Raw genomic sequence first — 54,238 nt, forward strand, 5'->3', positions numbered from 1 at the left:
GACCTCAGCCGCGTCACTGCCGTCACGGCCTATGCCTCGGTCGACGACATGATCGCAGAAGGAAACCCCGTCGCCTTCGATGCGCCGGAGGCGCAGCAGATCGTTTTGACGGGGAAGGGGCTGCTCTGCACCAGCCGCATGTCGCTCTCCGGCGAGAGCGGCGCGCCTGACGACATGTGTGCGGACAGGCTCGACCTGCCGATGATGGACGAGGAGCAGAAGGCACGCGCCAAACGCGCTCTCGCCATCGTCGCGGATTTCTGCAAGGCACCGGCTTTCGGCAAGAAGTGAGGGCCGGAAGCGGCCTAGACTATCCGCACAACCTTTCTTTTCGTCATGGTCGGGCTTGACCCGACCATCCACGCCACACCCGCGGCCTGGATCCTCGGGTCAGGCCCGAGGATGACGGAGGAGGAGGTGTGCCGAATTTTGGAGCGGTCCGCCTCAGTGCTCGTACTGGCTGAAGGACGGGTCGGCGAGGTCGGTGAAGCGGGTATATTCCGACTGGAAGGCGAGTTTTACCGTGCCGGTCGGTCCGTGACGCTGCTTGGCGATGATGACATCGGCGGTGCCCTTCACGGCCTCGAACTTCATCTTCCACTCTTCGTACTTCGGGTCGAACTCGTCGCGCGGCTCCATGTTCTTCACGTAATATTCCTCGCGGAACACGAAGAGCACGACGTCGGCGTCCTGTTCGATCGAGCCCGATTCGCGAAGGTCGGAGAGCTGCGGGCGCTTGTCCTCGCGGCTTTCCACCTGACGGGAAAGCTGGGAGAGCGCGATGATCGGCACGTTCAGTTCCTTGCCGAGCGCCTTGAGGCCCGTGGTGATCTGGGTGATTTCCTGCACGCGGTTGTCGCTCGACTTGCCCGAGCCGGTCATCAGCTGGATATAGTCCACCACCAGGCAATCGAGGCCGCGCTGGCGCTTCAGGCGGCGGGCGCGGGCGGAAAGCTGGGCGATGGAAATACCACCCGTCTGGTCGATATAGAGCGGCACCTTCTGCATCATCTGGGAGCAGGCGACGAGCTTTTCGAAGTCGGCCTCGGAAATGTCGCCGCGGCGGATTTTCGACGAGGAGACTTCCGTCTGCTCGGAGATGATACGGGTGGCGAGCTGTTCGGAGGACATTTCGAGCGAGTAGAAGCCGACGACGCCGCCGTTCTTCGGCTTGAACGACCCGTCCGCCTGCACTTCCGGCTCGTAGGTGGCCGCGATGTTGTAGGCGATGTTGGTGGCAAGCGAGGTCTTGCCCATGCCGGGGCGTCCGGCGAGCACGATCAAGTCCGAGCGCTGGAGGCCGCCCATGCGGGCATCGAGCGAGTGGATGCCGGTGGAGATGCCGGAGAGCGAGCCGTCGCGCTCGAAGGCCGCACCCGCCATGTCGATCGCCTGGGCAACCGCGTCGTTGAACGACTGGAAGCCGCCGTCGTAGCGGCCGGTCTCGGCGAGCTCGAACAGGCGCCGTTCGGCATCCTCGATCTGTGTCTGCGGCGGCATGTCGAGCGGCGCGTCATAGGCGATGTTGACCATGTCCTCGCCGATATTGATCAGCGAGCGACGCAGCGCGAGATCATAGATCGCGCGGCCATAGTCTTCCGCGTTGATGATCGTCACGGCGCCGCCGACGAGGGCGGCCAGGTATTGCGAGACCGTATGCTCGCCGACCTTCACATCCGTCGGCAGGTGCGTCTTGAGCGTGATCGTCGTGGCGATCTTGCCCATGCGGATCATGTCGCCGGCAACTTCGTAGATCTTGCGGTGCAGCGGCTCGTGGAAATGCACGGGCTTCAAGAAATCCGAAACGCGGTAATAGGCGTCGTTGTTGAGGATGATGGCACCGAGCAGCGCCTGTTCGGCCTCGATGTTGTTCGGCGACTCGCGGTGATGCAGCTCCGCATTGTCGCGATTTTGCTGGTTGAGCTTTCGCGCAGCGTCGTTCATCGTCCCGAATCTCCCCGTCCCTGTTTCCGAAGCCCGCTGGTTTCTTCGCTTTGCCGGAAGGGGTCAAGCGCTTCCGCAGGCTCTCGCCGTTTAAGCCCGTTGTTAGACTTTTCCACAGGCGGCGGGGACACAGCAAGTCCGGATTGCGCCGGGCCTGCTGGCTTTCGGTTGACTCACATCCCGAATCTCAAGGCGAGGCCGAATCTCAGAGCGAGGCCTCCTGCGGGAACTGCCGCGCGCCGCGCCGGTCGCCCTTCGGATTGCCCTCGTGCGCCTTGAGACAATCCTCGCCGCGCCCGATATATTCGCGTGTCAGCGGCAAGGCCTCCTGGTCATGCGCAAGCTGGAGCTGGAAGACGACGAGGTTCTGCCAGCGGAAGGCGCTTTCGGAGGCTGCCAGGTAGAATTCCCAGATCCGGCAGAATTTCTCGTCATAGAGCGCCTTCGCCTCGTCGCGCCTTGCCATGAAGCGTTCCCGCCAATGGCGCAGCGTCTCGGCATAGTGCAGCCGCAGGATCTCGACGTCGGTGACCGCCAGCCCGCTCTTTTCCACAGCCTGCATCACCTCGGAAAGGGCAGGGATGTAGCCGCCCGGGAAGATGTACTTCTCGATGAACGGGTTGTTGGCGGAGGGCCGGTCCGTGCGGCCGATCGTGTGCAGCAGCATGACGCCGTCACGTTTCAGCAGCGAGGCGCTCTTCTTGAAGAAGGTCAGGTAATTCGGCCGGCCGACATGCTCGAACATGCCGACGGAGACGATGCGGTCGAAGGGGCCTTCCGCGTTGCGATAGTCCTGCAGCAGGAATTCTATGTCGCCTGCAAGCCCTGCCTCGTTCGCCCGCTTCACGGAAAGCGCGTGCTGCTCGTCCGACAGCGTCACGCCCGTCACCTTGGCGCCGAGCTGGCGGGCGAGATAGAGCGCCATGCCGCCCCAGCCGCTGCCGATGTCGAGCACGCTCTGGCCCGGCCGGTTGATGTTGAGCTTGGCCGCGATGTGGCGCTTCTTGGCAAGCTGCGCCTCGTCGAGCGTCTGGTCCGGCCGCTCGAAATAGGCGCAGGAATATTGCCGGTCCTGGTCGAGGAACAGGTCGTAGAGCGCGCCGGTGAGGTCGTAGTGGTGCTGGACGTTGCGGCGCGAGCGCACGATGCTGTTCTTCTCGCGTGCCCAGCGCAGGAGATAGCGCCCGCGCTCCAGCATGCGGCTCCAGAATGTGTCGTAATACTTGAAGTCGGGACTGCCGGTGAACACGGCCTTGAGCAGGCCGTATATGTCGCCTTCGATGATGTCGATATCGCCGGTGCCGTAGTGATGGCCGAGATAGTAGGCGGGATCGAGGGCGATGCCCCACACGGCCTTCCTGCTGTTGAGACGCATGTGGACCGGGTTGCCCGTGCCGTCGCCGAAGACCTGACGGGTTCCGTCCGGGTAGGTGATCGTCAGGTTTCCGGTCTCGACGAGGCGGGAAACGAGAGCCTGTACAATGAATTTCATTCGCTAAACTCCGTCGCGCTTAAAAACGTGGCGGGACGGGTCTGGGTCGGAAACCGGCCTGGGAAGCGGCCCGACCGCCAATCCAGTCTAACGAAGTATAAATATTGATGCGGGAAGCCGGATTTCAAGCCGTGCTTTTTGGCCCTTGAAACGAAAACGGGCCGGCAAAGCCGGCCCGCCCTGGAAAATGCCTGACGATCAAGCGTCTTCGTCTTCGCCGTCAGCTTCCGGATCGAAGAAATCTTCCGGCTTCAGGGCGTCTTCGTCGATGCCGTAGATGGCGTCGGCCGAGGTGAGGCTTTCGCCCTTGGCCTGGCGCTCGGCTTCGTCGGCGGAGCGGGCAACGTTCAGCTCGATGGTGATTTCGACTTCGGCGTGCAGGTGCAGGACGACCTTGTGCAGGCCGATCGCCTTGATCGGGGTGTTGAGCTCGACCTGGTTGCGGCCGATGTTGAAGCCTTCGGCAGCGAGCACTTCAACGATGTCGCGGGCAGCGACCGAGCCGTACATCTGGCCGGTTTCGCCGGCGGAGCGCACGACGATGAAGGACTTGCCGTCGAGCTTTTCGGCAACCGACTGGGCTTCCGACTTGCGCTCGAGGTTGCGGGCTTCGAGCGTCGAACGCTCGGATTCGAAGCGCTTCTTGTTGGCTTCGTTGGCGCGCAGCGCCTTGCCGAGCGGCAGCAGGTAGTTACGGGCAAAGCCGTCGCGAACCTTTACGGTTTCGCCCATCTGGCCGAGCTTGGCGATGCGTTCGAGGAGAATGACGTCCATTTTAGAGTTCCTTTCGTGACGTTCAGGTGTTCTGGTTTTTCTTTTCCGCCGGGCCGGTGGGCGTCAGCGCTATGGTGCGCCGCGTGTCCATCAGGCCCAGAATGAGGATGACGAAGACCGGTATCGTGAAGAGCAATACCGAGAGATAGACGAGCCACAGGACGGGAAGCCGCCAGGACTTGCCGCGCGTCCTGAAGTGCAGGCTCGCGAAGCCGGCGAGCACGAAACCGGCCCCGAAGGTGCCGCAGACGAGCGCGCCGATGATCGCCGGTACGCCGCCGAAGAAGGCGACGAGGAGGCCGGCGAGGAAGAAGAAGATGGCGTTGCGGTGCATGCGCAGCGTCGAGGGCATGTCTTCGCGCGGGCGAAGACCCTTGCCGGAAACGCGCACGATGAAGCTGGCGATGTAGTAGGCCGCAAACAGCAGGAAGACCCAGAGCGCGCCCTGCACCAGCGGCAGCGCCAGCGCGAACACGGCCTTGAGCTGGGCGATCGCCGTCGCATCCGGATTGTAGAGCGGCTCCTGCGCCTTCAGCGTCTGGATGACGATATCGACGAGCTGGCTCGCCATGGCGCTGTCGTAGCCGACGATCGCACCGACGGCGATCATGCCGAGCGTCACCATGATGGCGAGATGCACGAGGATGTTGGACAGCGGATACCAGGCGAGCGCGTTGTCCGGGCCGCCGAGCTCGGAGGCGGGGCGGGCGAGGTTCGCGAGGTTGGACAGCCAACCGGCCGGGATCAGCGTGATGATGACGATCAACAGCGCGAAATAGGAGGAGACGAGGGCCGATGCGATGGCGCCGCCGGCGACGACCGCGATCAAGGCGCTGGCATTGCCCCAGCCAAGGCCGGCAATGAGAATGGGAAGGGCGGACGCGGCGTAAAGCACGATCGCAAACGACGACTGCGCGTTCGCGCTCAGCGAAAGCAGAGCGGCGGTCACACCGGCAATCAGGCCGGTCGCAATCGATGTCGGCGTCAGGTTCTTCACGGTTCGCTGTCCTGTCTGGTCAGACAGTTAGAGGAGTTTCCTGACAAACTGATTCAGGACCGTCTCCCCAACATGGGTTTTGGCTTTAAAAAAGCCGGCGGCTCCGATCCGCGCCCAACGCGGAAGGGAAATGGGGAAGGCGGCGCGAACCGTCTTCCCCGGAGTCATGTGCCTCGGCCCGACGTCGAGTCAGGCCGCAGAGTCACGTCATTACGCTACGACGTAGGGCAGCAGGCCGAGGAAGCGGGCGCGCTTGATCGCCTTGGCGAGTTCGCGCTGCTTCTTCTGGGAAACGGCCGTGATGCGGGACGGAACGATCTTGCCGCGCTCGGAGATGTAACGCGACAGAAGACGGACGTCCTTGTAGTCGATCTTCGGAGCGTTTGCGCCCGAGAAGGGGCAGGTCTTGCGGCGGCGGTGGAACGGACGGCGTGCCGGAGCGGAGGAAGTATCAGCCATTGTCTTAATTCTCCTTCAGCTTCGATTACGCGCGGTCTTCGCGCGGGCGGCGTTCGCCACCACGGTCCGGACGATCGCCGAAGTCACGGCGCGGCGGACGGTCGCCGAAGTCGCGGCGCGGGCCACGGTCGTCGCCATCGCGGCGCGGACGGTCGTCGCGGTCGCGCTTCTGCATCATGGCCGACGGGCCTTCTTCGTGGGCTTCCACGGCGATGGTCATGTAACGAAGAACGTCTTCGTTGATGCGCATCTGGCGTTCCATTTCGTGGATCGCAGCAGCCGGGGCATCGATGTCCATCAGGGCGTAGTGTGCCTTGCGGTTCTTCTTGATGCGGTAGGTCAGGGACTTGAGGCCCCAGTTTTCGATACGGCCGACCTTGCCGCCGTGTGCTTCGATCACACCCTTGTACTGTTCGACGAGACCGTCGACCTGCTGGGCAGACACGTCCTGGCGGGCCAGGAATACATGTTCGTAGAGAGCCATGTGGCTTTGCCTTTCTTGCGTTTACACCCGAAACCGGCGCCAAGCCTCAACGACAGTTCTTATGGGGCCAGAGGCCCGGGGCAAGAAAAGCGTTAATCCAGACGGTCGAGAGCGGAGACACGGGAGGCTGGAGCCCTTGGCTCCAAACGGCATTCCCAAAGGAAAGCCGGCCCTCCGTTCAGCCACCAGCCGATTGACCGGGTGTGTTGAACAGCGCGCTTATACGGATTTTTGCGCCGAACGCAAGGGCTGGCGGGCGAAAGCCTTGCCCCGTTTTGCAACAGGGGCGGGAACCAAATCGCGAATGCCGCATTCTTCCTTCCGATCCAACCAGATGGAGTGACCGACATGCAAGACCCGAACCTTGTCAATCGTCCCCCGGAAGATCGCTTGACGCGTCCGGTGGATGACCGTGGCCCGACCGTCGTCAACCAGACGAGCCGCGGCAGTGGCACCGGCGGCTGGGCCGTCGCCGTAATCCTGGCTGTCCTCGTCGCCGTGGGCATCTTCTATTTCGTCGGCAGCGGAACGCCGGGTGACGGCGTCGACCCGAATGCCAACACCTCGGCAATCGGCACGACCGATACGGCACCGGCCGGTGGCACGACCACCGAAGGCCAGACTGGCGGCACCCAGACGCTGGAAACCCAGCCGAGTGGCGGCCAGCCGGCTGAAGGTGGTGGTGCAACCACGACCACCCCGTAACGTTACCCGCCCACATTCACCCGAAAGGGGCGCAAACGAAGAAACCCGCCGGAAACAGCGGGTTTCTTTCGTCTGTGAGGCCGAACCGGCCATTTGCGCGAAACTCTTTCCGGTTTTTTTGAAGAATTGCTTTCGACGAACTCGGCTAGCCTGATCCGCCCGAAGTCTGGAGGTTTCGGGCGCGCCCTTGGGGCGAAAACGACCAAGCCGGGAGGAGAAGGCATGACTTACCGCAACGATCGTGCGCGAGCACGACGCCGTGAAGCCGCGCGCAAAAGCGGGATCTTGAGCGAGGTCCGCGCATGAACGCCCATACGCATCCGGATCTGCCGCCGTCGCCATCGAGCGAACTGGTCTTCGCGCTGGAGGATCGGCCGAAGCCGCCGATCGCGCTTCTCGCCGCCATCCAGCACCTGCTCGCCATCATCGTGCCGATCGTCACGCCGGGGCTCCTGATCTGTCAGGCGCTCGGCGTTTCCGCACGCGATACGAACATGATCGTTTCGATGTCCCTGGTCATTTCGGGCATCGCCACCTTCGTCCAGTGCCGCCGGTTCGGTCCGCTCGGCGCCGGCCTGCTGATCGTCCAGGGCACCAGCTTCAACTTCGTAGGCCCGCTGATTGCCGGCGGCGTGCTGATGGTCAATTCAGGCACGCCCGTCGAGGCGGTCATGGCCTCCATCTTCGGCGTGGTGATCGCCGGCTCCTTCATCGAGATGGGGCTGTCGCGCGTGCTGCCCTTCATCCGCAAGCTGATCACGCCGCTCGTCACCGGCATCGTCGTGCTGATGATCGGCCTGACGCTTATCAAGGTCGGCCTCATCAGCATGGGCGGCGGTTTCGGCGCGATGAAATCGGGCACGTTTGCCAATGGCGAGAACCTGCTGCTGTCCGGCACCGTGCTGGCGCTGATCATCGGCTTGAACCGTATCCAGGTCGTCTGGGTGCGCAGCAGCGCCATCATCATCGCGCTCGGCGTGGGTTATGCGCTGGCCGCCTGGCTCGGCCGGCTCGATTTTGCCGGCATCCACCAGGCCGCCTGGTTCCAGGTGCCGACGCCGCTGCATTTCGGGCTGGATTTCTCCTGGACGCTGTTTGCGCCCATGGTCGTGATCTACCTGGTGACCTCGCTCGAGGCGATCGGCGACATTACCGCCACCAGCAAGATCTCGCGCCAGCCGGTCGAAGGCCCGGTCTGGATGGAGCGCGTGAAGGGCGGCGTGCTGGTCAACGGCGCGAACTCGTTCCTCGCCGGCATCTTCAACACCTTCCCGAGCTCGGTCTTCGCGCAGAACAACGGCATCATCCAGCTGACCGGCGTCGCCAGCCGCCATGTCGGCGTCTATATTGCAGGCGTGCTTGTCATCCTCGGGTTGTTCCCGGCGATTGCCGGCGTCATCCAGGCGGTGCCGGAGCCGGTGCTGGGCGGCGCGGTCATCGTGATGTTCGGCGCGGTCGCCGCCTCCGGCATCAATATCCTGGCCGGCGTGCAGCTCGATCGCCGCGCGCTCCTGATCATCGCCATCTCGCTGGCGCTCGGGCTTGGCGTGTCGCAGGTGCCGGAATTCGTCTCGCACATGCCGCGCTTCATGAAGGATGTGCTGGAATCGGGTGTGGCGACCGGCGGCCTCTGCGCCGTGCTCTTGAACTGGCTGCTGCCGGAAACGCAGGAGCCGAAGCCCATCCATTGATCATCGGTCCGGGCGGCCCAAAGCCGCCCGGACCGTCTTTTACATCGGTGCCGGATAGAGCCGGTGGATGCGGCGAATGCCGTTCAGCACTTCGGGCGACAGCTCCAGGTCCTTCGCCCCGATGTCCGTCTTCACCTGTTCCATCGTCGTCGCCCCGATGATGACGGAGGCCATGAAGGGCCGCGTCAGGCAGAAGGCGAGCGCCATCTGGGCGGGATCGAGCCCATATTCCTTCGCCAGCGCCACATAGGCACGAACCGCCGGCTCCTGGTGCGGCTGGTAGCGGCCGCCGAGATCGCCGTTCTTCGTCAGGCGTGAGTCTTCCGGCCGGGCACCGTCGAGATATTTGCCGGTCAGGAGCCCGGCGGCGAGCGGCGAATAGGCGAGCAGGCCGATATCCTCGTGGTGCGAAACTTCGGCGAGGTCGAGATCGTAGGCCCGGTAGAGCAGGTTATACTCGTTCTGGATCGAGGCGACGCGCGGCAGGCCCTTCTCCTCGGAAAGCTTCAGCAACTGCATCGTGCCCCAGGCCGTATCGTTGGAAAGGCCGAAGGCGCGCACCTTGCCGGCCTTGACGATGTCGCCGATGGTCTCGTGGATTTCCAGAAGCTCGGCGGCGACCTTCTCGCGGTCCTGCTTGGACGGGTCGTAGCTCCAGGCATTGCGGAAATGATAATGCCCGCGGTTCGGCCAGTGCAGCTGGTAGAGGTCGAGATAGTCGGTCTTGAGGCGGGAGAGGCTGTTGTCGATCGCCTCCAGAATGCCGGCGCGGCTCATCGGCTGGCCGCCGCGAATATAGGGACGGCCGGGGCCTGCGACCTTGGAGGCGAGCACCACCTTGTCGCGGTTGCCGCGCGCCTTCATCCAGGAGCCGATGAAGCGTTCGGTATCGCCGTAGGTTTCGGGGGAGAGGGGTGTGGTCGGATAGAGTTCGGCAGTATCGATAAAGTTCACGCCCTGGGAGAAGGCGTAGTCGAGCTGGTCGTGCGCGTCCTGCTCGCTGTTCTGCGAACCCCAGGTCATCGTGCCAAGGCAGATTTCCGACACGCTGATGCCGGTCCTGCCGAGCGGATTATATTTCATGGGAGGAGAAATCCTGTTGTGGGAACGGCGCGAATGTAGGCCGGTCGCCGCAAAGTGCAAGCCGGAAGTCTGTGCGAAGCCCTTGGAAATGCCGGCCGCGCGGCTTGCGGGATTGGCCCGACGCCTTGACTCGGCCTTCCGGAATGTGAATGGAAAAGAAAACATAAGATGGGAGACCCCCGATGAGCGTAGCATTCACCTTCCCCGGCCAGGGCAGCCAGGCCGTCGGCATGGGCAAGGATCTCGCCGAAACCTTTCCGGAAGCGCGCGCCGTTTTCGCGGAAGTCGACGAGGCCCTCGGCCAGAACCTTTCCGCCATCATGTTCGAGGGACCGGAAGAGACGCTGACGCTGACGGCGAATGCCCAGCCGGCGCTGATGGCCGTCTCCATTGCCGTCATGCGCGTGCTCGAAGCGCGCGGCCTGTCGCTGAAGGATCAGGTCTCCTATGTCGCCGGCCATTCGCTCGGCGAATATTCCGCGCTCTGTGCCGCCGGCACTTTCTCGCTGGCCGATACCGCGCGCCTGCTGCGCATCCGCGGCAATGCCATGCAGTCGGCCGTGCCGGTGGGCGAGGGCGCCATGGCGGCGATCATCGGCCTGGAGCAGGCGGATGTCGAAGCCGTCTGCCAGGAAGCCTCCAAGGGCGGTTCCTGCCAGATCGCCAATGACAATGGCGGCGGCCAGCTCGTCATCTCCGGCTCCAAGCCCGCCGTCGAGGTCGCGGCCCGGCTCGCGACGGAGAAGGGCGCCAAGCGCGCGCTGATGCTCACCGTCTCCGCCCCCTTCCATTCGGCCCTGATGGCGCCCGCCGCCGACGCCATGCGCGAGGCGCTTGCCGGTGTTACGGCCAAGGCCCCGGTCGTGCCGGTCGTCGCCAATGTGCGTGCGGCGCCGGTCAGCGATCCCCAGGACATCATCCGCTTGCTCGTCGAGCAGGTCACCGGCCAGGTGCGCTGGCGCGAGACGGTCGAATGGTTCGCGAAGAACGACGTCACCACGCTTTATGAAGTGGGCTCGGGCAAAGTCCTGACCGGCCTCGCACGCCGCATCGACAAGTCCGTCACCGGCATCGCCATCAACACCCCCGCCGATATCGACAGCGCGCTCGCCGCGCTCATCGGCTGATCTCTCTTTAAAGGAGCGCAACCATGCTTGATCTTACCGGCCGCAAGGCCCTCGTTACCGGCGCGTCCGGCGGCATCGGCGAAGAGATCGCCCGCATCCTCCACGCCCAGGGTGCCATCGTCGGCCTGCACGGCACGCGCGTCGAGAAGCTCGAAACGCTCGCCAACGAACTTGGCGAGCGCGTGCATATCTTCCCGGCCAACCTCTCCGACCGCGCCGAGGTGAAGGCGCTGGGCGAGAAGGCGGAAGCCGAGCTCGGCGGCGTCGATATCCTCGTCAACAATGCCGGCATCACCAAGGACGGCCTGTTTGTGCGCATGAGCGATGACGACTGGGATGCGGTTCTCGAAGTGAACCTGACGGCGGTCTTCCGCCTGACGCGCGAGCTCACCCACCCGATGATGCGCCGCCGTTACGGCCGCATCATCAACATCACGTCGGTCGTCGGTGTCACCGGCAATCCGGGCCAGGCTAACTATTGCGCCGCCAAGGCCGGCATGATCGGCTTCACCAAGTCGCTGGCCGCCGAGATCGCCACCCGCAACGTGACGGTCAACTGCGTCGCCCCCGGCTTCATCGAAAGTGCGATGACCGGCAAGCTGAACGACAAGCAGAAGGACGCCATCATGGGCGCCATCCCCATGAAGCGCATGGGCACCGGGGCGGAAGTCGCCTCGGCCGTCGCCTTCCTTGCCTCGTCGGAAGCCTCCTACATGACGGGCCAGACGCTGCATGTGAACGGCGGCATGGCGATGATCTGACGAGGGGCAAAGCGCCCGGTCAACCAGCTGAAATTGCATGTTGACCGCCGGAGCCCCAGCCATTTTCGCACTTTGCGACAGACATAAACCGTGTTAATCGGGCCATGACTGTCAGCAGTCGACCGTGAAATGCCTGCGCGTTCAGGCGGTACAAAACAGTATCGCCAATGCCGCATTGCCGGTTGAAGGGATTGCCGGATGTGTTCTTGAGGCACATCGGGCGTGTTGAGTGTCCGGTGCCGTGACAGGCGCCGATCAAAAACAAAGGTCGAGGAATCCGACATGAGCGACGTAGCAGAACGCGTAAAGAAAATTGTCATTGATCATCTGGGTGTTGACGCCGAAAAGGTCAGCGAAGGCGCAAGCTTCATCGATGATCTTGGCGCGGACTCGCTCGACACCGTCGAACTGGTCATGGCGTTCGAAGAAGAATTCGGCGTCGAGATCCCGGACGATGCTGCGGACTCGATCCTGACGGTCGGCGACGCGGTCAAGTTCATCGAGAAGGCCCAGGCCTGATCTGACTTCCGGCGGGCCGCTTTGTGCGGCCCGTCCCGGTCTCCCGCGGGAGGCCGCACCTCCTCGTCGAGGCGATAAAGATAAAAGCAGGTAGGGTGGATCACGAACGATGAGGCGTGTCGTTATCACGGGGACCGGCATGGTATCCCCGCTCGGCTGTGGCACTGAAATCAGCTGGACCAGGCTTCTCGAAGGCCGTAGCGGCGCAGCCAGGGTCACCACTTTCGAGGTCGAGGACCTTCCCGCAAAGATTGCCTGTTCCATCCCGCTGGGTGATGGCACCGATGGCACCTACAATCCTGACCAGTGGATGGAGCAGAAGGAACGCCGCAAGGTCGATCCCTTCATCGTCTACGCCGTCGCTGCCGCCGACATGGCGCTTGCCGACGCCGGCTGGCATCCCAAGACCAACGAAGACCAGATCGCGACCGGCGTGCTCATCGGTTCAGGCATCGGCGGCCTCGAAGGCATCGTCGAGGCGGGCTACACGCTGCGCGACAAGGGTCCGCGCCGCGTCTCGCCCTTCTTCATTCCCGGCCGCCTGATCAACCTCGCTTCCGGCCAGGTCTCGATCAAGCACAAGCTGCGCGGCCCCAATCATTCCGTCGTGACCGCCTGTTCGACCGGCGCGCACGCCATCGGCGATGCCAGCCGCCTGATCGCGCTCGGCGACGCCGACGTGATGGTGGCGGGCGGCGCCGAATCGCCGATCTGCCGCATCGCGCTCGCGGGCTTTGCCGCCTGCAAGGCGCTCTCGACCGAACGCAACGACGACCCGACCGCCGCCTCCCGGCCCTATGACCGCGACCGCGACGGCTTCGTCATGGGCGAGGGCGCCGGTGTCGTCATCCTCGAAGAGCTGGAACACGCCAAGGCGCGCGGCGCGAAGATCTATGCCGAAGTCGTCGGCTACGGCCTGTCCGGCGACGCCTTCCACATCACGGCACCGGCCGAAGACGGCGACGGCGCCTATCGCTGCATGCAGATGGCGTTGAAGCGCGCCGGCATTCCGGCAAGCGAGCTCGACTACATCAACGCGCACGGCACCTCCACCATGGCCGACACGATCGAGCTCGGCGCCGTCGAGCGCCTGGTCGGCGATTCTGCCCCCCGCGTCTCCATGTCGTCCACCAAGTCGGCGATCGGGCATCTGCTCGGGGCCGCCGGTGCGGTCGAGGCGATCTTCACGGCGCTGGCGATCCGCGACAACATCGCGCCGCCGACGCTGAACCTCGACAATCCCGACGTCGAGACGGCGATCGACCTGGTGCCGCACAAGGCGCGCAAGCGCGAGATCAACGTGGCGCTGTCCAACTCGTTCGGCTTCGGCGGAACGAATGCGTCCATCGTTTTGAAGCGATACGCCTGATTCCGGGGATAAAAACCCGGCACGCCACACACCCGAATGCGAAGAGCGGGGTCGATCCTGCTTTTGCCGTATTGCTCTGTTGGAAGACGTCTACAGCGCCGCGCGTCCGTCATGATGCGTAAACCACGCCGTAGCATTTTTTAAATTTCTGCATGATTCGTGAAATCGACGTGGATTTGGCGAATGATGCAGGGGCAATGCCCGAACATGAGGACAGTCCGTGAGCGACACGAACGATTCCGGCGAGACGCAGTTTGGCCGCGGCGAGGCATCCGGCCAGCCGCGCATCATTCCCAAGTCCGCCAGCGAGGCCCTTCGGCCGGAACAGGTGCCGCAGCCGCCGAGCCGCAAGCGCTCGCGCAAGGCCCGCAGCCAGATCGTCATCTTCCTGAATTTTGTCATGACCGTGGTCGTCTTCGCGTCGATCATCGGCATCGGCGTGTTCTATTACGGCGTGAAGAGCTACGAGGAGCCGGGTCCGCTCACCGCCAACACGAACTTCATCGTGCGTGCCGGCGCCGGCACGAACGAGATCGCGGCCAACCTCGAACGCAACAATGTCATCAGCGACAGCCGCGTCTTCCGCGTGCTCTCCCGCGTCTATCTCGACGGTGACACGCTGAAGGCCGGCGAATACGAGATCAAGGCCGGCGCCACGATGCGCGAGATCGTCGAACTTTTGAAGTCCGGCAAGTCGATCCTCTATTCCGTCTCCGTGCCGGAGGGCCTGACGGTCAAGCAGGTGTTCAAGCGCCTGACCGACGACCCAGTGCTCGAAGGCGACCTGCCGGCCGAGCTTCCCGCCGAAGGCTCGCTGATGCCCGATACCTACAAGTTCTCGCGCGGCACAAAGCGTGCCGATATCCTGCACCAGATGCAGGATGCGCAGAAGGCGCTGATCGACCAGATCTGGGAGCGCCGCGACGACGACCTGCCGGTCGCCACGCGCGAGGAATTCGTGACGCTTGCCTCGATCGTCGAGAAGGAGACGGGCAGGGCCGACGAGCGCCCGCGCGTCGCCTCGGTCTTCCTGAACCGGCTGGAAAAGGGCATGCGCCTGCAGTCCGACCCGACGATCATCTATGGCATCTTCGGCGGCGACGGTAAGCCGGCGGACCGCCCGATCTTCCAGTCGGATCTCGAAAAGCAGACGCCGTTCAACACCTACATCATCAAGGGCCTGCCGCCGACGCCGATCGCCAATCCCGGCCGCGCGGCGCTTGAGGCCGTGGCAAACCCGTCGCGCACCCCGGACCTCTACTTTGTCGCCGACGGCACCGGCGGGCACGTCTTTGCCGAGACGCTTGACGAGCACAACCAGAACGTCCGCCGCTGGCGCAAGCTGGAAGCGGAGAAGGCGGCAGAGGCTGCGAAAGAGGCGGAAGCGGCCGGCTCCCAGTAAAAGGGGCCGGTGGGCGACCGGGCGATGCCTTTGATGTGGATCGCCGCGCGATCCGCCGGCTTGGCCGTTTCCAACCCCGGCAAACTGCTTCACTTTGAGCGCGTGATTCCGTGCGAGGCCCCTCGCGCGGTTTCGGCGCAGCTGTTGGCGAACCCCGGCGGGCGCCAGGGGAGGACGACATGACATTGCAATCGATGACCGGCTTTGCGCGGGTCGAGGGAACCAGCGGGCGCACTCGCTGGGCGTGGGAGCTGCGCTCGGTCAACGGCAAGGGCCTCGACCTCAGGCTCCGCATGCCGCCCGGTTTCGAGGCCATGGAGGCCGATATACGGCGCCTAGCCGGCGAAGCGTTTTCGCGCGGCAATCTCCAGATCGGCCTTGCCGTCAGCGTCAGCGAGCCGCAGATCGAGGCGGTGGTGAACCAGGGCGCGCTCTCCGCGGTGCTGGCGTTGCGCGACCAGCTTGCCGGCATCGTCGATCCCGCCCCCCTCAAGCTCGACACGCTGCTGGCGGTGCGCGGCATCGTCGATTTCCGCGAGGCCGAGGAGAGCGAGACGGAGCGCGCGGTGCGCGACGGCGATATCCGCGCGGGCTTTGCCGAGGCGATCCGCTGTCTTGCCGACATGCGCGCGAGCGAGGGCACGGCGCTTGCCGGCGTGCTGCTCGGTCAGGTCGCCCGCATCGAGGCGCTGACCGCCGTGGTCGAGGCCGATCCGTCGCGCAGCGTCGCGGCGATTGCCGAGCGGCTTTCGGGACAGGTGGCGCTGCTCATGCAGGGCACGACGGCGCTCGATCGCGACCGGCTGCACCAGGAGGCCGCCCTCATCGCCACCAAGGCGGATCTGCGCGAGGAGATCGACCGGTTGAAGGCGCATGTCGCGGCGGCGCGCGAACTTCTGGCGCAAGGCGGGCCGGTCGGCCGCAAGCTCGATTTTCTCGCACAGGAATTTAACCGGGAATCGAATACGATCTGTTCCAAGTCGAACGCCGCTGCTGTAACGGCTGCAGGTATCGAGCTGAAGGTCGTCATCGATCAGTTCAGGGAACAGGTCCAGAATCTGGAGTAGGCCATGGCCGAGCCGTCGAAACATATCCAAATCGAACGCCGCGGGCTCATGCTCGTCATCTCCTCGCCATCGGGCGCCGGCAAGTCGACGATCGCGCGCAACCTGCTGGAGGCCGATCCGGGCCTGAGCCTGTCGGTCAGCGTCACCACGCGCCAGCGCCGCGCGAGCGAAATCGCCGGCCGGCACTATCATTTCATCAACCACAAGGAATTCGAGCGCCTGCGCGACAGTGACGCGCTGCTCGAATGGGCCGAGGTGCACGGCAATTTCTACGGCACGCCGCGCGAGCCGGTGGAAGAGGCGATGTCCGTCGGCCGCGACATGCTGTTCGACATCGACTGGCAGGGCGCCCAGCAGCTCCAGGAAAAGATGCCGGCCGACGTCGTCTCGATCTTCATCCTGCCGCCCTCGATGACCGAACTGCAATCGCGCCTGCACCGCCGCGCCGAGGATACCGAGGAGGTCATCCAGACGCGCCTTGCCAATTCCTGCGCGGAAATCGAGCACTGGCGCGAATACGACTACGTCATCCTCAACGACGACCTCTCCGTCGCCTTCGACGCGGTGCAGAGCATCGTGAAGGCCGAACGCCTGAGGCGCGATCGGCGGCATGGGCTGTTCGAGTTCGTGACGAAGCTGGTGACGGAGAAGCCGGTTCTTTAGGCGGTAGCAAAGCCGGCGGAGCGATACCCCCCTCTGCCCTACCGGGCATCTCCCCCTCAAGGGGGGAGATCGGCAAGGAGCGAAAACCTTGCTCAATCAGCAACGCTGGAGATAGGCGAAACGGTGCCCCATCCAATCTCCCCCCTTGAGGGGGAGATGCCCGGCAGGGCAGAGGGGGGTAGCTACGAATGCGACCTCAGAGCGCGTTCGCCAGCCGCACAAACTCTTCCACGCTCAGCGTCTCCGCCCGCCGCTGCGGATCGATCTCGGCGCGGGCCAGCAGCGCCTCGCCGCCGAGGGATTTGACGCTCTGGCGCAGCATCTTGCGGCGCTGGCCGAAGGCGGCATGGGTGACGCGCTCCAGCTTGGCCACGTCGCAGGGCAGCGGGTTGGCGATGGGCTCCAGATGCACCACGGAGGAGGTCACCTTCGGCGGTGGCGTGAAGGCCTGGGGCGGCACGTCGAAGGCCATGCGGGCGCCGGTGCGCCAGCCACAGAGCACGCCGAGCCGGCCATAGTGGTCGTCGCTCTCATCCGCCACGATGCGCAGGCCCACCTCGCGCTGGAACATCAGCGTCAGCGAATCCCAGAACGGCGGCCAGGCCTTCGGCAAGAGCCAGTTGACGAGCAGCTGCGTGCCGACATTGTAGGGCAGGTTGGCGATGATGCGCACCGGCTCGCCGGGCGCCAGCGCCTCGAAATCCGTCTTCAGCGCGTCGCCTTCGATGACCGTCAGCCGGCCCGGATAATGCTCGGAAACTTCCGCCAGCGCCGGCAGGCAGCGCGCGTCGCGCTCGATGGCGATCACGCGCCTGGCGCCGAGCGCGAGGATGGCGCGTGTCAGCCCGCCCGGTCCCGGGCCGACCTCGATCACGGTATGACCCTCGATGGGGCCGGCGGTGCGGGCGATCTTCTGCGTCAGGTTGAGGTCGAGCAGAAAATTCTGGCCGAGCGCCTTCTTCGCGTCGAGCCCGTGGCGCTGGATGACGTCGCGCAGCGGCGGCAGTCCGTCGAGTGCCGCCATCACGCGGTCCTTTCGTGCATGGCGAGGTCATAGGCGAGCCGGAGCGCTGCCAGCAGGCTGTCCGGCCGGGCAATGCCCTTGCCGGCGATGGCGAAGGCGGTGCCATGGTCCGGCGAGGTGCGGATGAAGGGCAGGCCGAGCGTCGCATTGACGGAATCGTCGAAGCCGAGCGCCTTGGCGGGGATGAGCGCCTGGTCGTGATACATGCAGAGCGCCACGTCATAAGTGGCCCGCGCGGCATCGTGGAACATCGTATCGGCCGGCAACGGCCCGACGGCGTCGATGCCGGCGGCCTTCAGCCGCTCCACGGCCGGGCGCACGATCGCGTCGTCCTCCAGGCCGAGCGCCCCGCCTTCGCCGGCATGCGGGTTGAGGCCGGCAATGGCAAGGCGCGGGCGCGCAATGCCGAAACGCTGGCGCAGGTCCCGTTCGGTGATGACGGCGGTCTCGACGATCAGCTCTTCCGTCAGCGCTGCGGGAACGTCCTTTAGCGGGATGTGGATCGTCACGGGCACGCTGCGCAGCTTCGGTCCGGCAAGCAGCATGACGGGCAGCGCCGGCTTGCCGGTGGCCTTGGCCGCGATGTTGGCGAGGAATTCCGTATGGCCGGGGAAACCGAAGCCGGCATCGTAGAGCACGGCCTTGGCGATGGGGTTCGTCACGACGGCGGATGTGCGTCCGGCAAATGTGAGCGCAACCGCCGTCTCGATCGCGCCGGTGATGGCGGCGGCATTCTTAGAGCTGGGCGCGCCGGGCACGACGGCGGTCGCGCAGTCACAGGCAAGAACCGGCAGGGCATCGGGGAAGAGGGTGGCTGCCGTCTCCGGCTCCGCCGCAGCAATAGCGACGTCGAGGCCGAGCAGGGCTGCGCGCTCGCGCAAAACGCGGGCATCGCCGATGAACAGGAAGGGCGGCAGAGAAAGCGTCTTGCGGGCCGACCACAGCGCGAGCGTGATATCCGGCCCGATCCCCGCCGGATCGCCCATGGTGAGCGCCAGCGGAGGAATGTTCGTCGTCGTCATGGGACCTGCCGTCAGCGGGTTGGAGAGAGCGGACCGGCCGGAAGCTTACGGCCGAGACATCAGCGTTCGGTGATCGTCGCCTTCTTGCGCAGTTCGGCGAGGTACTTCTTGCTGTTCTCGTCGTTCTCGTTGCCGTTCGACTTGGCGAGGTCTTCCGCGCGGAACACCATTTCGGCGGCCACGTCGTCGTTGACTTCACGCTTCTTGCAGATCGCGAGATATTCCACGCCGCGTTCGGTGACGCGCGTGCCGGTCGTCAGGCCGTCGGCCTTTTCGACGAGCGGCTTCCAGTCTTCCGGCATTTCCGGGGCGAGCACGCGGCCGAGGTCGCGGATCGACACGTCGAGCATCGTGGCGGCGAAAACCTTTGCCTGGTCGCAGCCCGGGAATTTCGAGCGCGAGGCTTCCGCCTCCGCCTTGCGCTTGCCGAGAATGGCGTTGCGGCGCTTTTCCGGCACGACGAAGATGACCTGCTTGAGGAAATATTCCGTCGTCACCGGCTTCTTGCCGCCGTTTGCCTGCATGCGCTCGACGAGCGTCTTGCCGGTGGCGGTGCCGCTGTAACGAGCGTTGACCACGCGCGGCCAGCTCATCTGCACGGCGATATATTGCTTGAAATGCTCGACGCCGACGCCGGCGCGGTCGAGGACCTGGCCGAGCTGCTGGGTCGTCATCTTGTTCGAAGAGGCAAAACGCGCATAGGCTGCTTCGACGTCCGAGCTGCTGACGGAGTTGCGCACGCGCAGGATTTCCGTGCGCTTCAGCGCGTCCTCGATCATCTGCTCGCGGGCCATGGCGCGAAGGTTGCCCTTGGCGCGCTGCAGCCTGAGGAAGGCGGCGCGGCGCTCGATCTCGCCGGAGGTCACCGGCATGTTGTTGACGACAGCCACGACGGAGCTTGCCGCCTGAACGGTGCCGACCGGGGCCGCGATTGTCACGGCGGCGGCAAGTGCCACGCCCATCATCATGGAGCGCACCAGAGATTGTCTGCCCATCATGCCAGTCCCTTTCCCAAACCCATTGCCGCGTCCACCGGTGTCATCCGTGCGGGCGCGCCTCCCATGCGGAAGGCGTTCACCAGCGGGCGCTCTCCCGGATGTGCATAATACATGCGGCCAAACGATGACAAGAGCGGCCGCGCGGCCTATTCGAAGCCCGTCAGCGTCGTATCGCCGACATTGATGTCGCCGAGCGTGCGGAACATCAGCCGCGCGCCGATCGACCAGTCGTTCGCCGTCGTGCCGGACTTGTCGCGCGTCTGCTCGTAGACGACCGAGAAGACCGTGTCGCGATCGTCGTAGGAGAAGCCGAAGCCGTTGCGCGAGAGGCTCTGGCGGTTGATGTCGTAGGTCAGCGACCCGAACACCGACCAGTAGTTCTCGAACTTGAAGGCCGCGGCGCTCTGGATTTCGCTGGCATTCTCCGTCAGGCCGTAAAGCGTCTGTGCGGCGATGCGCGTATAGGTGACTTCGGTCTCGAAGCGGGCGCCATCGAAGCGCACCGACGTGTCCGAGCGGCGCAGCGACAGGTCGTTCTTGTCGAGGCGGGCGCTATGGGCGACCGAAAGGCCGTTCGGCAGGTCGAAGCCGGCCATGCCGACATAGTCCGACGTATCCCGTTCGAGGCCGGAATTGGCACCGGCATTCACGAGGTCCGGCGTCGCGAAGGAATTGACGCCGCCGAGATGGAAGGACTGGCCGACGATCGAGCGCAGACGCACGCCATTGTCGAAGGTGCCGGTATAGCGCAGGCCGATGTTGGCGCGCGAGCCGCCCTCGATGCGGTCGAAGCCGGAGAACTTGTCGCGTTCGAAGAGGTTCGTCGCGTCAAAGACGAAGCTTTGCGCGTCTTCGTTCGGCAAGCCGCCCGGATAATCTTCGTCCGGGCGCAGGTAGATCTGCGCGATCGGCTCGAAGAGGTGGGTGCTGGTGTCGGTCGTCGCCAGGATCGGGTAGCGCGCCTCGAGGCCGGCGGTCAGCATCGAGCGGGTCGCGCTGCTGTCGTCCTCGTAGATGCCGGCATAGGCGAGACCGGGGTCATTCATGTCGAGGCGGTGGATATCGCCGCGGGCCGCGAGCAGGGGCGTCAGCACGAGGCCGCCGGGTACGACGAACTGGCGCTTCCATTCGAGTTCGCTGGTCAGACGCGTCGTGCCGCCGGCAAGCCCGCGGAACCGCTCGTTGCCGCGCACGCTGTACCGGTCGGAGAGGTCGCGCTCGATATTGGTGATGTTCGTGGTGATCGACAGCTCGCCGCCGAGGACCGGCTGCGGCGCGATATATTCGTAGTCGAGTGTCTGGGCGATCGCCTGCTTGCGCTCCAGCCGGTCCTGCGGATCGGCATCCTGCACGTCGAAATAGAACGAGCGCATGTCGAAGACGTTGCGGCGGCCGAGACCGGTCAGGTAGACCTGATTGGTGTGGATGCGGTCTTCCAGGCCGTCCAGATCATAGGTGCGCGAAAAGTTGTTGTCGCTCTGCACCATGACATCCCAGCCGAAGGCCCAGCGGGGATTGATCTTGAAGCGGCCCTCGGAGGCGACCATGCCGCGGAAATCGTCGCGCCGGTCGCTTGTGCCGGCGGAAAACACGCCCGGGTTCCACTGGTCGATGCCGGCGGCGCGCAGCGTGATCTGGCCGTTGTGGAAGCGCTTGCGGAACTCCGCCTCGACGAGGAAACCCTGACGGGTCAAGACGCTCGGCGAGATCGTCGCGTCCATGTCGGGCGCGATCGCGAAATAATAGGGTGTCGTGATGCCGAGGCCGAGCTTCTGCTCGTAGCTGAACTGCGGGAACAGGAAGCCGCTCTTGCGCTTCACCGTATGGTCCGGCACTTCCAGCACGGGAATATAGGCGATCGGCCGGCCGAACATCTCGAAGCGCGCGCGCTCCAGCCGGATCGTCTTGGTGCGGCCGTTCTGCACGACGCGCTCGGCCTTTATCTGCCAGAGCGAGCGGTGCGTCGGGTCCGTGGCGCAGGGCGTGCAGGCGGTATAGACGGCGTGGTTGAGGATCATCTCCTCGCCGTTGACGCGCTCGCCGCTGGTCGCCGCCAGCTTGGTGAGGTCGGTTGTCTCGATGCGCAGGGCATTGACGAAGCCGTTGGCGAAATCATCCGACAGGTCCATCTGCTCGCCGTAGACGCGGTTGCCCGTCGGCTCGATGAGTTCGATATTGCCGAAGGCGGTCAGCCGGCCGGTCTTCTGATTGTATTCGACCTGGCGGGCGACGAGCTTGTAGCCGCCATAGTTGATCTGCACCGCGCCGCGGGCGATCACCTTTTCGGAGTCATTGTTATAGACGAGCTCGTTCGCCGCCAGAAGCAGCTTGGCGTCGTCCGGGATATTCGGTTCCATCGACTGGATGTCGGGTGCCTGCGCCCGGGCGGGGAGCGCGGAGGCGGGCACGATGGCGCACATGGCCGCACCTGCAAGCAGGGCGGCTCTCAACCACCTATTCGTTTTGCGGTCGCCTGCCGCCACTAGCCATCCTCCTGATGGAGAAGAATCGTCGCCCCTAACGACATTGCGACGACCACTGGGAGCCAGGCCGCAACGAACGGAGGTACAACACCGCTGCTTCCGAATGCTTTCACAAGCACGGTGACGACATAAAGCATGAAGCCTGACAGGATTCCACCCAGAATCACCGCACGCGATTGATTAAACCGGCTAAATTTCAATGATACACAGGCTGCGATCAGCGTCATGGCAACCAGGAGCAGTGGCAGCGAGAGCAGGGAATGGAACTGCGTTTCCATCGCGTCCGTGGGGAAACCGAAGGACTTTGCCGCCTCGATCTTGCGCCCAAGGCTCAAAAACGGAATGGATTCAGGCTTTTCGAGGCTCTCCTGGACGAATTCCCGTTTCAGGTTGGTACGCAGCTGTACCTCTTCGAGACGAACCGGCAACTCGCCGTTGCGCGTCTCGTGCACGTTCTTAAGAAGCCAGTAACCATCTTCCAAGGTTGCCGAATCGGCATCCTGGCGCAGCACGATGCGGCCGTCCGTATCGAAGTGGATGACGGTGACGTTCAACAGCCGCGTGCCCTCGTCGAGAACCGCCTTGGCGCCGATGATCGCCTGGTCGTCGCCATAGATCTGGCGCAGCCACGGCACGGCGTTTTCGGTGCGCGAGGCGTTCGCCGCGCCCCAGCTCGCTTCGAGCTCCACGGCCTTCCTGCTGCTCCAGGCCGCAATCGGGTTGATGGCGAGAACGGCGAGCACGCCGAACAGGAAGGAGCCGATGATGAAGGGGCGCAGGAACTGCCAGACCGAAATGCCCGCCGCCCGCGTGACGACCAGCTCGTAGCGACGGTTGAGCGAGATCAGCGAGGCCATGCCGGCAAAGAGCGCCACGAAGGGCACGGTCTGCATCAGGATCGTCGGGATGCGCAGCGCCGTCACCAGCAGGCCGCTGGTCAGCGTATAGCCGGGCAGGGCGCCGACGCGGTTCGACATTTCGCTGAAATCGATGATGAAGATCAAAGAGAAGATGCCGAGCAGGAACCAGACGGTGGTTACCGTGTAGCGGCGGAAGAAATAGAAGCCGAGTGTCGGGATCATGGCTGGCCGCTCCCGCCGGTCGACGCCGGGCCAGCCCGCCACCGATTGCCGATCTCGGTTAACCGCTCGCCGAGCGTAACGGGAATGTCGAGGCTCTTGTTGCGTCCGAGATAGCGGATCGCCAGTGCGGCGGTGACGCCGGGGATGAGATACATGATCGGTATGAAATAGGCGGAGTCTTCCGCATTGTTCGACGCATAGAAACTCGCCCAGCGCACGAAGAGGGCGGTGAGCAGCGCCGTGATCATCGGATGCACGCGGGCTTCGCGGTGCGAGCGCGCATCGCCGCTGACGACGAGCGCGATGAGGCCGAAGACGGCCGGGAAGAGCCATTCCGTGAAGCGGCGGTGGATTTCCGCGGTGAAGGCGCCCGGATTGCGCTGGTATTGCGGATCGTTCGGGTCCGGATCGAACAGATAGAAGAGGTCGCGGTCCTTCGCGCGGATATTCGTCTTGCCGACGCTCTGTGTCAGGTCCGCGAGATCGAAGGCATAGGAATCGAACTTGATGATCGAGACATTGCCGTCGGGCAGCTTGCGGTGCACCTCGCCGTCCTTCATCACCAGCGCCGAGCTGTTTTCGTCCACGGCGCCTTCGCGCGCATAATAGACGAGCTCGAAGCGCGGATCGCGCGTGTCGGCCACGAACAGGCCTTCCAGCACGCCGCCGTTGCGCCGCTCGGCCACCTGCACATAGAGGCCGTCGGTGATCTTGCGGAAGGTGTTTTCCTGTACGACGGAGGAGAGCATGTCGGCATGCGCCGTCGCGATCATCTTGCGCACGGCGGTGCGCGAATAGGGTTCGGCGAAATTGTCGACGACGAAGGACACCAGGCTCATCGCCACGGCCAGGATCATGACCGGCCGGATGATCGTCATGCGCGAGGCGCCGGCGGAGTTCAGCACCGTCAGCTCCGAATCGGCATTCATCACCGTCAGCGTCTGCGACACGCCGATGACGAGCGCGAAGGGCAGGATGATCGGGATGACGGAGGGGAGAATGAGCGTCGCGAGCCGGAGGAAGGCGAAGATCGACTGGCCGCTGTCGGTGACGAGGTTGATGCTGCCGAGCGCCTGCGTGACCCAGACGATGCCGAGCAGGGGCACGAGCGTGGCGACGAACATGAGCGACGCCCGCCGCAGGATATAGCGCTCGATCAATTTCATCGTTTCGTCCGCGTTTCCGACAGGCGGCTCCGGCTTCGTGCAGGGGCACCCCTCGGAACAGCCATGGGCATATAAGCTTTCTTCAGGCTGATGCCATAGCCGGGAGTCTCTCCGGCCCAGGAAAATTTATGGCGAACAAGCATGACTAACCATCTGTAAACAAGGTGCCGCATCTTGCCAAGCGCCGCAAAAGCGACAAGGAATTGATGAGATTGGCGGCCGTCTCTTATCGGACGACAGGCCCGCCGGCCACAGATTCGGAGTAAGTCATGGCTTCCAGATTCGACATCGGTTTCGCAAAGACGGCACGCGCCTCGGGCGGTCTTGCGATCCTCCTGCAGATTGCCGACCAGACGGCGGCCGGTCTCGGCGAGGTCGATCCGGAAGGCATCGTCACCCGCGCCGCGGGCGTGGCGAAATTCACCGGCAAGGCGCTGAAGACCCTCGACGTGCTGGCGCCGCACGGCGCCCCGGTCGATCGTATCCTGGTTCTCGGCCTCGGCGAGGCGGACAAGCTCGTCGCGCACGACTGGCTGAAGGCCGGTGGCGCCGCCGCCGGCAAGATCGGCCGCGCCGACAAGGCGACGATCTACCTCGATGCGCCGGGCGCCACGGTCACGGCGAAGAACGCCGCCGATTTCGCGCTCGGCATGCAGCTCGGCGCCTACAGCTTCGATATCTACAAGACGAAGAAGGGCGAGGACGACGACGCCAAGAACGGCAAGGCCGCCAAAGTGACGATCGTCACCGCCGCCGCCAGCGCCGCCAAGAAGGCGAACGACGTGTCCGACGCCGTTGCGGAGGGCGTGATTCTCGCCCGCAACCTCGTCAACGAGCCGGCCAACGTGCTCGGCCCGGTCGAATTCGCCGAAAAGGCCAAGGCGCTCGAAAAGCTTGGCGTCGAGGTGGAAATTCTTACCGAACGCGAGATGAAGCGGCTCGGCATGGGCGCGCTGCTCGGCGTCGCGCAGGGCTCCGTGCGCCCGCCGCGCCTGGCCGTCATGCACTGGAAGGGTGGCAAGGAGAAGGACCGGCCGATCGCCTTCATCGGCAAGGGTGTGGTCTTCGATACGGGCGGCATTTCCATCAAGCCGGCCGCCGGCATGGAGGACATGAAGGGCGACATGGGCGGTGCCGCCGCCGTCATCGGCCTCATGCACACGCTCGCCGCCCGCAAGGCAAAGGCGAACGTCGTCGGCATCCTCGGCCTTGTGGAAAACATGCCTGATGGCAACGCCCAGCGCCCCGGCGACATCGTCAAGTCCATGTCCGGCCAGACGATCGAGATCATCAACACGGATGCCGAAGGCCGCCTCGTTTTGTGCGATGCGCTCTGGTACTGCAACGAGACCTTCAAGCCGCAGTTCATGATCAACCTCGCGACGCTGACCGGCGCGATCATGGTGGCGCTCGGTAGTCATCATGCCGGCCTGTTCTCCAACGACGACACGCTCGCCGCACGCCTCACCGCGGCCGGCCTCTCGACGAACGAGCGCCTGTGGCGCATGCCGCTCGGCCGCGAATACGACAAGATGATCGACAGCAAGTTCGCCGACATGAAGAACACCGGCGGCCGTTATGCCGGCTCGATCACCGCTGCGCAGTTCCTGCACCGTTTCGTCAAGGAAACGCCCTGGGCGCATCTCGACATCGCCGGCACCGCCATGGGCTCGCCGACCGACGAGATCAACCAGTCCTGGGGTTCCGGCTTCGGCGTGCGCCTGCTCGATGAGCTGGTGCGCGCGAATTACGAAAGCTGAGGAGCGGGTGAGCGAAGTCCTCTTCTACCACCTGACCGAATCGAAGCTCGAGGACGCGCTGCCGCCGCTCCTCGACAAGAGCCTCGAACGCGGCTGGCGCGTCGTCGTGCAGACCGGCGACGCGGAGCGCCGCGATGCGCTCGACACGCATCTGTGGACCTTCCGCGAGGACAGTTTCCTGCCGCACGGCACCGACGAGCAGGCGTTTCCCGCCGAGCAGCCGGTGCTGCTGACCATGACGGCCGACAATGCCAACGCCGCCACCGTGCGCTTCCTCGTCGCCGGCGCCGAACCGCCGCCGCTCGATCCTTACGACCGCGTCATCTTCATGTTCGATGGCTACGACCAGGCGGAAGTCGAGACCGCGCGCGAGCACTGGAAGCGCCTGAAGGGCGAGGGGCACCAGCTTACCTATTGGCAGCAGAACAGCGACGGGCGCTGGCAGAAGAAGGCCTAGCGCGCGGCAAGCGCTGTATCGTAGGCCTGCTGTGCTTCCAGCACCGAATCCATGTGCCGTTCCGCCCAATGGGCGATGGCCGCGACAGTGTCCTTCAGCGTCTCGCCGAGTGGCGTCAGCGCATATTCCACTGTGACCGGCACGCTCGTATAGACGGTGCGCGAGACGAGCCCGTCGCGCTCCAGCTTCTTCAATGTCTGCGACAAGGCCTTCTGCGAGATGCCCTTGATGTCGCGCCGGAGGTGGTTGAAGCGCTTCGGGCCGGCCTGCACCTGGTCGAGAATCAGCAGCGCCCACTTGTCCGCGAGGCGATCGAGCACCTGCCGTGTCGGGCAGTTTTCCTCATAGATATCATAGATATAAGCCATTCGATCGTGACCTCGCATGCGGCACCCGGTTTCCAGCAGGGAACTACCTGACGGCAAAGTGCCTCCTTACGCCGCTTTCCATTCTTCATTATGTATCATTTCGGAAGTTGGTTTCCAATGGATACTTAGGAGATGACAATGGCTGGAAAGATTCTGGTTCTCGGCGCGACCGGCAATGTCGGCACGCCCCTCGTCAAGGCGCTCGTCGCAAAGGGTGAAAAGGTGAAGGCGGCATCGCGCTCGGGCAAGGTGGTCGCGGGCACGGAGGGCGTCGCCTTCGATTATGCCGACAAGGCGACCTTCGGCCCCGCCTTCGAGGGCGTCGACCGGGCCTATGTGATGCTGCCGGCAGGCTATGTGAACATCACGGAGCTGCTGCTGCCGGTGATCGAGGCGGTTGCCGCGCGCAAGGTGAAGGTGGTGTTCCAGAGCGTGTTCGGCGTGGATGCGGATGACAGCATTCCCTATCGCCAGGTCGAGATCGCGCTGGAAAAATCGGGCACGCCCTATGTCATCCTGCGGCCGAACTGGTTTGCCAACAATTTCCAGACCTACTGGAAGGCCGGCATCGACCACGGCACGATCGCGGTGCCGGCGGGCGAGGGCAAGTCGAGTTTTGTGGATACCCGCGACATTGCCGCGAGCGCCGCCGCCGTGCTCACCACCACGCAGTTCGACGGCAAGGCGTTCAACCTGACAGGGCCGGAGGCCTACAGCTATGGGGAAGCGGCAAAAATCCTGTCGGAAGCCATCGGCAAGCCGGTCGCCTATGAGGCCGTGGATGACGCGACCTTCGTCGGCATCCTGACGGGCGCCGGCGTTCCGGCGGACTACGCCAATTTCCTCGCCGCGATCTTCTATCCGGTGCGACAGGGCTGGACGGCAGCGGTTTCCGATGCCGTCGAGGTCCTGACCGGCCAAGCGCCACGGTCCCTCGTCACCTATGCGCGCGACAACGCGGCCGCGCTGAAGGCGTGACGACGGTCCGAGGGCGGCGACCTGCCGCCCTCGACGCCTATCTTAGTCGTGAAACGCCTCGACGAATTTGCGGCGGCCGAGCATGAAGGCGTCGGCGACGTGGCGGAGCGGCGCGAGGTCGACGTCGGATTTTCCGGCCTTCACGATCTCCGCGAAGCGCTTGTAGAGCATCGGATATTCCTGCTCCGGCTCCTCGTGCACCAGCTTGCCGTCGATGGAGAGTTTCGCGCCGCCCTCGGACAGAACCATCTCGCCGGCTTCGGTCTGCGCGACGATGTCCCAGCTCTGCTTGCCGGTCTGGCGCCAGTCGAAGTCGGCCTTGAGGTCGAGGCCCTTGGCGTCGGAGAAGGTGATCGCGGCGGCGATCGGCGCGTCGCGGTTTTCCGGGAATTCCAGCGTGGCGGCGGTGATGAAGACCGGGCGCGGCAGGATATGGGTGACGATGGAGAGCGCGTTGATGCCCGGATCGAAGACGCCGAGGCCGCCGGCCTGCCAGATCCAGTCCTGGTTCGGATGCCAGTGGCGCACGTCTTCCTTCCAGATCACCTGCATCGAGCGGATCGTCGTGCCGGCAAGGAAGCTTTTTGCTGCCTCGACGGCCGGTGCGTAACGCGAATGCCAGCTGGCAAAGAGCGAAACGCCCTTGGCGGCGGCGAGTGTTTCGAGGTCGGCGACTTCGGAGAGCGTCGCGCCCGGGGGTTTTTCGAGGAAGACATGTTTGCCCGCCGAAAGCGCCTTTTCCGCCGCCTCGTAGCGATATTGCGGCGGCATGCAGAGCGAGACGGCGTCGATATCAGGCACGGCCGCCAGCATCGCGTCGATCGACTTGAAATTGTCGATGCCGTCGACCGTGCCGTGGCGGCTTGCAGCGGCGATCAGCTTGTAATCGCTGTTCTTGGCGACGGCCGGGAGATGCTGGTCGCGCACGATCTTGCCGACGCCGACGATTGCGAGATTGATCGGGGACATGGCTCCACCCTCATTTGTATGATGATTTGGCGCTGTTGTAGCAGAACCTCGGTTCGGGGCAAGAGTGCCTCCGCGTCGGTGCTTGCCTATCCTTTGTGCAACGCGGACAAACGGGCATTCGCCTTTCGTCTAATGCCCCGCCTCAGGCCGGGAAAACTGGGCCGCGGACTTGAAACGAGCCTTGAAATCGGCACTCTGGCTGTGCTTGGCACAACAGCAATAACACGCCAAGCGGGGAGGAGTTCTTATGAAGACGCTGCTGGTTTTCAGCCGGCTTATCGACACGATTACGGAAAACATCGGGAAAGCCGTTGGCTGGCTGATCCTGATCGCCGTGCTTGTCAGCGCCGGAAATGCCGTTATCCGGAAAATGTTCAATATGTCGTCAAACGCCTGGCTTGAGGCGCAATGGTATCTCTTCGGCGGGGCTTTCATGCTCGCCGCCGCCTATACGCTGTCGCAGAACGAGCACATCCGCATCGACGTCGTATACGGCAAGTTTTCGCGCCGGGTGCAGCACTGGATCGACCTTCTCGGCCATTGCCTGTTCCTGATGCCCTTCGTGCTGCTGATGGTCTATTTCCTCGTGCCCTACGTGCTGATGTCCTATCGCTCGGGTGAGGGCTCATCCAGTGCCGGCGGTTTGATCGTCTGGCCGGCCAAGGCGATCCTGCTTGCCGGCTTCGTGCTGCTCGCAGCCCAGGGCGTTTCGGAGATCATCAAGAAGATCGCCATCATGAGCGGTGACATGGAGGACCCGACGCCCTACGTGCCGACGCACGCGCCGCTCGATACCGCCGTGGCGGAGGAGAAGGGCGCATGATCGAATTCATCGCAGAAAACCTCGCGCCAATCATGTTCGTGTCGCTGATCGTGTTCCTGCTGCTGGGCTATCCGGTGGCGTTCTCGCTCGCGGCAAACGGCCTGCTCTTCTTCATCATCGGCGTGGAGCTTGCGCCGCTGTCTGATTCCATCAACCTCTCCTGGCCGCTGTTGAACGCCATGCCGGAACGGCTGTGGGGGGTGATGTCGAATGACACATTGCTCGCCATCCCCTTCTTTACCTTCATGGGGATCGTGCTCGAACGATCCGGCATGGCCGAAGACCTGCTCGACACGATCGGTCAGCTCTTTGGGCCGATCCGCGGCGGTCTCGCCTATGCGGTCATCTTCGTCGGCGCGCTGCTGGCGGCCACCACCGGCGTCGTCGCAGCCTCGGTCATCGCGATGGGCCTCATCTCTCTGCCCATCATGCTGCGCTACGGATATGACCGCCGCGTCGCCTCCGGCGTCATCGCGGCCTCTGGAACGCTCGCCCAGATCATCCCTCCGTCACTGGTCCTGATCGTTCTTGCCGACCAGCTCGGCCGTTCGGTTGGCGACATGTATGCCGGCGCGCTCATCCCGGGCCTCGTCCTGACCGGCCTCTACATGCTCTACATCCTGATCATGACCTTCGTGAAGCGGGATTCCATGCCGGCGCTGCCGCTGGAGGCGCGCTCGCTCGGCTCCGGCGTCACGTCGCTCATCATCGCGCTGGTCGTCGCGGCCGGCTTCGCCTATGCGGCGCACATCTATCTCTACCCGACGCAGGGTCCGAATGCCGATATCCTCGGCGCCACCTGCGGCGTTGCCTTCATCTATGTCGTCGCGCTCGTCGACAAGGGCATGAAGATCAACATGATGTCCCGGCTTGCCCAGCAAGTCATCATCGTGCTGATCCCGCCGCTCGCCCTAATCTTCCTCGTGCTCGGCACCATCTTCCTCGGCATTGCGACGCCGACTGAGGGCGGTGCCATGGGCGCGGTGGGTGCGCTGGTCATGGCAGCGGCCAAGGGGCGGCTCAGCATGGAGGTGATGCGTTCGGCACTCGCCGCCACGACGCGCCTCTCCGCCTTCGTGCTGTTCATCCTGATCGGTGCACGCGTCTTCTCGCTGACCTTCTATGGCGTGAACGGGCACCTCTGGGTCGAGCACCTTCTGGTCGCCATGCCGGGCGGCGAGACGGGCTTCCTCATCGCGGTGAACATCCTGGTCTTCTTCCTGGCGTTTTTCCTCGATTTCTTCGAGCTCGCCTTCATCATCGTGCCGCTGCTCGCACCCGCGGCCGACAAGCTCGGCATCGACCTCATCTGGTTCGGCGTGCTGCTCGGCATCAACATGCAGACGAGCTTCATGCACCCGCCCTTCGGCTTCGCTTTGTTCTACCTGCGGTCGGTTGCCGCCAAGGTGCCCTATCTCGACAAGGTCACAGGTAAGATGACCCAGCCGGTGACGACCGGGCAAATCTATTGGGGGGCGGTTCCCTTCGTCGGTATCCAGATCGTCATGGTGGCGCTCACCATCATGTTCCCGCAGATGGTCATGCACTACAAAGGCGAGGGAACGGGCGTCGATCCGTCGACAATCAAGATCGAGGTGCCTGGCTTCGGCGGTGGCCTCACATTGCCCGACAATGGCGGTGGCCTCGGCCTTCCGGGCGGCTTGCAGCTTCCTGCCGGCAATCCGCTGGAAGGCGGCGAACAGAAGCCGGCTGGTGAAGGGGAGCAGAAGCCCACCAACGACCTTTCAAGCCCGCCATCCTTCAACTGATTGTGTTGGGCCGGCATAGCCGGCCCTTTCCAAAGAAAAACCCCGGAGCATCGCTGCTCCGGGGTTTTTCATGTCCGGTTTTCGGTGGCGCTACAGCTTGTTGCTGCGCTGCTGGATCATCATGAACGTATCGTAGTTGTATTCGGCGATCTGGGCGTTGAGGTAATACTCGCCGCGGAAGGCCTTGATCGATTCCCAGATCTTCTTGAAGGTCGGGTTCGAAGCTTCCATCTCGGCATAGACCTCGTTGGACGCGTCGAAGCAGGCCGACAGGATTTCCTGGCTGAAGGGGCTGAGCTTCGCGCCGGCAGCGACGAGGCGCTTGATGGCGGTCGGGTTCAGGTAATCATACTTCTGCAGCATGTTGGCGTCGGTCGCCTGGCAGGCAGTGCGCAGCAGCGACTGGTAGGCCTTCGGCAGGCCGTCGAAGGCGGCCTTGTTGAAGAGGGCGTGAACCGTCGGGCCGCCTTCCCACCAACCGGGATAGTAGTAGTAGGGTGCGACCTTGTAGAAGCCGAGCTTCTCGTCGTCATAGGGGCCGACCCATTCGGCGGCGTCGATCGTGCCTTTTTCCAGCGACGGATAGATGTCGCCGCCGGCGATCTGTTGCGGCACGACGCCCAGCTTTTCGACGACCTTGCCGGCAAAGCCGCCGATGCGCATCTTGAGGCCGGAAAGGTCGGCGACGGTCTTGATCTCCTTGCGGAACCAGCCGCCCATCTGCACGCCGGTATTGCCGCCGGGGAAGCCGATCAGGCCCTGAGTGGCGAGGAACTCGTTGAACATGTCGATGCCGCCGCCATGGTATTGCCAGGCGTTCATGCCGCGCGCGTTGAGCGCGAAGGGAACGGCGGCACCCAGCGCCCAGACCGGGTCCTTGCCCCAGTAGTAGTAGGAAACCGTGTGCGCGGCCTCGACCGTGCCGGCGGATGCCGCGTCGGCGGCCTGCAGGCCGGGCACGATTTCACCGGCGGCGAAGACCTGGATCTGGAAATTGCCGTCTGTCGCTTCGGAAACGTATTTCGACAGCACTTCCGCGCCGCCATAGATCGTATCGAGCGATTTCGGGAACGAGGAAGCGAGACGCCAGTTGACCTTCGGGTTGCTCTGCGCCAGCGCCGGAGCGGCCAGCACGGTCGCAGCCGCGCCACCGATGCCGGCGACACCGGCCTTCTTGATGAATGAACGACGATCCATAGATTTCCTCCCAATAGCGGGCAGGGTTCCTCTTCCCCACCCTTGTGTCATCGCGCGGAAGCTAACCATGTCGGGTTTGGTGTTTCAAGTCGCAGGGAGAAAGAAGGGTGAATGGGACCCCTACGACTTTCGTCTTACGTGCAGCATTTTGCTATCTGCCTGTTTTTTGAGCGTTTCTTCCTTTTCCTGCATGGTTGACAGCCCTCTTTCCGGTTGAAAGATTGGCAGCAACGCGGCAGGGCGAAGGGCAGGGCATGGATATCCAGATTCGCAAGGCCTATCGCGACGAACTGGTCGACATTCTGGATTGGGCGGCCGCGGAGGGCTGGAACCCGGGGCTTGGCGACGCAGCGCCCTTCTGGGTGGCCGATCCCGAGGGTTATCTCGTCGCGGAGGCGGACAAGCGCATGGTGGGGGCGATTTCGCTCGTCCGCTATGGCGCGCATTACGCCTTCCTTGGCTTCTACATCGTGCACAAGGACGTGCGCGGGCAGGGGGTGGGGCTGCGCCTGTGGGAAGCCGCGATGGCGATGGCGGAAGACCGCGTAGTCGGCCTCGACGGCGTCGTCGCCCAGCAGGAGAACTACCGCAAGTCCGGCTTCGTCTATGCGCACGCCAATGTGCGCTATGGCGGCCGGGTGCAATGCACGGTGCCGAACGACCCGCGGCTGACGCCGGTCTCGCCCGTGCATGTGCCGCTGATCGCCGATTACGATGAACGGTTCAATCCCGCCCGCCGAGAGACCTTCCTTCGCGAATGGCTGAAGGAACAGGAGACGCGCCAGAGTTTCGCGCTGCTCCAGGGCACCAAGGTGTCCGGCTACGGCACGATCCGCGCCTGCCGCGAGGGCTTCAAGATCGGCCCGCTGTTCTCCGACACCGATGTCGGCGCCGACCTGCTGTTCCGCGCACTCGTCGCCAATGTCGGTGGCGGCCGGATCTTCCTCGATATCCCGGCGCCGAACACCGAGGCGAAGGCGCTCTGCGTGCGCCACGGCCTGTCGCCGGTCTTCGAGACGGCGCGCATGTATCGCGGAACGATGCCGGACCTGCCGCTCAACCGCATCTTCGGCGTCACGACATTCGAGCTTGGCTGACCTGTCTCAGCCGCCCGCCATGGCGAGCAGATCCGATCCGCCCATGCCTTTATGGCGCAGCGTCACGACGGAATAGCCCTCGGCCTTCAGCTGCGCGAGCAATGCCGGCAGCACGTCGGCGGTGCGTTTGTGGATGTCGTGCAGCAGGATGATGCCGCGGCCGCGCTTGCGCAGGCCCTCCATCGTGCGGCTCGCGACCGATGCCGGCGAGACTTTGAAATAGTCCTTCGAATCCACGTCCATATCCATGATGATCGTGCCGCGCCGCGAGACCGCGCTGCGCAGCGCCGACGTGTCCGACAGATAGGGGAAGCGGAAGAAATCCGGCTGGCGGGCGGTGGCACGCTGCACGGCCTTTTCGCCCTTGCGGATTTCCGCCATCGCCGCCTCGAAGGCGAGATAACGCAGGTTGGCATGGCGATAGGTATGGCTGCCGATCGTGTGGCCGCGGGAAACGACCTTGCGGGCGATGGCCGGATAAGCATCCGCCATCTGGCCGACCATCAGGAAGGTCGCCTTGACGCGATAGGCGTCGAGCGTGGTGAGGATCGCCTCCGTGCGGCCCGGCACCGGACCGTCGTCGAAGGTCAAAACGACCTCCTTGTGCCGCAGCTTCAGGTCGGCGAGCGAGGCGACGGCGAGCGTGCGCCCGGCAAGCCCCGTGCGCCCGGCCCAGCGGGCGGGCGACATCGGCACGGGATCATCCGCGTCGAGCACCTTCGCCTGCTTGGCCTCGACGAAGGCGGTCTCGGTGGAGGCGCGCGGTTTGGTCGTGTTGCACCCGGCAATCAGGGGCAGCAGCGCCAATGCGGCAAGAAGCAGGCGGCAACGCATGGGCGCACTCGGCAAGATGATGATCTTGCAAGCACTTTTGTCCGATCATGGTTAATGAAGCGTTGAGGCGGCGGGCGGAACGGGCTTATCCCGCCATCGCCTCCTCGTATTCGGCCGAAAGCTCCAGCCATTGCTCTTCGGCGTCGTGCAGCTTGTCGACCGCCATGGCGCGCAGCTTCGCTTTCTCGGCTGCCTTGGCCGGGCTCTTTTCGTAGAGCACCGGATCCGCAAGCTCCGCATCAAGAAGCTGAATCTGCTTCTGCAGCTTTGCCGTCAGGGATTCGATTTCATTGATCTTTTTCTTGAGCGGCGCGAACTGGGCGCGCCGGTCGGCATTCGCCTTGCGCTGGTCGGCCTTGTTCGCCTGCTCGCCGTTGCCGGCCGGTTTTTCCCTGTCGTCCTTCTTGCCGGACTGCACGATGAGGCTGCGATATTCCTCCATGTCGCCGTCGAAGGTTTTGACCGTGCCCTCGTTGACCAGCCACAGCCGGTCGACGGTCGCCTCGATCAGGTGGCGATCGTGCGAGATCAGGATGACGGCGCCTTCATAGTCGTTCAGCGCCTCGATCAGAGCGCGGCGGCTGTCGATGTCGAGATGGTTCGTCGGCTCGTCGAGGATCAGCAGGTTCGGCGCGTCGAAGGCGGCAAGGCCCATCAGCAGGCGCGCCTTCTCGCCACCGGACAGGTCCTTGGCGGCCGTCGACATCTTTTCCGTCGCAAGCCCCATCTGCGCCACGCGGGCGCGCACCTTGGCCTCCGTCGCCTCCGGCATCAGCCGGCGCACATGCTCGACCGGCGACTGGTCCGGAATGAGATCGTCCAACTGGTGCTGCGCGAAAAAGCCGATCTTGAGGCCCGGCGCGCGCTTAACCGCGCCAGATTCCGCCTCCAGCCGGCCGGCGATGAATTTCGCGAAGGTCGACTTGCCGTTGCCGTTCGAGCCGAGCAGGGCGATGCGGTCGTCATTGTCGATGCGCAGGTTGATCTGCTTTAGGATCGGTTGTCCCGGCGTATAGCCGACCGCCCCGCCTTCGATCGCGATGATCGGGGAGGCGGGCTGGCGCTCGGGCTCGGGGAAGGTGATCGGCTGCACATGCGTCTCGATCACGGCCGCGACCGTGCCCATGCGCTCCAGCGCCTTGACGCGGCTCTGCGCCTGCTTGGCCTTGGTGGCCTTGGCCTTGAAGCGGTCGATGAAGCTTTGCAGATGCTTTCGCGCGGCTTCGTTCTTCGCTTTCGCCTTCATCTGCAATTCGTCGTTCTCCGCCTTCTGCCGCTCGAACTGGTCGTAGGAGCCGCGATAGAAGGTGAGCTTCTGCTGGTCGAGATGCACGATGGCGTTGACGGCGGTGTTCAAGAGGTCGCGGTCATGGCTGATGATGATGACGGTGTGCGGATAACGCCGCACATAATCCTCCAGCCACAGCGTGCCTTCGAGGTCGAGATAGTTGGTCGGTTCGTCGAGCAGCAGCAGGTCCGGTTCGGAAAAGAGCACGGCCGCCAGCGCCACGCGCATGCGCCAGCCGCCGGAAAAGCTCTTGGCCGGCCGCTGCTGCGCCTCGTGGTTGAAGCCGAGGCCGGCAAGGATGCTCGCCGCGCGCGATTGCGCCGAATGCGCGCCGATATCGGTGAGCCGCGTTTGGATTTCGGCGATGCGGTGCGGATCGGTCGCCGTCTCCGCCTCCTTGAGCAGCGCGGCGCGCTCCTTGTCGGCGGCAAGCACGATCTCGATCAGCGCGTCGTCCGTGCCCGGCGCTTCCTGCGCCACCTGGCCGATGCGCGCGTTCTTCGGCAGCGAGATGCTGCCGGCCTCCGAGGCGAACTGGCCGGTGATGATGCGGAAAAGCGTGGACTTGCCGGTGCCGTTGCGACCGACGAGACCCACCTTCACGCCGCTCGGCAGCGAGAGGGACGCGTTTTCGATGAGGAGACGCCCGGCAATGCGGGCGGTGAGGCCGGAAATCGTGATCATTCCGGGTCTATAGGGCGGGGCGACCAGTCAAGGCAAGGGGGCAAGGCAAGGGGTGAGGCGCGCCTCTTCAGGCGGCCGACCCGGAACGATAGCCGCGGCCCGCCCGATCGGCCACTTCCGCGGAGTAGATACGCAGCGCAATGCCGGTTTCGGCGGCATAGGCGAGTGCCTGGTCGGCCTGCTCGTAGAGCATGGCCGGCGCGCTGGCCGAATCGCTGAGCGACACGCCGGCCGTCAGCGTCAGGAAGCCGGCCGGCAGCTCGCGGTCCATGAAGGGAAACGGCTTTTCCGCGACGCGAACGGCGATGCGGCGCGCGATGGTGACCGCGATCTCGCGGCTGACGTCGGACAAAAGCAGGCAGAACAGGTCCGGCCCGGTGCGCGCGACGAAATCGTCCTTCTTGACCGAGCGGCGGAAGATGGCGGCAAGCCGCTTCAGCGTCTTTTCCGCCGCCCCCGCCGGATGGCTCTCGGCAAACTCCTTGAGCTGCTCGACGCGGAACATCAGCAGCGCCGAGGTGCCTACTGCCTCGCCCTGGAAGACGCCCTTCATCCGGCCGAGCAGGGCGGCATGGTTGCCGAGGCCCGTCACCGGATCGTGCGTCAGCGCCTCGCGGCTGACGGAGAGGCCGGTGCGCAGCCCGTCGAGATGGGCTTGCAGATCGTCGATCTTCGTCGCCGCCGAGCGGTCCATGCCGAGGATGTCGCGCACCAGCGAGAGCAGGCGCACCGTGTCGCTGGAGAAATCCGAAATGCCGAGCACCGGATCGGCGCGCATGCGGTCGGCGATCTCCTGCAATTCGTGCAGTGCGACGGCGCGGTCGCGGCGGCTCGTTTCCGCGGTCTGGGAAATCTCCGCAAGCACGCGCACGGCTTCTCCCGCGGCCTGGCCTGCGGCCAGCACATTGTGGCTCGGTAAGGAGTGGCGTAGCGCGATCGAATCGAGCGCGGCCTGTTCCGGCGACTTGCCGAGGGCGGCGATCTCGCGCGCCACGCTCGCATTGCCGTTCAACGCCTCGAACAGCAGCTCATAGTTCCGCGGCAGGCCGGAAATGCCGAGATTGGCCATCACATGCGCGATGCGCGCCATGATCGGCGGCACGGCCGGCTGCTGGTCTTTCGGGGCGGGGGAGGCTTTGCTGGTCATGAAACGCCGTCGGCTGGGCGCCGCGGAAGCCGCCTGCGCCATAATGATGTCAGTCGGCGTAACTATCGGATTGCACGGTTAATTTTGCGTGTGCTGATGAAGAAATTCAACCGGACTTGACGAAACGCAAGCATCTCCCACGCCTCGTGCGGCCGCATCGCCCGATGCAGCCGCACGAAGGGTGTCGCGTGAATTCAGGCTGTTCGGCGGGCGAGCGGGATAACCCGCATCACCTGCCCGATGACGGTCGCGCGGGTCGGTTCCTTGGCGCGGGTCGTTCGGTTTTGCTGGAGGTCGCGCATTGCGGCGGCATAACCTTCCGCACGGGCGTCCTTCAGGGCCACCTCCAAGGTCTTCTCGATCACCGGATAGCATTCTTCCGGCAGGTAGGCATTGGGGGCGTCCGTGCCATAGACCCGTGCCATCTTGCAAAGCGTACTGCCGAGCAGGGCTGCCCACTCTTCGGTCGTTCTTGCCATTTTTCTTCCCTCTTCCAGGAGGGGAAAGTGCCCTCCTGGCACCCACCCCATGGCAGCGACTATCCCATCACCGATTGCCCGTGCCTGTCACCTGAGTGACAGGGCGGGGCTGCCCTCACAGTCGATGTAGAGCGCTCCCATACCGCACAACTGTATCACCACTATTGCAGGAACCGAAGATAGCACTCTCCCTAAAATTTATAGGAATTTCGAGCCCTCGGTCCTCACAAAATAAATCAGGTCCAGCGTAATACTTGAACCGCCCAAAGCCGTGAGCATCCCGTGGCATTGGCCTCTGTGGTGGGTCTGGTGGTTGAGCACGTATGGCAGGAAAATGTCAAGCACACAGCGGTACTTAGCGTTTTGTACTGGAGCGTAACGGGGGCCTACGGGACCGGTGGGGCAATAGGTTTACGCGCCAGTCACGCGCCACCTTATTCGCACCCCACGGAGTCAAGCGGCACTACAAATTTGTGCCTGATATCTAGTGCCCACTTCCGGTCGTATGTCATCGCGAAGGCGTGGGTTTGTCCACTGGTTAATTTGCAGGCTGTTACGGAAAGGGGGATTTCCTTCGCCAGCGCTTCTTGCTGGTAGGTGTGGGCAAAGGCCGCGCAGTTGCCGGAATCGCCCTCTGACAGGAGGCGCTTGTCCCATCCGGTGTAGTAGGCATAGGAGGCGCGACCATCCACAGCCTGCTTGATGGTTTCAAGTTCCACCGGCGCCGTCGCGCAGGCCATGAGGGGGAGGGCGAGTAAGCATCTCATTGGAAGAGACACAATTGCGCATTATCGTCCGGCGCCGGAATGTGAAAGAACGCGCGGGCCTTCCGGACGGTCTCGACGCCCTTCCAAAGGGGCGGGGTGGTAAATGGGTTGGGATACTTCCACCCGCCCCAGATTTTCAATCCGTTCGCCTGACATCCGTACCACGGCTTATCGAAGCTGTCGCCACCGCCGCCGTCTCCCGAAAGCTCCTGTTTGAGGGCCTCGATTATCTCGCCGTCGGACATCGGACGACTCGACCGCTCGGCCCACCGCTTCTCCGCCCCTGAGTAGGCACACGTTGCACGGCGGAAGCAGTAGTCCGCATCCGCGCCGGTTAGGTTGCCACGCTCCATCTTACTCACCCCAAGGGAAGACCGTGAAACTGCTGACAAGCTCATGCGTGCCGTCGTCGCGCTCAAGATGCTCCTGAACGACGATGCGGTGGCCGGTGACCTTTGCGAGACGTTTCGCCTCGCTGCGAGCTTCGCTCTCCTCCTCGATCCAGCGGTCGATGGCGCTGTCCGGCGTCTCGTATTCTGTGAGCTGGTCAGGCGAAATGTAAAAGGCGGCCTTCGCGTCGTCCTCGGCGTTCAGTGGGTTGCGCGGGTCGCTGTCGGCGAAGTCGGGGGAGAACATGTGGATTGCTTTCTTTGTAAAAGCATAATCACACATATACTTTAAGTTGTAAACAAAAAATATGTGTTATTTTAACGAGTGTGAGTTGATCTTAGCCAGCTCGCCCAGAAGGCGCTCTTTTTCCTTGTGCTTACTTTTTGTCAGACAGTTAGCGCAGATATTATACGCATTTCTTGCGCTACCTCCTATTCCAGACGACATCGTATTCTCAAAGTATCGCTCGTCGTCATACTCCTTGCCATACAACATGTAATCGTAGGGCCGCTCTTTGACGCGACGCTGGTTGGTCGGGCTAAATGAATAGCTATAAGTTCCATGCCCGCGAATGATGTAAAATTTTACCCAAAATTTGCTGGTCTTCTTCGAGATAATCCGATGGGCGACCAAAATCTGGCCCAAGATAAATAAATTCTTTTCGTCTGCTGTCAGGAGATTGGTTGCCACTTTCCAATGCGCCACTAACATCCCTGCTGGTCCGGGCAAATCGACTCTGAAGTACTCGCTGTCCTTATAGCTAGCGCGTATGGTGTCTTCGTTGACCTGAGGGGCAGGAAAAAATGATCTGATTAGTTCTAGCACTCCAGCCTCCATGCAGGAAAATTAAACTTTATAACGAGTAAAATGCTTTGCAAGTGCCAAAGGCGAGGAAATCCACAATTTACAACCCTTAATTACTCGGAGGGGTCGCCAGTGCAGAATCTGGCGTCTCAAATTTGGCACCACGGTTCTGCGCGCATTACACCCAAATAGGGCGGAAGCGGGCGGGTGCGAAGCACGGGTGGAAAATACCCCCCCTTGCGGGGGCTTACAGTGCTTTCAAAGGGGGAAACATGAAGACGGTCATGTGATAGGCCGCCACCATCCCTTCAATCGCTGCGCGCTGGTTGGCGTTCGGCGTTTCCACGTCAGGCTCCACAACCATCTGGAAAATGCTGATGGGGTCGTAGGGAGGAGGCGGGCTCATCGTGAACACGTTGCCCTCGACATCCACGTAGAAGTCATACAGCGCCGGAATATTCGTGCCGTTGAGGTAGATCTCCAGATGCATGGGATGCTCCATGAAAAAGCCTCCGACACATTCGCGTGCCGGAGGCTAAGCCACTCAAGGCGGGGAGGGTGACGCCGAGCGGCAATCATTTAGGTGACGTCAACGAAATGGTCGGCAACCATTTACGAGCGTCCGGCCGCTCGGCAGGTTTAGGCGACTTTCCTGCTGCCTAGATGCGGATGCCTCCTTTCTTCACTTGCTGGGCGGGTCAAAGGCCTGCCAACCGATGCAACGGCACGCGGCCGTCTCGCAGGACCCGCAGGGCTTGCGGAAGTCTTGTGCGCGTTTCGCCGTCATGGGTGCCGGCATGTTGGGCAACTCCGGCTGGTCATCAGTCATAGGGTATCGCTGCGGACGCTCGCGCGCCCGCGTTTCGGGGGAAAGTTTCATTGGGATGGCTCCTGCGATGTTGCTCGCAGGACTGATGATGCGCGGATACGTTGAATCCGGCAACCGATTTAACGTGGCGTAACGATGGGCTTAGTGCTAGCCGAAGAAAGTCGAGTATTCGCCTAACATGGCAAGTGAGCCTTTTTCGCTCACATAGGCTTCAACCTCTCCAGTGGGGTGAAGTTCATATCGCAGACGATTGATTATGTTCGTCTGGTTGGGCTTACTCATTTCAAATAGTCCGACAATCGCTTTCTTGGGAGCCGAAACCTGCCGATTTTGCAGGAACTCCCAGTTTGACGTTCCAAATGAAAAGCCGGTGAACACCACAAGTTCGGCCGCCGCGAGCGCTTCTTCAATCCTCTGCTGGGTGTCATCTTCGGCCAATCGCTCGGTAAACGTCCTGATTTCGTTGCCGAGGGACAGAAGGTGGCCATGCGATGCCTTTCCGCCGAACTCGATGTCCACCCCATTGCCACCCTGCCATTGGAGTTTTCCAACCCTTCCGTAGACGTGGATGATGTTGATGGAATTGACGATTTCCTTAGCGGCTCCATTCGAAATTCCAAGGTACGATGTCAGGTGACCTACAAGGTAGAATTCAATGCACCGGTCATAATTGAATGTGACGATTGTGACGTTGTCGAAGGCGTTTGCCGCGTCTTCCGCCAGAATTCCCGTAAGGGCCATCGTGCAAAAGCGTGAGAGCCAAGTTGCTGTAGTGTCGCGGCGGCGATTGTAGACAAGATAATCGTCCGAGCCCCGCGGAGGCGGAGCAACGTGGCTGCCCCTCTCGGCATCAAGAATGCAGGCGGCAATGGCCACCTTTCCGACCTTGACCAGTTTCTCGTTTCTGGAGTGCGTGTGCAGGAAATTGTCGATCGACTCGGCAATCGGCATGTTCGAGGCGATGAATTCCTTGATGCGATTGTATTCGGAGAAATCGTGCTGGTTGCCGATTGAGAACACCGGTGCCAGCGCATGGATCATCGCTTCGTCGTTGGACTGGAGCTTTTTGGCTATTTTCTCCTTCAACTCGTATCCGAGCGGCATGTTGTACTCGACGCCGGCACCGGCACCGATGACGAAAACGGTTGGTTTGCTGAACATGGCAACTCCGCAAGCAGGAGGGCGCATTTTACTTCAGCGCCAGCCAGCTCCTAACTTTTAGTTGTAACAATCCACAGCCTGAATCTGCACGGGAGAGATAGGATGAGGCGCCGCCTCGTGCGTCTTTAAAGCTGATGACGCGGTCTGGAATGGTATACCTCAACGTGTATAACAGGGCAGATGGATGCCTACGGGTCGGGAGGGATGAGTGGCCAAGAAGCAAGATAGGAAGCAATGCTTTGTCGTCGGCCCGATTGGCGATGACGACAGCGAGGACCGGATTCACGCGGACTGGCTGCTTGAGGAAATCATCCTGCCCGTCTTTCAGGAGCATTACACTGATTTCGACGTCACCCGCGCCGATAAGGTGTCCAACCCGGGACTAATCACCTCACAGGTCATCACGGCGTTGCTGGAAGCGGATTTGGTGATTGCCGACCTGACCACGCTGAACCCAAATGCGTTCTACGAGGTCGGTATCCGACACGTTTTGCAGAAGCCGATTATCCACATGCACCTTGAAGGGCAGCGGATACCGTTCGATGTCGCGCCTTTCCGCTCGATAAAGTTCTCACGCCGGAGGCCTGTAGACATCCGGGCGGCACGCGAAACTTTGCTCTCCTTCGTCAGGGAAGCGCTCGACCCCGAGCACCAGGTGGATAATCCCGTAACTTTCGCAAGAGGGCGTGTCGAGTTTGATAAGCACGCGACGCCCTCTGAAAAAGTTGTTCAGGAGCAACTGGAGGCCGTTCTAAATCGGATTTCGGCGTTGGAAAGAAGTAGTTTCGCGTCGAAAAACCGGACTTTAATAATTGATGCGTTGATGCGGAAAGCGCCAAGCCACGATGATGTAATTCTGCGCTTGCAAGTATCAGCAACCTCAACCCAGTCAACCCGGCAACTCTATGACGACGTTGAATCCGTCGCTGCGGCCTGCTTCACAGCTCAAACGGTGAGCTTTGCTAACCAGATGGAAAGCTTTGTGGAAGTCAACGTGACTGACACTTTGGAAAACCGGCACGGGGCCCAGACTTTTGCCGATATTCTCAGAACAAAGGGATATAGCGTAAAATCTCAGCTGCCTCCTCGCGAGGGCAGTCTCTTCTAACCAAGGCCGCATCACAGCCGCTAATTCGCGAGGCTGGGGATAACTTTTAGTTGCGGCAATCCACTACCTGCCTCAGCATCATGGCAAGGGGTGCGGCCCCAGACCCGCATCCCCGCCTGTCTTACGCGTCTGGGAGGCAAAACAACGAAAGTTCTGGGATGTGGAAAAACCATCCTATTACGCGGTCATACCCGCACCGGTGCGCTACTCGAATGTGAGCGCCAACGCCAAGCTCCTGTTTGGCGAAATTACCTGTCTCTGTGAAACCGAGGGCTTCTGCTGGGCCTCCAACGGCTATCTTGCCAAGCTCTATGATGCGGGCGAGCGCACTGTCTCGCGCTGGCTGACCGAGCTCGAAAAAGCGGGTTTCATCCGCATTGAACCTGCCGTCAACCAACATGGCCAGCGTCGTATCTTCATCGCATCTGCCCTGCCAAAAGTGGCCAGCCAAAAATGGCAGGCCAAAAATGGCGAGCATAATAATACAAGTGAAGAGAATACTACGAGTAAGGTAATACCCCCCAAAGCCCCCAAGGGGGCGGAGCCGGTTAACGGCGACTTTGACGACTTCTGGCAGGCCTACCCCAAAAAGGTTGGCAAGCCGGTGGCCCTCCGTGCTTTTGAGAAGGCTCTCAAGGGGGCGGGCGCCGCGCATATAATCGCTGGTGTGGAGCGCTGGAAGCAAAGCGAAGATTGGCAGAAGGATGGTGGCCGCTTTGTCCCGCATCCGTCAACGTTCCTCAATCAGCAGCGTTATAATGACTTGCCGCGTTCTATGGCGGGTCCAAAAACCGAACTTGAGCGCCGAAACGAGGAGTTTTGGAACGACTTCATCGGCAATAGAACCAATCAAAAGCAACTCGTATGAACAAGACCCAGGCCATTTTCGCCACCCTGACGGCCCGTTACGGCAAACCACAAACCAAGGAAGGGCAGGAGATAAAGGCGATAGCTCTTAGCTTCGAAAGTGCCTTGAGCCCATACGCCGCCGCCGACCTATCGGCAGCCTGCCAGCAATGGATGGCGTCAACGAAATACCCACGCTGGCCGGAGCCTGCCGAGGTTCTGGAAATCCTCCGGAGCTTTGGTGCCAAGCCGGAGGCGAGGGGGAGGATTGAGATGTCTCCGCGTACGCGAGACGCCGCCAATAGCGCGTCCATTTGGTATCAGCAGCTTGTTGCCAGCCCCTTGCCGCAAGGTGCATGGCCAAGCTCATGGCAGGATGTGCTCTCGGACGTGATTGGCGCCAATAAGGCGGAGTATCGCGGCCGGAGCTTTGCATGGCTTCTCACCCACGCATGGCTGCAAGGCGAAATTCCCAACGGCTTTGACCATAAGGCCAAGGAATACTTCGCCCGTATGCGTGAACGGCAAGAGCGATATGCCGCCTCTGTAAGGCAGCACGGCGCCCTTGCTGTTCATGAGGATCATCTCCCGAGCGGAGTTTAGAATTTCCAGCTGCGGCGAGGGTCGCTAGCGTCCTTGTATTCTTTTAGCTCAGCAAGCCTCTGTTCCTCTTCAATGCGAGCGGCTTCCGCCTCTGCCGCTGCTTGTGCCGCAGCAGCTGCATCCGCATCTTCCTGATCCTTTTTCAGCTGTGCGAGCCGGATACGCTCTTTCTCCGCAGCCTCTTCTGCCTGTCTGGCAATTTCTGCGGCCTTGAACGCCTCAATCTCCGTCTGTCGCGTATTCGCAAACGTGAAAGAGTAGGCATGGCGCCGTTCGGTAACAGCATTTCTGTCTGCAAGGCGTCGCGCGCCCTCACCCCGGCAGTCTCGCAGTTGGCAGAAATCCTCATAGACCTGACTAGAGGCTGCTTGGGTCCTGCGATAGAGTTCAGCGCCTATCTCGGCGAACGCGCCGCCAGCAATGAGCGTTGCGGCGCCAGCGATGACAAGACGGCTCGTGGAAAGGCCAATGGGCGAATTGAATTGGTTCATGCTCGTTCCCCTCACTCGGAATAAACATCATGCGCTGCTGATATTGTAATCCTTCGGCCGTCGCGCCAGTGGTTAACAAAAATTTAATCTGCCACCACATCGGGCTCACCTCTAAAGCGGCCATGCAGCTTAAATCGCTGTGGACTCATCGCCTGTCAGGTTGACTCGCGTAGAACAAAATGGGAACAAAAACCCCGCAGCAACAGGGTGCTCCCATGAGCAATCGCAAGGGCGAACTCACATCAGCGGGCGTTGACCGCGGCTGGCCGCATCAGGTGGCCATTCGCGGCGAGCTGTGCCTTGGCAAGCTAGGGGTGGCGCAAGCCGACTTCTGCAAGGGCCTTTCCCTGTGCGTCCGGGGTCACCGCGTCTTCTGGAATGACGAGTGGTACAATGTGAAATGCTTCTCAATCCGTGAGGACGCGCAGGCCTTTATGAACCACTTCGGTGGTGAGTGGTTCGACCCGCGGGAGAAGGGGCGGGGCTCCGAGTGGTTCAAGTGGTACAAGGGGACTATGCAGAGGCGATAGTCAGGCCGTTTTCCTGAAGCCGGAAAAAGCCCATGCCATCAAAAGGCCAAACGCGAACAATGCCATCGGCGGAACAATCGCTACAAGGGCCGCCTTTTTGGTGAAAAAGAGGGGATCGCGGTCCTCATGTATGGTCCAGCCCAACGATGCGTAGAGCTTCGACTCCAGAGCATTGTGATCTAAATCGGAATACTCGGGCCAGAGTTGGCGGAAACGGGCGTAGTCATACCAACATGCGCCGCCGATGTTGCGGTAACGATTCCAAGGCTCTTGCGCGTCCTTTTTGGCGTAATCCTTGCCTATAGTGCCCCGTGCGTCCTCGCATTTCACAGGGAGGGAAGCCAATGCACTAGTTTCCCACCACGGATCGGCAATCCATGCGCGGTCGTTTTGAACGTCTTCCCAGCTCATGACTATAACAAACCCGGCCCACAACAGGCTGAGGACCACCCATAGCCTGAAGATCCCCCGCGCGATGTTCATGACTTCCCCCGAAAACTCGTGCCCCTCCCGTTGAAATAGCGTATTCTGCCATCAGACATCAACCAACGACTGCACCGGCAATCGCTTCGTTCTCTGCCCTCCTGCCTTTCCCTCCATCGGTGAACAACCTGTTCCTCAACGTCTCGCGTGGCGGGCGGGTCAAAACCGCCAAATACCGCTCATGGGAAAAAGAGGCCGATGCCGCCAAGCCCTCCGGCATCGTGAAGCTGCGTGGGGACGTCGTAGCCGTTTATACGTTCGGCAGACCGGACAAGCGGCGCCGTGATGTTGCCAACCTCGAAAAGGCGGCCTCCGACACGATGACGCGCTGGGGAGTGCTGGAGGATGACAGTCAGATAGTCGATATCCGACTGCGCTGGAGTGGTATGGGCGAGTTGGGTGCAGGCCAGTGTCGGGTAGAGCTTATGGAAGCTGTCGGAGTGCTTTAGGCACCCCCCGCCATTTCCTGTAATATTCCCGTTGATATCGCCTGAGCTTCTCGCGTTTCTCTTCTGAGGAACTCAATTCGCGGGGAGTTTTGATCGATGCGGCGAGTGTTCCACCATATGTATGGCCACGCCGGTACTCTATCGGCCCCGGATTTAGGGCCTGAAAACAGAGGGCCTCGCGCTTCAACTCCAGATGCTTTCCAGCCATAAACGTCCGTTCAACCTCGGTCAGCTGCTTAAAGCCTCGTATCAGTTCCATCAGGGGTATTCTTCTTTTGTTGCTGTAAAGCGCGGGCGTAAGCGGCCTGCGCGTCCTTCTCCCGAGCATCGGCAGCGTTTAATTCGCGCCTAAGTGGGGAATTCCTGTTGGCCTCCATGAACGCGCGGTACGCTTCCGTACGGGCGTTCTCGGCCGCAATCCACGTGTCCCGTAGCTGTTGCAGCTGGGCATCGTCATGAAGGGGTGGGGTGTCGGTCATGCGGCGGCGCCGTACCGCGCATATTTGTAGTCGTCCGGCATCGGAAGCGTGACCTCCAGCTCGGCGGCCAAGGCCTCAATCGCCTCCATGAAGCGGGACATGCCATCCACGTCTAGGTCCGTCGTGCTGCGCGGCATGATGAGTGCCTGTCCGGCAACCACCTTCTTCTCGACGCCAAGCACGCGGATTTTCATCTGCTCGTGCACGTCCTCCGGCTCGCAGTCGAGATGGTCGGCAAGGGTGCCGTACCACATCCACATCGTCCGGTTTTGCGCCTGACTACGGTTGCGCTTGTAGGGCTTGATTTCCACGCACTGGACGGGAGACGAGGAGAGGCGGGCGACGATTTCCGCCACCTGCCTCCTCTTCTCTTTGCTGTCGATGATGTACAGCATAGCCGTTAGAACGGGATTTCGTCGTCAAACGGCTTTTCATCCATCGCAGCCTTGGCCACAGGGGTAGGAGTGCCGGTGGCCGCTGCATACTCCGGCGATAGGGCGATCTTGTCCCGCAACCATTGGCCAAGCCCCTTATAGATCTCGGCGCTGAAATCAGTCAGCTCGAAATAAGTAAGCTCGTTGACCGGTATCTTCGGCTCCTGACCGGCAGGCCATTTCTTGGCGGATTTGACCTTTGCCTTAGTCCCACCGGACTGCTTGGCCTTGTGCTCGATGTCGAGGAGGCAAGGCTTGTTCAGGAGATTGGCGATGTCGAAGCCCTCAAGCTCCTCCTCGGTAAAAGGACGGCCCCGCCAGCCTTCAAGAATGCTGCGAAGGTTCGCGCGCTCGTTCAGGCTCAAGGTGTAGATTTCAGAGACCAAGAAGGGCTCGCCGTTCGACATGAAGCCGCTGGCGCCGCCGCCGAGGATGTCTGCGCCTTGCAGCTCCCATGCAATGCGCACTTGGCGGGATTTGGTCGTTTCGCCTTGGTATTCGTTGGTCTGGGTGCCTAAGTCGATGACTTGGACGCATACGGCATGAAAGATGCCGGCGGGCGGCTGTTCAAAGTTTCCGCCGTTATTGCTTGCTATTAATCCCATTTTCCTCGCTTTCGTTATTCAGTTTCAGTTTTGATGGTGTGTGTGGTTACGCTGTAACCTGCTTCTTCAGCTATGCGGATAGCGCGCGTTACGCGCTCCGCATTGCACTTTTCGGTCTGGATGCCGGAGAGCGGATAGCTCCCAGCAAATATATGCTCTTCATAGTCGCGCGAAGCACGGCTCATTCTTCGTTTCTCCTTTGTTGGGTGGAAGCATCATCCCCCAGCGCAAAAGATATGTCTGCAAAAAATTACATATAAAATATGTTTACAACCCAAAATATACGTGTCAGCGTTCTCCCATAACAAAGGAGAGCAACACAATGACTACATATAATCCTGTCCATCCGCTCACGTTGCTGGATAAAGCGTCAGATTTTTACTGGAGCAACCGCATGACCGTGCACGCCGGAATCGTCGGCTTTGCATTCGGCGCCGTCATGGCCGCCGCATGGTTGGCCAGCCTGTAACCCTAAGAGAAAGCGAGGAACGTGAAATTCAACATTATGCACCGGTTCAATGGGTCGGTGGTTTTTGAGGCAGAAATCCAATGCGACGATGGCGCCTCGTACGGCGTGAAGCTCGGCCTGGCCGTCAAGGCGGCGCTCGCGTCGAAGGCGGACCTGTCGTGGGCGAACCTGTCGGAGGCGAACCTTCGCATCATCAAGCACGACATATGGGGCATCATCGCCCATGCCATTCCCGAGGTCCCCGCGCTGCGCACGGCCCTCATCGAGGGCAGGGTAGACGGATCGACTTACTCCGGCCCTTGCGCATGTCTTTGCGGAACGATTGCGAAGACGCGCGGCGTATCCCCGTTCACCATGGCGGACATCAAGACCGATTCCGGCTCTCCGGCCGAGCGGTTCTTTCTTGCCATCCGCAAGGGCGACACGCCCGAGACCAGCCAGCCTGCCAAACTCGCCCTGCAATGGATTGACGAGTTCATGGCGCTTATCGGCAAAGGGGAGGCAGCGTAATGGCTCGCTCTACAAAGCCCATCGAACTGCCCGGCTGCGCTCCGCTCCCGCTGCGATATAAGGAAGTGCCGTTCACCAACGGCGACGGCGCTGCCCTTGGTAAATGTGCGACATGCGCGGGCACCGGTACCATCTGCTCCGCCCAAAAGGTTGAGCATGGCGGTCCGGCGAGCCCCCCCATACGGTATACAAAGATTTCACCGGCGCGGAGGCGAAGAAGCACCAGAAGCAAGGTTGGTCCGTAACCTCGCGCGCGTGCCCGTTCTGCAAGGGTGCCGGCCTGCTGGTGGAGGGCGGTAAGTGATGAAACTCCCCTTTATGGTCTCCCTCCAGACCTTCCTCGGCCTCACTCCGCCCAACGAACCCACGGTCTCGCAAACCGGCGTGCAGGCCCGTGCCATCCGTCACCTTGTCGCCAACGGCAGCATCACCGTGCGGGACATCCTGAACATGCGGACAAACGACGCATACAAGATGATCTTCCGTCTGCGTGCCATGGGAGTTCTGTATCCCCTCGGGCACCCCAAAAGCGAGAAGCTGGTGGATAACAAGTCCGGTCACGGCAAACACAAGGTCTACAAGTGGACCAACAAGCTGCCGGCCAACTGGGAAAAGCCCAAGACCGAGCGGCGCACACGCCAGCGCGGCTGCAAATAATCAACGAAAGACCATCATGTGAAAACCACCAAACTCGAATGCGTGACCCGCGAGGATTACCTTGCGGCTATCGCCAAGCGCATTGAGGAGGCGCATGCCACAACTTCAACCGGCAACCGGCGAGGAGGGCACCGTGACACGGCTGAAATGTACGGGATTTATGCCCAACAGCTGGCCGGTGTGATGTCGGGCCGAAGCTCTCCGCCTCCCAAAATGCTGGAGCACGACGGATTGAAGCCGGTCACGGTCTACGTCCGCAAAGACAAAACCCAAGGGAAGTAACGGATGTGGATATTTATGACGAGAGCGGGGTTATTGTCGCGCGGTCGGCGCATCCGGTTGAGTGCGAGGCCATGCACGTTACGCCGGAACGGATTGAGCTTCTGCCATGCCCACCAACCGGAAAATACGGGGTGACTGTACCGCTTTCGTCGGACGGTAGTTACTCGATCGTCACTTTGAGCGTAGAGCGGCAATAGTTTTCAATATCGATCCGGAGTTGAGAATCGCCTCCACGATCGCTCTCGCTTGCTTGCGAAATGTACCCCTCAACAATGTGGAAGCTCTTGTTTGTGCGGTTTACAACCGCAACCGGAAGGTGGCGTTGAGCCCCTAAAAACTCGAATGCGCACATTACTACGTACAGTGCGTCGCCGTTATCTGCGAAGTCAAATATGCTCTGAAAGCTTAGATCGAACTTATCGAAACTCACAAGGCTTTGTAACCTAAGCTCTGTTCCTTCGAAAAAGATCGATCCATTGTAATTGGGTCGGCGATACCGCGATGGTTGGCCCGCTACAGTGCAAACAATATTAGTGAGGTTGTGGCGAATGACGGGCTGCGGCGGTCGTGCTGCCGGTTGTGCGGTAAATGAACGATCAGGAACGGATTGCGAAAAGAAGCTCTTGATAAAATCAAACATCTTTGGCGTCCCCTTTACTCATGATCGTATGGAGAGTGACCGCACCTGCCGCATCCCGCGCCTGTATGACCCTTGTATCCTCCACAGCCGCATAACATGCAGCGCCCCATACCTCGGGCTATATTTGTAGTTTCTTCGCAGCTGTATGGAGGTGATTTTTCTTCGACTGGCGCCTGTTTCATTTTTCGCCCCTGTTGTTTATGAAGCAGACATTAGCAAATGCAATTTAAAATGGAAGTATGGTAGCGGAGTATTTTTTTAAGCGCCCACCTGTCCTTTGCCAAGCCATGTAGCGCTCTCTCTCTGCCGAGAAGAGATTGAGGCTGCTGTGAAGCCGCCTATGACAACCCATCATTGTATTATCCCCGACGAATAGCGAGAGTGGTGCAGTGCATTGATTCGGGGAACGACATGCGGAAACTTGGGTGCGCACCTTGGCGGGCGTTTAATCGTCTGATCGACCCTAGGAATCAGCGTTCGCGGGTCACACTGTTCTGGCTTTTCGTGATAGCGGCGGCGCTGGTCGTCATCGTCTTTGTCCTTGGCATTTACCTGCATCCGAAAGATACAGACGTAGGAACGCTTGGCGATTTCGTGGGCGGCATCCTGAATCCCCTGCTTACCTTCCTCACCTTCATGGGTTTGCTTATAACGATTGTGCTCCAGCAACAGGAGCTAGCGGACACGCGCCTGGAGCTTAAACGCTCGGCCGCCGCGCTGGAGGGGCAATTGTCTGCTCTGGCCGTCCAAAACTTCGAATCTACTTTTTTCCAGATGCTGGCGCTTCACAACACCATCGTGAACTCGATGGACATCCAGCTCGCGAACGGGAACCTAATGCGGGGGCGTGACTGCTTTCGCCATTTTTATAAGCAGCTGGACGAAAACTATCAAAGGACCAGTGTCACCAGAACGGAGCATGACAGGATAGTTACTGCGCACCAAATATTCTGGAAAGATTGCAGCCAAGACCTCGGTCATTATTACAGGTACCTTTATAATATTGTTAGGCTAATAGATGAGAGTCAGGTCGATAAAATCCGTTATATTCGGATTTTGAGGGCGCAGATATCTGACTTTGAGCTGCTTCTCATGTTCTATAATGGATTGACTGACCAAGGGGCAAAATTCAAGGTATACATGGAAAAGTATGCGCTCTTTGATAACTTGCCTCCGGGCAAATTATTAGAGACCTCGCATCGAAATTTATATGACGGTCAGGCCTTCAATGAAGAGGCATCTGTCCTAAAGGCTGCTAAAGAGTTGCACGATCAAATATTCAGCTCGTTAAACGCTGACACAGTTAAGCAGCTAACGAAACTTCTGAAAATTAAACTTGCGGGAATTTGATTGGCGTCGGAGTGCCAGCACTCCTGCCTCGTGGCGAACGGCGGGTGGCAAGTGTCAATATCCTTCGCGGGGAACCATCGAAGATGGGCGGAAGGGTATTGATGCGCGCGAGGGCGGAGCCCTGTGATTTATTCGTTGGTTTACTTCTCCCTTTCGACCGATTGAAAACGCATAGCAGGTCCTATCTATTTTCATTAGTGCGAAAATAAAATCAAAGCATAATCGCAACAAATTTCGTTGAATGGAGGCGATTGTGTGGGAAGAGCTATATCGTAACTTCGGGCTTTATGTTGTTTTTTTGGCAATCGCTTTAGCGATGCTGATCTCGAATTATGTTATTTATCGGTTTCGGTCGCAGCTTTCGAGGCAGATCGGACGCGAACGAACAATATACGATTTGCATAAAGAATTTAATGGCGAGGCAATGACACGTCTAAGGAACAAAGCAAATCGCGTAGCTGATAAGCATGTCCTTGAAGACATAGATACAGTTCTAAAAGAGGCTCGCAAAAATAATGATGAGGATGAGGTATTACCTTTGCTCGTTGTGATGCGGTTCTTTCAAAGGATGTCGGCGGTTGTGCGGCGTGGATCTGTCCCAAGAGAGCTCGTTACGCCCTATTTCGGTCCAACATTTGTTTGGTGGTGGAAAGTGTACTTTGAGGAATCTTTTAAAACGTGGGAACCGGCATATCGGGAGTTGCGGAAGCTATATGAGTGGTTGGAGAAAGACAGCATTGAAGATAGATTGAGCAGCAGGTTGCACCCAAACAAGGCGGCTCAAAGGTTGTATGAATGGAAGAAGTGGAATCAAGACGCATTGGATTATCGAAATGCACGCATTGAAGAGCGAAGAGCATTACTGTCAAAGGTGTCGGAAAGTGCTGCTGAGACCAAAAAGGACAACCTATCTATTGAAGATGGAAGTCATGACGGTTCAAAAATACTGCATAGCGTATTGGAGCATCCTAAAGATGTGACTTGATGTCGTACGTGTTATGCATGAAAGTGGGGGTTAGTTGGGGAAAGATATGTCTATTGAGGAAATGCCGAGCCCTTGGACGGGCCAAGTGCCTAAAAGCTTGAGTACATTGAGGACGTCGAAGCGTTTTGCCGCGAGGGCGGAGCCTTAGGGCATTTCTCGTCGTATGGTTCTGACATCTTCTTCGAGCGATTTAATTTTCTCGGCTTGCCTATCCACCACCTTGAGAATCTCACACAGCATGAACGTGGTATCTTCCACAGGGCTCGCGTCGAAATTAAACGCTCCCGTTCGACAAATCTTATCTACTTGAGACTGTAAAAATTCGTGTCGGGTGTCCAAATCGAAGTCATATGCGTTAGCGGGTGACTGAGCTGCAATCGCGGCTAGGAACGTTGCGATGAACATGGTTGAAGCGTGACTTTTCATGGCCCGGCCTTGCGCTGAAAGTGGATTAAGGAAATCAGTTATCAGAATAGTTGCAAACAACCCATAGCTGCGCCATCATTATCCCGTGAAGAAGTGTCCCGACGAACAGAACGCAGGCGTCTCCTACGGATCATGCAGCTGATGCGCGGGTGACCGCACGCAAAAAATGATTCCCCAGTGGTGAGACAGTGAACCCGTACACACTGTTCTTCTGATCATGGATATAGGTTTGCTGTAGAAGGTTCAGAGCGACGAGATGCTGGCAGTACAGGTCAAAGTTCTGTGAAAAATCTAGGTATTCGCGCTCGATACCCTGGGTGATATTTAGCCAATCATTGAACACAAATCGGCCCGTTTTGTCGCCCTTCAGCTGAGCAAAAATCTTACCCTCTTCACCTTCTTTGCCAAACAAAGACATGAGAAGTCGAGCCTCATCGGGCGCGAGCTGCCTGATAATGGATGGGAAAGCAGGGTGAGCGAGATTTGCCGCCTCGGTGTCCATGCTGTTGCTCAGAAGATTCGAGTACATCTCCCATATGTCACCGCTTTCATCCTCGTACTTGATTCCTTCAAGGACGGGTCCAAGGACTTGGGGAGGCGGCGGAATACGCTGCGGCTGGGGCACAGCCTCAACGGATTTTTTTAGGAAGGCAGAGAACTTATCCTGAAGTACCGCGGCGATCTGTAGAGGAAAAAGGATCAGCCTAACCGTCTTGGCGATATCCTCGATCAGTTTGCCGGTCTGCTTCATACCGGGGGCGAGGGCGTCGTCGTATGC

The 54,238-nt window shown here is 61.3% G+C and carries 61 protein-coding genes and 1 pseudogene (2 of these 62 only partly in view); 27 read left to right on the forward strand and 35 right to left on the reverse strand.

Annotated features, from left to right (window positions below):
• Nucleotides 1-291, forward strand: partial view of a hypothetical protein gene (locus tag AC1RWL_RS28375; protein WP_493096789.1) — the 3' portion only. 312 nt of this gene lie to the left of the window's left edge; 291 of the gene's 603 nt are visible here — the last part of the coding sequence; the start codon falls outside the window, past its left edge; it ends in the stop codon at nt 289-291.
• A 153-nt stretch (nt 292-444) separates the two neighbouring features.
• On the opposite strand, the gene AC1RWL_RS28380 is transcribed toward AC1RWL_RS28375, so the two are convergent.
• From AC1RWL_RS28380 to rpsF, 6 genes are all read right to left on the reverse strand, one after another.
• Nucleotides 445-1,944 carry a replicative DNA helicase gene (locus AC1RWL_RS28380; RefSeq protein ID WP_256118835.1) on the reverse strand — a complete coding sequence of 500 codons (1,500 nt, stop codon included), beginning with the start codon at nt 1,942-1,944 and terminating at the stop codon, nt 445-447.
• Between the two features lie 205 nt (nt 1,945-2,149).
• Nucleotides 2,150-3,436, reverse strand: coding sequence for a cyclopropane fatty acid synthase (locus AC1RWL_RS28385; RefSeq protein ID WP_493096790.1), 1,287 nt, complete (start codon nt 3,434-3,436; stop codon nt 2,150-2,152).
• A gap of 198 nt (nt 3,437-3,634) precedes the next feature.
• Nucleotides 3,635-4,210, reverse strand: coding sequence for a 50S ribosomal protein L9 (gene rplI / locus AC1RWL_RS28390; protein WP_256118837.1), 576 nt, complete (start codon nt 4,208-4,210; stop codon nt 3,635-3,637).
• 22 nt (nt 4,211-4,232) lie between these two features.
• The gene (locus AC1RWL_RS28395) at nt 4,233-5,207 is read right to left on the reverse strand and encodes a YybS family protein (RefSeq protein ID WP_256118838.1); all 975 of its coding nucleotides are present in this window, start codon (nt 5,205-5,207) and stop codon (nt 4,233-4,235) included.
• A gap of 210 nt (nt 5,208-5,417) precedes the next feature.
• Nucleotides 5,418-5,666 (reverse strand): 30S ribosomal protein S18, encoded by a 249-nt coding sequence (gene rpsR, locus AC1RWL_RS28400; RefSeq protein ID WP_069059269.1) that lies wholly within the window; start codon nt 5,664-5,666, stop codon nt 5,418-5,420.
• Nucleotides 5,667-5,691: 25 nt separating this feature from the next.
• Nucleotides 5,692-6,150, reverse strand: coding sequence for a 30S ribosomal protein S6 (gene rpsF, locus AC1RWL_RS28405; protein WP_256118839.1), 459 nt, complete (start codon nt 6,148-6,150; stop codon nt 5,692-5,694).
• Between the two features lie 402 nt (nt 6,151-6,552).
• Between rpsF and AC1RWL_RS28410 the strand changes: the two genes are divergently transcribed.
• Nucleotides 6,553-6,855: a hypothetical protein gene (locus AC1RWL_RS28410; protein WP_493158551.1), complete on the forward strand. Its 303-nt coding sequence runs from the start codon at nt 6,553-6,555 to the stop codon at nt 6,853-6,855.
• 302 nt (nt 6,856-7,157) lie between these two features.
• On the forward strand, nt 7,158-8,546 hold the full coding sequence (locus tag AC1RWL_RS28415) for a nucleobase:cation symporter-2 family protein (RefSeq protein WP_256118841.1): 1,389 nt from the start codon (nt 7,158-7,160) through the stop codon (nt 8,544-8,546).
• 39 nt (nt 8,547-8,585) lie between these two features.
• Here AC1RWL_RS28415 and AC1RWL_RS28420 read toward each other — a convergent pair whose 3' ends face one another.
• Entirely contained in the window at nt 8,586-9,629 is a 1,044-nt protein-coding gene (locus AC1RWL_RS28420) for an aldo/keto reductase (RefSeq protein ID WP_493096791.1), read from the reverse strand.
• A 182-nt stretch (nt 9,630-9,811) separates the two neighbouring features.
• Here AC1RWL_RS28420 and fabD point away from each other — a divergent pair, with 182 nt between their 5' ends.
• The 7 genes from fabD (at nt 9,812) to gmk (ending at nt 16,537) form a co-directional block, all read left to right on the forward strand.
• Nucleotides 9,812-10,756: an ACP S-malonyltransferase gene (fabD, locus tag AC1RWL_RS28425; protein ID WP_493096792.1), complete on the forward strand. Its 945-nt coding sequence runs from the start codon at nt 9,812-9,814 to the stop codon at nt 10,754-10,756.
• Between the two features lie 23 nt (nt 10,757-10,779).
• Entirely contained in the window at nt 10,780-11,517 is a 738-nt protein-coding gene (gene fabG, locus AC1RWL_RS28430) for a 3-oxoacyl-[acyl-carrier-protein] reductase (protein WP_256118844.1), read from the forward strand.
• A 282-nt stretch (nt 11,518-11,799) separates the two neighbouring features.
• Nucleotides 11,800-12,036 carry an acyl carrier protein gene (locus AC1RWL_RS28435; RefSeq protein ID WP_018327362.1) on the forward strand — a complete coding sequence of 79 codons (237 nt, stop codon included), beginning with the start codon at nt 11,800-11,802 and terminating at the stop codon, nt 12,034-12,036.
• A 109-nt stretch (nt 12,037-12,145) separates the two neighbouring features.
• Nucleotides 12,146-13,405, forward strand: coding sequence for a beta-ketoacyl-ACP synthase II (gene fabF / locus AC1RWL_RS28440; protein ID WP_435265199.1), 1,260 nt, complete (start codon nt 12,146-12,148; stop codon nt 13,403-13,405).
• A 220-nt stretch (nt 13,406-13,625) separates the two neighbouring features.
• Nucleotides 13,626-14,807: an endolytic transglycosylase MltG gene (gene mltG / locus AC1RWL_RS28445; protein WP_256118846.1), complete on the forward strand. Its 1,182-nt coding sequence runs from the start codon at nt 13,626-13,628 to the stop codon at nt 14,805-14,807.
• Between the two features lie 179 nt (nt 14,808-14,986).
• Nucleotides 14,987-15,874, forward strand: coding sequence for a YicC/YloC family endoribonuclease (locus tag AC1RWL_RS28450; RefSeq protein WP_493096793.1), 888 nt, complete (start codon nt 14,987-14,989; stop codon nt 15,872-15,874).
• Nucleotides 15,875-15,877: 3 nt separating this feature from the next.
• Entirely contained in the window at nt 15,878-16,537 is a 660-nt protein-coding gene (gene gmk, locus AC1RWL_RS28455; RefSeq protein ID WP_256118848.1) for a guanylate kinase, read from the forward strand.
• A 196-nt stretch (nt 16,538-16,733) separates the two neighbouring features.
• Here the strand turns inward: gmk and rsmA are convergent, their stop codons facing one another.
• From rsmA to lptF, 6 genes are all read right to left on the reverse strand, one after another.
• On the reverse strand, nt 16,734-17,561 hold the full coding sequence (gene rsmA / locus AC1RWL_RS28460; protein ID WP_493096794.1) for a 16S rRNA (adenine(1518)-N(6)/adenine(1519)-N(6))-dimethyltransferase RsmA: 828 nt from the start codon (nt 17,559-17,561) through the stop codon (nt 16,734-16,736).
• On the reverse strand, nt 17,561-18,583 hold the full coding sequence (gene pdxA / locus AC1RWL_RS28465; protein WP_493096795.1) for a 4-hydroxythreonine-4-phosphate dehydrogenase PdxA: 1,023 nt from the start codon (nt 18,581-18,583) through the stop codon (nt 17,561-17,563). The genes rsmA and pdxA overlap by 1 nt, the downstream gene beginning before the upstream one ends.
• A gap of 59 nt (nt 18,584-18,642) precedes the next feature.
• Nucleotides 18,643-19,581, reverse strand: coding sequence for a SurA N-terminal domain-containing protein (locus tag AC1RWL_RS28470; protein WP_493096796.1), 939 nt, complete (start codon nt 19,579-19,581; stop codon nt 18,643-18,645).
• Nucleotides 19,582-19,727: 146 nt separating this feature from the next.
• Nucleotides 19,728-22,064: an LPS-assembly protein LptD gene (locus tag AC1RWL_RS28475; protein WP_493096797.1), complete on the reverse strand. Its 2,337-nt coding sequence runs from the start codon at nt 22,062-22,064 to the stop codon at nt 19,728-19,730.
• Nucleotides 22,064-23,146, reverse strand: coding sequence for an LPS export ABC transporter permease LptG (gene lptG, locus AC1RWL_RS28480; RefSeq protein WP_439628335.1), 1,083 nt, complete (start codon nt 23,144-23,146; stop codon nt 22,064-22,066). Before lptG ends, AC1RWL_RS28475 begins: the two co-directional genes overlap by 1 nt.
• Complete coding sequence (gene lptF, locus AC1RWL_RS28485; protein WP_493096798.1) at nt 23,143-24,312, reverse strand: LPS export ABC transporter permease LptF; 1,170 nt, start codon at nt 24,310-24,312, stop codon at nt 23,143-23,145. Before lptF ends, lptG begins: the two co-directional genes overlap by 4 nt.
• A gap of 269 nt (nt 24,313-24,581) precedes the next feature.
• Between lptF and AC1RWL_RS28490 the strand changes: the two genes are divergently transcribed.
• Together AC1RWL_RS28490 and AC1RWL_RS28495 are read left to right on the forward strand one after the other, a co-directional pair.
• Nucleotides 24,582-26,072, forward strand: coding sequence for a leucyl aminopeptidase (locus AC1RWL_RS28490; RefSeq protein WP_493096799.1), 1,491 nt, complete (start codon nt 24,582-24,584; stop codon nt 26,070-26,072).
• Between the two features lie 7 nt (nt 26,073-26,079).
• Nucleotides 26,080-26,529 carry a DNA polymerase III subunit chi gene (locus AC1RWL_RS28495; RefSeq protein WP_435265207.1) on the forward strand — a complete coding sequence of 150 codons (450 nt, stop codon included), beginning with the start codon at nt 26,080-26,082 and terminating at the stop codon, nt 26,527-26,529.
• Here AC1RWL_RS28495 and AC1RWL_RS28500 read toward each other — a convergent pair.
• Nucleotides 26,526-26,897 carry a winged helix-turn-helix transcriptional regulator gene (locus AC1RWL_RS28500; RefSeq protein ID WP_493096800.1) on the reverse strand — a complete coding sequence of 124 codons (372 nt, stop codon included), beginning with the start codon at nt 26,895-26,897 and terminating at the stop codon, nt 26,526-26,528. The genes AC1RWL_RS28495 and AC1RWL_RS28500 overlap by 4 nt on opposite strands.
• Before the next feature lie 138 nt (nt 26,898-27,035).
• On the opposite strand from AC1RWL_RS28500, the gene AC1RWL_RS28505 reads away from it, so the two are divergent.
• A complete protein-coding gene (locus AC1RWL_RS28505) occupies nt 27,036-27,875 on the forward strand; it encodes an SDR family oxidoreductase (RefSeq protein ID WP_493096801.1) in 840 nt (279 codons plus the stop codon).
• A 42-nt stretch (nt 27,876-27,917) separates the two neighbouring features.
• Here AC1RWL_RS28505 and AC1RWL_RS28510 read toward each other — a convergent pair whose 3' ends face one another.
• The gene (locus tag AC1RWL_RS28510; protein WP_493096802.1) at nt 27,918-28,844 is read right to left on the reverse strand and encodes a Gfo/Idh/MocA family protein; all 927 of its coding nucleotides are present in this window, start codon (nt 28,842-28,844) and stop codon (nt 27,918-27,920) included.
• Between the two features lie 247 nt (nt 28,845-29,091).
• On the opposite strand from AC1RWL_RS28510, the gene AC1RWL_RS28515 reads away from it, so the two are divergent.
• On the forward strand, nt 29,092-29,667 hold the full coding sequence (locus AC1RWL_RS28515) for a TRAP transporter small permease subunit (protein WP_493096803.1): 576 nt from the start codon (nt 29,092-29,094) through the stop codon (nt 29,665-29,667).
• On the forward strand, nt 29,664-31,436 hold the full coding sequence (locus tag AC1RWL_RS28520; protein ID WP_493096804.1) for a TRAP transporter large permease: 1,773 nt from the start codon (nt 29,664-29,666) through the stop codon (nt 31,434-31,436). Before AC1RWL_RS28515 ends, AC1RWL_RS28520 begins: the two co-directional genes overlap by 4 nt.
• Nucleotides 31,437-31,526: 90 nt before the next feature.
• Here the strand turns inward: AC1RWL_RS28520 and AC1RWL_RS28525 are convergent, their stop codons facing one another.
• Nucleotides 31,527-32,633: a TRAP transporter substrate-binding protein gene (locus tag AC1RWL_RS28525; RefSeq protein WP_493096805.1), complete on the reverse strand. Its 1,107-nt coding sequence runs from the start codon at nt 32,631-32,633 to the stop codon at nt 31,527-31,529.
• 254 nt (nt 32,634-32,887) lie between these two features.
• On the opposite strand from AC1RWL_RS28525, the gene AC1RWL_RS28530 reads away from it, so the two are divergent.
• A complete protein-coding gene (locus AC1RWL_RS28530) occupies nt 32,888-33,730 on the forward strand; it encodes a GNAT family N-acetyltransferase (protein WP_493096806.1) in 843 nt (280 codons plus the stop codon).
• Nucleotides 33,731-33,736: 6 nt separating this feature from the next.
• Here the strand turns inward: AC1RWL_RS28530 and AC1RWL_RS28535 are convergent, their stop codons facing one another.
• The 11 genes and pseudogenes from AC1RWL_RS28535 to AC1RWL_RS28585 form a co-directional block, all read right to left on the reverse strand.
• Nucleotides 33,737-34,564 carry a polysaccharide deacetylase family protein gene (locus AC1RWL_RS28535; protein WP_493096807.1) on the reverse strand — a complete coding sequence of 276 codons (828 nt, stop codon included), beginning with the start codon at nt 34,562-34,564 and terminating at the stop codon, nt 33,737-33,739.
• Between the two features lie 85 nt (nt 34,565-34,649).
• On the reverse strand, nt 34,650-36,536 hold the full coding sequence (locus AC1RWL_RS28540) for an ABC-F family ATP-binding cassette domain-containing protein (RefSeq protein WP_493096808.1): 1,887 nt from the start codon (nt 36,534-36,536) through the stop codon (nt 34,650-34,652).
• Between the two features lie 67 nt (nt 36,537-36,603).
• On the reverse strand, nt 36,604-37,683 hold the full coding sequence (locus AC1RWL_RS28545; protein ID WP_493096809.1) for a GGDEF domain-containing protein: 1,080 nt from the start codon (nt 37,681-37,683) through the stop codon (nt 36,604-36,606).
• Nucleotides 37,684-37,877: 194 nt separating this feature from the next.
• Nucleotides 37,878-38,162, reverse strand: coding sequence for a hypothetical protein (locus AC1RWL_RS28550; RefSeq protein WP_493096810.1), 285 nt, complete (start codon nt 38,160-38,162; stop codon nt 37,878-37,880).
• 198 nt (nt 38,163-38,360) lie between these two features.
• Nucleotides 38,361-38,492: pseudogene (locus tag AC1RWL_RS28555) on the reverse strand (DinB family protein); the annotation flags it as partial.
• A 104-nt stretch (nt 38,493-38,596) separates the two neighbouring features.
• Entirely contained in the window at nt 38,597-38,902 is a 306-nt protein-coding gene (locus AC1RWL_RS28560) for a hypothetical protein (RefSeq protein WP_493158554.1), read from the reverse strand.
• A 23-nt stretch (nt 38,903-38,925) separates the two neighbouring features.
• Nucleotides 38,926-39,174 carry a hypothetical protein gene (locus AC1RWL_RS28565; RefSeq protein WP_493096812.1) on the reverse strand — a complete coding sequence of 83 codons (249 nt, stop codon included), beginning with the start codon at nt 39,172-39,174 and terminating at the stop codon, nt 38,926-38,928.
• 109 nt (nt 39,175-39,283) lie between these two features.
• Nucleotides 39,284-39,565: a hypothetical protein gene (locus AC1RWL_RS28570; protein WP_493096813.1), complete on the reverse strand. Its 282-nt coding sequence runs from the start codon at nt 39,563-39,565 to the stop codon at nt 39,284-39,286.
• A 66-nt stretch (nt 39,566-39,631) separates the two neighbouring features.
• Nucleotides 39,632-40,144, reverse strand: coding sequence for a hypothetical protein (locus tag AC1RWL_RS28575; protein ID WP_493096814.1), 513 nt, complete (start codon nt 40,142-40,144; stop codon nt 39,632-39,634).
• Nucleotides 40,145-40,370: 226 nt separating this feature from the next.
• Nucleotides 40,371-40,613 carry a hypothetical protein gene (locus tag AC1RWL_RS28580; RefSeq protein WP_493096815.1) on the reverse strand — a complete coding sequence of 81 codons (243 nt, stop codon included), beginning with the start codon at nt 40,611-40,613 and terminating at the stop codon, nt 40,371-40,373.
• A 486-nt stretch (nt 40,614-41,099) separates the two neighbouring features.
• Complete coding sequence (locus tag AC1RWL_RS28585; RefSeq protein WP_493096816.1) at nt 41,100-42,113, reverse strand: hypothetical protein; 1,014 nt, start codon at nt 42,111-42,113, stop codon at nt 41,100-41,102.
• Between the two features lie 208 nt (nt 42,114-42,321).
• On the opposite strand from AC1RWL_RS28585, the gene AC1RWL_RS28590 reads away from it, so the two are divergent.
• The 3 genes from AC1RWL_RS28590 (at nt 42,322) to AC1RWL_RS28600 (ending at nt 44,670) form a co-directional block, all read left to right on the forward strand.
• Nucleotides 42,322-43,221: a hypothetical protein gene (locus AC1RWL_RS28590; RefSeq protein WP_493096817.1), complete on the forward strand. Its 900-nt coding sequence runs from the start codon at nt 42,322-42,324 to the stop codon at nt 43,219-43,221.
• 160 nt (nt 43,222-43,381) lie between these two features.
• A complete protein-coding gene (locus tag AC1RWL_RS28595) occupies nt 43,382-44,089 on the forward strand; it encodes a helix-turn-helix domain-containing protein (protein WP_493096818.1) in 708 nt (235 codons plus the stop codon).
• Nucleotides 44,086-44,670, forward strand: a complete 585-nt coding sequence (locus AC1RWL_RS28600; protein ID WP_493096819.1) for a hypothetical protein — start codon at nt 44,086-44,088, stop codon at nt 44,668-44,670. Before AC1RWL_RS28595 ends, AC1RWL_RS28600 begins: the two co-directional genes overlap by 4 nt.
• Here AC1RWL_RS28600 and AC1RWL_RS28605 read toward each other — a convergent pair.
• The gene (locus AC1RWL_RS28605; protein WP_493096820.1) at nt 44,667-45,161 is read right to left on the reverse strand and encodes a hypothetical protein; all 495 of its coding nucleotides are present in this window, start codon (nt 45,159-45,161) and stop codon (nt 44,667-44,669) included. The genes AC1RWL_RS28600 and AC1RWL_RS28605 overlap by 4 nt on opposite strands.
• A 215-nt stretch (nt 45,162-45,376) precedes the next feature.
• Here AC1RWL_RS28605 and AC1RWL_RS28610 point away from each other — a divergent pair, with 215 nt between their 5' ends.
• A complete protein-coding gene (locus tag AC1RWL_RS28610) occupies nt 45,377-45,691 on the forward strand; it encodes a hypothetical protein (protein ID WP_493096821.1) in 315 nt (104 codons plus the stop codon).
• On the opposite strand, the gene AC1RWL_RS28615 is transcribed toward AC1RWL_RS28610, so the two are convergent.
• Complete coding sequence (locus tag AC1RWL_RS28615; protein ID WP_493096822.1) at nt 45,692-46,174, reverse strand: hypothetical protein; 483 nt, start codon at nt 46,172-46,174, stop codon at nt 45,692-45,694.
• Nucleotides 46,175-46,275: 101 nt separating this feature from the next.
• On the opposite strand from AC1RWL_RS28615, the gene AC1RWL_RS28620 reads away from it, so the two are divergent.
• Entirely contained in the window at nt 46,276-46,623 is a 348-nt protein-coding gene (locus tag AC1RWL_RS28620) for a RusA family crossover junction endodeoxyribonuclease (RefSeq protein WP_493096882.1), read from the forward strand.
• Between the two features lie 236 nt (nt 46,624-46,859).
• On the opposite strand, the gene AC1RWL_RS28625 is transcribed toward AC1RWL_RS28620, so the two are convergent.
• From AC1RWL_RS28625 to AC1RWL_RS28640, 4 genes are read right to left on the reverse strand one after another with little or no spacing between them, the layout of a single operon-like run.
• Nucleotides 46,860-47,102 carry a hypothetical protein gene (locus AC1RWL_RS28625; protein WP_493096823.1) on the reverse strand — a complete coding sequence of 81 codons (243 nt, stop codon included), beginning with the start codon at nt 47,100-47,102 and terminating at the stop codon, nt 46,860-46,862.
• Nucleotides 47,099-47,497, reverse strand: coding sequence for a NinB/YbcN family protein (locus AC1RWL_RS28630; protein WP_493096824.1), 399 nt, complete (start codon nt 47,495-47,497; stop codon nt 47,099-47,101). The genes AC1RWL_RS28625 and AC1RWL_RS28630 overlap by 4 nt, the downstream gene beginning before the upstream one ends.
• Nucleotides 47,498-47,502: 5 nt before the next feature.
• Nucleotides 47,503-48,141 (reverse strand): phage replication initiation protein, NGO0469 family, encoded by a 639-nt coding sequence (locus AC1RWL_RS28635; protein WP_493096825.1) that lies wholly within the window; start codon nt 48,139-48,141, stop codon nt 47,503-47,505.
• Between the two features lie 14 nt (nt 48,142-48,155).
• Nucleotides 48,156-48,326 carry a hypothetical protein gene (locus AC1RWL_RS28640; RefSeq protein ID WP_493096826.1) on the reverse strand — a complete coding sequence of 57 codons (171 nt, stop codon included), beginning with the start codon at nt 48,324-48,326 and terminating at the stop codon, nt 48,156-48,158.
• Between the two features lie 137 nt (nt 48,327-48,463).
• Between AC1RWL_RS28640 and AC1RWL_RS28645 the strand changes: the two genes are divergently transcribed.
• The 4 genes from AC1RWL_RS28645 (at nt 48,464) to AC1RWL_RS28660 (ending at nt 50,059) form a co-directional block, all read left to right on the forward strand.
• The gene (locus tag AC1RWL_RS28645) at nt 48,464-48,610 is read left to right on the forward strand and encodes a hypothetical protein (protein ID WP_493096827.1); all 147 of its coding nucleotides are present in this window, start codon (nt 48,464-48,466) and stop codon (nt 48,608-48,610) included.
• Nucleotides 48,611-48,631: 21 nt separating this feature from the next.
• Nucleotides 48,632-49,120 (forward strand): hypothetical protein, encoded by a 489-nt coding sequence (locus AC1RWL_RS28650; RefSeq protein WP_493096828.1) that lies wholly within the window; start codon nt 48,632-48,634, stop codon nt 49,118-49,120.
• 300 nt (nt 49,121-49,420) lie between these two features.
• On the forward strand, nt 49,421-49,777 hold the full coding sequence (locus tag AC1RWL_RS28655) for a hypothetical protein (RefSeq protein ID WP_493158556.1): 357 nt from the start codon (nt 49,421-49,423) through the stop codon (nt 49,775-49,777).
• Nucleotides 49,778-49,795: 18 nt separating this feature from the next.
• A complete protein-coding gene (locus AC1RWL_RS28660) occupies nt 49,796-50,059 on the forward strand; it encodes a hypothetical protein (protein WP_493096830.1) in 264 nt (87 codons plus the stop codon).
• Nucleotides 50,060-50,219: 160 nt separating this feature from the next.
• On the opposite strand, the gene AC1RWL_RS28665 is transcribed toward AC1RWL_RS28660, so the two are convergent.
• Complete coding sequence (locus tag AC1RWL_RS28665; RefSeq protein WP_493096831.1) at nt 50,220-50,699, reverse strand: hypothetical protein; 480 nt, start codon at nt 50,697-50,699, stop codon at nt 50,220-50,222.
• Nucleotides 50,700-51,110: 411 nt separating this feature from the next.
• On the opposite strand from AC1RWL_RS28665, the gene AC1RWL_RS28670 reads away from it, so the two are divergent.
• Nucleotides 51,111-52,049: a putative phage abortive infection protein gene (locus tag AC1RWL_RS28670; protein ID WP_493096832.1), complete on the forward strand. Its 939-nt coding sequence runs from the start codon at nt 51,111-51,113 to the stop codon at nt 52,047-52,049.
• Nucleotides 52,050-52,290: 241 nt separating this feature from the next.
• Nucleotides 52,291-53,034 (forward strand): hypothetical protein, encoded by a 744-nt coding sequence (locus AC1RWL_RS28675; RefSeq protein WP_493158558.1) that lies wholly within the window; start codon nt 52,291-52,293, stop codon nt 53,032-53,034.
• Between the two features lie 556 nt (nt 53,035-53,590).
• Here AC1RWL_RS28675 and AC1RWL_RS28680 read toward each other — a convergent pair.
• Nucleotides 53,591-54,238, reverse strand: partial view of an Abi-alpha family protein gene (locus tag AC1RWL_RS28680; RefSeq protein WP_493096834.1) — the 3' portion only. Its footprint extends 63 nt past the window's final position; the window shows 648 of its 711 coding nt (coding positions 64-711); the start codon falls outside the window, past its right edge — the gene reads right to left on this strand; its stop codon occupies nt 53,591-53,593.

Source organism: Shinella sp. GW821-FHT10F02, assembly GCF_058809275.1.

What these genes read in the sequence shown, in the direction of transcription:
- AC1RWL_RS28380 (WP_256118835.1), bottom strand. Translation starts at nt 1,944, where the DNA reads ATGAACGACGCTGCGCGAAAGCTCAACCAGCAAAATCGCGACAATGCG.
- AC1RWL_RS28385 (WP_493096790.1), bottom strand. Translation starts at nt 3,436, where the DNA reads ATGAAATTCATTGTACAGGCTCTCGTTTCCCGCCTCGTCGAGACCGGA.
- rplI (WP_256118837.1), bottom strand. Translation starts at nt 4,210, where the DNA reads ATGGACGTCATTCTCCTCGAACGCATCGCCAAGCTCGGCCAGATGGGC.
- rpsR (WP_069059269.1), bottom strand. Translation starts at nt 5,666, where the DNA reads ATGGCTGATACTTCCTCCGCTCCGGCACGCCGTCCGTTCCACCGCCGC.
- rpsF (WP_256118839.1), bottom strand. Translation starts at nt 6,150, where the DNA reads ATGGCTCTCTACGAACATGTATTCCTGGCCCGCCAGGACGTGTCTGCC.
- AC1RWL_RS28415 (WP_256118841.1), top strand. Translation starts at nt 7,158, where the DNA reads ATGAACGCCCATACGCATCCGGATCTGCCGCCGTCGCCATCGAGCGAA.
- AC1RWL_RS28420 (WP_493096791.1), bottom strand. Translation starts at nt 9,629, where the DNA reads ATGAAATATAATCCGCTCGGCAGGACCGGCATCAGCGTGTCGGAAATC.
- fabD (WP_493096792.1), top strand. Translation starts at nt 9,812, where the DNA reads ATGAGCGTAGCATTCACCTTCCCCGGCCAGGGCAGCCAGGCCGTCGGC.
- fabG (WP_256118844.1), top strand. Translation starts at nt 10,780, where the DNA reads ATGCTTGATCTTACCGGCCGCAAGGCCCTCGTTACCGGCGCGTCCGGC.
- AC1RWL_RS28435 (WP_018327362.1), top strand. Translation starts at nt 11,800, where the DNA reads ATGAGCGACGTAGCAGAACGCGTAAAGAAAATTGTCATTGATCATCTG.
- fabF (WP_435265199.1), top strand. Translation starts at nt 12,146, where the DNA reads ATGAGGCGTGTCGTTATCACGGGGACCGGCATGGTATCCCCGCTCGGC.
- AC1RWL_RS28450 (WP_493096793.1), top strand. Translation starts at nt 14,987, where the DNA reads ATGACATTGCAATCGATGACCGGCTTTGCGCGGGTCGAGGGAACCAGC.
- gmk (WP_256118848.1), top strand. Translation starts at nt 15,878, where the DNA reads ATGGCCGAGCCGTCGAAACATATCCAAATCGAACGCCGCGGGCTCATG.
- rsmA (WP_493096794.1), bottom strand. Translation starts at nt 17,561, where the DNA reads ATGGCGGCACTCGACGGACTGCCGCCGCTGCGCGACGTCATCCAGCGC.
- pdxA (WP_493096795.1), bottom strand. Translation starts at nt 18,583, where the DNA reads ATGACGACGACGAACATTCCTCCGCTGGCGCTCACCATGGGCGATCCG.
- AC1RWL_RS28470 (WP_493096796.1), bottom strand. Translation starts at nt 19,581, where the DNA reads ATGATGGGCAGACAATCTCTGGTGCGCTCCATGATGATGGGCGTGGCA.
- lptG (WP_439628335.1), bottom strand. Translation starts at nt 23,146, where the DNA reads ATGATCCCGACACTCGGCTTCTATTTCTTCCGCCGCTACACGGTAACC.
- lptF (WP_493096798.1), bottom strand. Translation starts at nt 24,312, where the DNA reads ATGAAATTGATCGAGCGCTATATCCTGCGGCGGGCGTCGCTCATGTTC.
- AC1RWL_RS28490 (WP_493096799.1), top strand. Translation starts at nt 24,582, where the DNA reads ATGGCTTCCAGATTCGACATCGGTTTCGCAAAGACGGCACGCGCCTCG.
- AC1RWL_RS28500 (WP_493096800.1), bottom strand. Translation starts at nt 26,897, where the DNA reads ATGGCTTATATCTATGATATCTATGAGGAAAACTGCCCGACACGGCAG.
- AC1RWL_RS28505 (WP_493096801.1), top strand. Translation starts at nt 27,036, where the DNA reads ATGGCTGGAAAGATTCTGGTTCTCGGCGCGACCGGCAATGTCGGCACG.
- AC1RWL_RS28510 (WP_493096802.1), bottom strand. Translation starts at nt 28,844, where the DNA reads ATGTCCCCGATCAATCTCGCAATCGTCGGCGTCGGCAAGATCGTGCGC.
- AC1RWL_RS28515 (WP_493096803.1), top strand. Translation starts at nt 29,092, where the DNA reads ATGAAGACGCTGCTGGTTTTCAGCCGGCTTATCGACACGATTACGGAA.
- AC1RWL_RS28520 (WP_493096804.1), top strand. Translation starts at nt 29,664, where the DNA reads ATGATCGAATTCATCGCAGAAAACCTCGCGCCAATCATGTTCGTGTCG.
- AC1RWL_RS28525 (WP_493096805.1), bottom strand. Translation starts at nt 32,633, where the DNA reads ATGGATCGTCGTTCATTCATCAAGAAGGCCGGTGTCGCCGGCATCGGT.
- AC1RWL_RS28530 (WP_493096806.1), top strand. Translation starts at nt 32,888, where the DNA reads ATGGATATCCAGATTCGCAAGGCCTATCGCGACGAACTGGTCGACATT.
- AC1RWL_RS28535 (WP_493096807.1), bottom strand. Translation starts at nt 34,564, where the DNA reads ATGCGTTGCCGCCTGCTTCTTGCCGCATTGGCGCTGCTGCCCCTGATT.
- AC1RWL_RS28540 (WP_493096808.1), bottom strand. Translation starts at nt 36,536, where the DNA reads ATGATCACGATTTCCGGCCTCACCGCCCGCATTGCCGGGCGTCTCCTC.
- AC1RWL_RS28545 (WP_493096809.1), bottom strand. Translation starts at nt 37,683, where the DNA reads ATGACCAGCAAAGCCTCCCCCGCCCCGAAAGACCAGCAGCCGGCCGTG.
- AC1RWL_RS28550 (WP_493096810.1), bottom strand. Translation starts at nt 38,162, where the DNA reads ATGGCAAGAACGACCGAAGAGTGGGCAGCCCTGCTCGGCAGTACGCTT.
- AC1RWL_RS28560 (WP_493158554.1), bottom strand. Translation starts at nt 38,902, where the DNA reads ATGGCCTGCGCGACGGCGCCGGTGGAACTTGAAACCATCAAGCAGGCT.
- AC1RWL_RS28565 (WP_493096812.1), bottom strand. Translation starts at nt 39,174, where the DNA reads ATGTCCGACGGCGAGATAATCGAGGCCCTCAAACAGGAGCTTTCGGGA.
- AC1RWL_RS28570 (WP_493096813.1), bottom strand. Translation starts at nt 39,565, where the DNA reads ATGTTCTCCCCCGACTTCGCCGACAGCGACCCGCGCAACCCACTGAAC.
- AC1RWL_RS28580 (WP_493096815.1), bottom strand. Translation starts at nt 40,613, where the DNA reads ATGCATCTGGAGATCTACCTCAACGGCACGAATATTCCGGCGCTGTAT.
- AC1RWL_RS28585 (WP_493096816.1), bottom strand. Translation starts at nt 42,113, where the DNA reads ATGTTCAGCAAACCAACCGTTTTCGTCATCGGTGCCGGTGCCGGCGTC.
- AC1RWL_RS28600 (WP_493096819.1), top strand. Translation starts at nt 44,086, where the DNA reads ATGAACAAGACCCAGGCCATTTTCGCCACCCTGACGGCCCGTTACGGC.
- AC1RWL_RS28605 (WP_493096820.1), bottom strand. Translation starts at nt 45,161, where the DNA reads ATGAACCAATTCAATTCGCCCATTGGCCTTTCCACGAGCCGTCTTGTC.
- AC1RWL_RS28610 (WP_493096821.1), top strand. Translation starts at nt 45,377, where the DNA reads ATGAGCAATCGCAAGGGCGAACTCACATCAGCGGGCGTTGACCGCGGC.
- AC1RWL_RS28615 (WP_493096822.1), bottom strand. Translation starts at nt 46,174, where the DNA reads ATGAACATCGCGCGGGGGATCTTCAGGCTATGGGTGGTCCTCAGCCTG.
- AC1RWL_RS28625 (WP_493096823.1), bottom strand. Translation starts at nt 47,102, where the DNA reads ATGACCGACACCCCACCCCTTCATGACGATGCCCAGCTGCAACAGCTA.
- AC1RWL_RS28630 (WP_493096824.1), bottom strand. Translation starts at nt 47,497, where the DNA reads ATGCTGTACATCATCGACAGCAAAGAGAAGAGGAGGCAGGTGGCGGAA.
- AC1RWL_RS28635 (WP_493096825.1), bottom strand. Translation starts at nt 48,141, where the DNA reads ATGGGATTAATAGCAAGCAATAACGGCGGAAACTTTGAACAGCCGCCC.
- AC1RWL_RS28640 (WP_493096826.1), bottom strand. Translation starts at nt 48,326, where the DNA reads ATGAGCCGTGCTTCGCGCGACTATGAAGAGCATATATTTGCTGGGAGC.
- AC1RWL_RS28645 (WP_493096827.1), top strand. Translation starts at nt 48,464, where the DNA reads ATGACTACATATAATCCTGTCCATCCGCTCACGTTGCTGGATAAAGCG.
- AC1RWL_RS28665 (WP_493096831.1), bottom strand. Translation starts at nt 50,699, where the DNA reads ATGTTTGATTTTATCAAGAGCTTCTTTTCGCAATCCGTTCCTGATCGT.
- AC1RWL_RS28670 (WP_493096832.1), top strand. Translation starts at nt 51,111, where the DNA reads ATGCGGAAACTTGGGTGCGCACCTTGGCGGGCGTTTAATCGTCTGATC.
- AC1RWL_RS28675 (WP_493158558.1), top strand. Translation starts at nt 52,291, where the DNA reads ATGGAGGCGATTGTGTGGGAAGAGCTATATCGTAACTTCGGGCTTTAT.